This is a genomic window from Rhizorhapis sp. (assembly GCF_035276005.1).
Taxonomy (GTDB): Bacteria; Pseudomonadota; Alphaproteobacteria; order Sphingomonadales; family Sphingomonadaceae; genus Rhizorhapis.
In genome coordinates this window covers 55,865-99,326 of the sequence record NZ_DATEMB010000018.1, presented here as the reverse complement: position 1 = coordinate 99,326, position 43,462 = coordinate 55,865, and the positions used below count along the sequence as shown (strand labels likewise).

The window sequence follows — 43,462 nt, the reverse complement described above, 5'->3', positions numbered from 1 at the left end:
TCGCTTCTGAACCGTCTCAGGGTGCATGAAAAAGGCCGCCGGAATTCCGGCGGCCTTTTTCATGCACCCTGAGACGGTTCAGAAGCGATAGCTCGCCGTGATCTTGGCCGTGTGATAATTGAAGTCATCATTGCTCCGGCTGATCAGCGTCTGCCCGCTGGTCGTGGCGGGGTTGGTGAAGGGACCTGTGGCAGGAGCAGTCCCCTGGCTTACCGCCACGCTATAATCATCAGGGTCGAGAGAAGTATATTTGTAGAGCAAGCCGACCGAGAAATTATCGGCCACCTTCTGCTCCACACCTGCACCGGCCGTCCAGCCCCATGCGTCGCTGTCGCCGCTATCCGCAAAGGCATTGGCGACATTGCTGCTGCTGAAGCGGTTGTTGATCTTGCCATAGGCACCACCGCCGGTCAGGTAAAAGAGCGTGTTGCCCATGGAATAACCAAGCCGCGCGCGAAGGGCGGCATTTTCCTTCAGCCGCCGCGTGAGCGTGTAGTCGCCCGGCTCGCTGGTAAATCCCGTTGCGCTGTCTGTGATATCGGCAATGCCGCCTTCTGCGACCACACCAGCCACGATATTGCCGAACTGCATGTCATAGCCGACATGACCGGCCCAGTCCGTTCCCGTGCGGTCCTTGATACAACCGTCCGCTGCGTCGCCGGTACGGGAGCGGCCAGAGCAATAGCCGGTGAAAATATCGCTGCCGCCGGAGGTGACCGCATCGTCAAAGTCGCCGTCGCCGTCCGTATCGAAAATCAGGCGCTCGCTCTTCTTGTCATCTGCCCTGCCAAGGCCGATCGAGCCACCGGCATAAAGTCCTGTCCAGTTCCCCTCTTCTGAGCTTCCTGAGCTCTCCTGCGCCATGGCAGGCGTGACAAGCACGAGTGCGACCGCAGCGCCAAGCGGCGCTTTCAGGATATATTTCATGAGTTTGGATCCCTTTTTGTTTAACAGGCGGTTTTTCAACGACCCTGTCCCACGCTGGTTGCATGAACCCCCGATGAACCCCACGGCCCACGGGCTTTGCGGCACGATCCAGCTTGCAAGCCAGAGGGACCAAGCCCTATAGCTTGGCCATGTCAGATGATCTCTTCGGGGCAGTTTCAGCCACATCGACCGATTATGACGCCTCCCATATCGAGGTATTGGAGGGGCTGGAGCCCGTACGCCGCCGCCCTGGCATGTACATTGGCGGCACCGACGAACGGGCTTTGCACCATCTGGCCTCCGAGGTTCTCGACAACAGCATGGATGAGGCTGTTGCAGGCCATGCCAACCGGATCGAGGTCAATCTTGAGCAGGGCAACAGGCTGACCATCACCGACAATGGGCGCGGCATTCCGGTCGACCCGCATCCCAAATTTCCCGGCAAGTCCGCGCTCGAAGTAATCCTGACCACCCTCCATTCGGGAGGAAAATTTTCGGACAAGGCCTATGCCACATCTGGCGGTCTGCACGGCGTCGGCGTCAGCGTGGTGAACGCACTTTCCAGCGACACGCTGATCGAGGTTGCGCGCAACAAGGAATTGCATCGGCAGCGCTTCGCCAAGGGGCACCCCTTGGGCCCACTCGAGAAGGCAGGCGCTGCGCCCAACCGGCGCGGCACATCGGTCAGCTTCACACCCGACACGGAGATTTTCGGTGAGCTGAAGTTCAAGCCAGCCCGCCTGTACCGCCTTGCCCGGTCAAAGGCCTATCTCTTTGCGGGTGTGGAAATCCGCTGGAAATGCGCAGCCGGACTCATCACGGACGAGACGCCCGCTGAAGCAGTCTTCCAGTTTCCAGGCGGCCTGTCGGATCATCTGCGCGAACAGATCGGATCGCGGGAATGCGCCACGGCACAGTTCTTCGACGGGCGGCAGGACTTCCCCGACGGTGCGGGCCGGGTGGAATGGGCCGTCGCCTGGCCGCTCTGGTCCGACGGCAGCTATAGCTGGTACTGCAACACCATTCCCACACCTGACGGCGGCACCCATGAGGCCGGGCTCCGCGCCGCGCTGACAAAGGGCATCCGCGCCTTTGGCGAACTGGCAGGGCAGAAGCGCGCCGCACAGATCCAGGCTGAAGACATCATGTCCGCCTGCGAGATCATGCTGTCGGTCTTCATTCGCGATCCGCAATTCCAAAGCCAGACCAAGGACCGCCTGACCTCACCCGAAGCCTCTCGCCTGGTCGAGAACGCTGTGCGCGACCATTTCGACCATTTTCTTTCCGACAACATGGAACGCGGAAAAGCGCTGCTGGCATTTGTTCTGGACCGGATGGACGAAAGGTTGCGGCGCAAGGCCGAGCGGGAGGTAAAGCGCAAAAATGCCACAAGTGCGCGCAAGCTGCGCCTGCCCGGCAAGCTGACCGACTGTTCGTCCGACGATCCCGAGGGCACCGAAATCTTCATCGTCGAGGGCGACAGCGCCGGCGGCTCGGCCAAGCAGGCGCGGGACCGCAAGACACAGGCAATTCTTCCCATTCGCGGTAAGATCCTGAACGTCGCCTCTGCCAACAGCGCCAAGATCCTCGCCAATCAGGAGATCGCAGACTTGATCCAGGCGCTGGGGTGCGGCACTCGTAAGGACTGCAATCCCGACAATCTGCGCTATGACCGAATCGTGATCATGACGGACGCCGATGTCGATGGGGCGCATATCGCCACGCTGCTGATGACCTTTTTCTTTCAGGAAATGCCGGAGATCGTCCGGCAAGGACATCTCTACCTCGCCCAGCCTCCGCTCTACCGCCTCGTTTCTGGAGCAAAGAGCGTCTATGCCCGAGATGACGCACACCGGACGGAACTTGAGGCGACCGAGTTCAAAGGCAAGAAGGTGGAGGTCAACCGCTTCAAGGGTCTGGGCGAAATGAACCCGCAACAGCTTCGCGAAACCACCATGGACCCCAAAAGCCGCAGCATGATCCGCATCACCTTGCCACAGGAATATGAAGAGCGCGCCGGGGTTCGAGACCTTGTCGATCGCCTGATGGGCAAAAATCCCGAGCACCGTTTTGCTTTCATTCAGGAGAATGCGGCCAATGTCGATGACGAGGTGATCGACGCCTGATTGCAAAGGCGATGGTTCCGATGGATCGGCCAATATTGGCGATCAGAACTGTTAGTGAGTAGTGAGAGGTAGAATGAGGCGATATTCCATAATGGCTATGCCGCTCGTCATGCTGGCAGCAGGCGTGACCGCTTCCGCAAGCGCAGCGCCAGCCAAGCCCGCCGCCTTTGTGCAGTGCGCCATGTGTCACAAGGTGGACAAGAGCGGGACGCATGGCATCGGCCCCAATCTGCTTGGAGTTTATGGCGAAAAAGCCGGTGCAAAGGCAGGTTTCAATTTCTCTACCGCCATGAAGGGCTGGGGCAAGAAACTTGACGATGCAACGCTGAACGCCTTCCTCGAAAATCCGCGCAAGGCGGTGCCCGGCACAGAGATGGCTTATGCAGGTCTTAAGGACCCGGCAAAGCGCAAGGAAATCATCGACTGGCTGAAAACGCAGAAATAGCTTTCTCCAGCGGAAGCGGGTGCTCCTCTCCCGCCGGGTAGGGGCAACTGCCCGGTAGCGCCAGCAAGCTCAACCTGCCGTCAACGCCTCCACCAACGCCTTCACTTTTTTCTGGCGCCATTGCGGCAAGGGCGCGATGAGCCAATAAGCCTGAGAAGAGCTTCGCGGTTCCCCAATCTGGCGCACGCGGCCTTCGGTCAGGTCCTTCTGCGCCAGCAATAGGGGCACGCTGGCATGGCCAAAGCCATTGGCGGCAGCTTCGAGCGCGAGGCCCGCATCGGCGACCCGCATGATTGCCATGCCGTCTTCCGCCGGACATCCGGGCCAGTCGATCTTGTGATCGGGGCCCCCTTCTGGCGCCTCGACGGTTACAAATAGCCCTTCGCCGAGTTGGACGCCCTCATGCTCGCCCGGCCCTTCGGCGAGGCGCACGGCAAGGTCCAGATTGGCTTCAGTGAAATCCAGCGGCTCGTCCGCCGCCACCATGGAAAAGCGCAGATCGCCATCTTCCGCCGCATATTTGGCAAGGCGAGCATTCAACCATTTCGCTGTAAAATCGCGCGGTGCAGCAATGGTGAGCGATTTCGAAGTCTGCCCCGCCTGCATCGCCCGGACAGCTTCTTCGAATTGAAGAAAACCCTGCCGCAGCGCCTCCAGACCGGCCTCTGTTTCGGGCGTCAGTTCCAGTCCCTTGGGCGTCCGGCGGAAAAGGACGACGCCCAGCATATCCTCCAGAGCGCGGATCTGCTGCCCTACCGCTGCAGGCGTGACGGCCAGTTCATCCGCCGCCCGGGTAAAGCTCAAATGGCGTGCGGCCGCGTCCAGCACCCGCAGGCCGTTCAATGGCAAATGCGTGCGCTTCATTCGGCCACCGCCGGTGCGATGAGCGAGAAACGCGGTATGGCAGCGTCAAAGGTCTTCCCGCTTGCAAGAAGCATATGATAGCTGCCCTGCATGGCCCCGGTCGGGGTGGAAAGCGGGCAGCCGGAGACATAGTCATAGGCCGCACCCGGCTGGATAACCGGTTGTTCGCCGACCACGCCTTCCCCTTCCACCAGATGCTGCACCCCGCGGCCATCGGTAATGACCCAACGGCGCGTCAGCAATTGCACCGGCTCCTCGCCCTTGTTCTCGATGCGGATATGATAGGCCCAGAACCAGCGCCCCCTTTCCGGCTCCGATTGTTCGGGCAAGAAGCTGACAGACACCCTGACTATGACATCTCGAGTGGTCTCGCTGAAGGGAAAGAGGCTCAACACCAGTTCAGATTCCCCTATCTTCCGATGGCCGTCAATGCCTGATCCAAATCCTCGATAAGGTCCTGTGGATCCTCAAGCCCGACATTGATGCGGAGCATATCCTCAGTGATGCCGACTTCAAACCGCGCGGCTTCAGCCATGCCGTAATGGGTGGTCGAAGCGGGATGGGTCATAAGCGACCGGCTGTCACCGATATTGTTGCTAATGTCGATCAAATTCAGCGCATTGAGCAGGCCATGCGCCTCTTTCCGCCCACCACCGACATAAAGCGAGAAAATGGGCCCGCAGGCGCTCATCTGCCGCATCGCCAGATCATGTTGCGGATGGCTAGGGAGCCCCGGATGCAGGATTTTCTCCACCCGGCCTTCCAGGAATTTCCCGACCAGCAAAGCATTTTCGCTCTGCCTTTTGATCCGCAGATCGAGCGTTTCCAAACCCTTCAGCACCACCCAGGCATTAAAAGCGCTGAGTGTCGGCCCGGTGTTCCGGGTGAAGGGCAGCAGCGTGTTGAGGATGAAGTCCTGAGTGCCGCAGACCGCGCCTGCAAGCACCCTGCCCTGCCCGTCCATCATTTTCGTGGCGCTGTAAGCCACCACATCCGCGCCGAAGTCGATCGGCCGCTGAAGCACCGGAGTAGCGAAGGCATTGTCGACCACCGACACAATGCCATGCTCCTTGGCAAGGCCACAAACCGCTTGCAGATCAACCACATCCATGGTGGGATTGGCAGGCGTTTCGAAGAAGAAGACCTTGGTGTTCGGCCTTATCGCTTTCCGCCAGGCGTCAATGTCGCGGCCGTCGATGACCGTGGTTTCGATGCCGAATTTGGGCAGCAGCGTATCGGTAAGCCAGCGGCAGGAGCCAAAGAGCGCACGTCCGCCGACGACATGATCCCCCGCCTGCAACTGGCAGAGCAAGGCCGCCGTCATCGCGGCCATGCCGCTCGCGGTGCAACGCGCCGCTTCGGCACCCTCCATGAGGGCAATGCGCTGCTCCAGCATTTCGACAGTCGGGTTCTGCAGGCGGCTGTAGGTCATGCCCTGCTGCTCGCCGGCAAAGCGGGCGGCGGCATCCTCCGCGCAGTCATAGGCATAGCCGGATGTCAGGAAGATCGCTTCGGACGTCTCGCCAAATTCCGACCGCGCGGTGCCGCCCCGGATCGCCTGAGTTGCTGGGCGCCATTTGGAGGTGATGCTGCGGTCCTGACCAGTTTTTCTTTTCATTTCTATCCTACCCGGAAATTCCTACCACGAACATTCCTATCCGTTCGCGTTGAGCTCCTCGACTGCCTGCAAGGCAGGCGCTCGGGGCGAACGGAGAAGGCGCTGATCCTAAAGGACCGCCAGAACCGCGTCGCCCATTTCCCGCGTAGTCATGGCTCCGCCAAGGTCGGCGCTTCGTGCTCCGTTGGCAAGCGCCTCGGCCACGGCTGCTTCGATCCGGTCAGCCGCCTGAGCCAGGCCAAGCGAATAGCGAAGCATCATCGCGGCCGACAATATCGTCGCGAGCGGATTTGCCTTGCCCTGCCCGGCAATGTCGGGCGCGCTGCCATGGATCGGCTCATACAGCCCCTTGCCATTGGCATCCAGCGAAGCCGAGGCAAGCAGCCCAATGGAACCGACGCACATGCTTGCCTGGTCCGACAATATGTCGCCGAACAGGTTGCCGGTGACGATCACGTCGAACTGCCCCGGATTGCGCACGAGCTGCATTGCGGCATTGTCGACATACATGTGACTGAGTTCGACATCGGAATATTCGGCCGCCACCTCGATCACCACATCGCGCCAGAGTTGCGATGTTTCCAGGACATTGGCCTTGTCGACCGAGCAAAGCTTTCCACGCCGCGCCTGGGCGGTGCGGAAAGCGCTGTGCGCGATGCGGCGCACCTCGGCTTCATTATAGGACATGATGTCATAGCCCTCGCGGAGGCCACCTGCCGTCTTCCGCATGCCCTTCTCGCCGAAATAGACGTCGCCATTGAGTTCACGGACAATCATCAGGTCGATGGCGCTCGCCACCTCCGGTTTCAGCGCGGATTCACCAGCCAGTTCGGCAAACATCTTCGCAGGCCGCAAATTGGCAAAAAGCTCCAGCTCTTTGCGGAGGCCCAATATGGCCTGTTCAGGGCGAAGCGCACGTTCCAGCCTGTCGCAGTCAGGATCGCCCACCGCGCCAAACAGTATAGCATCGGCCCGCTTGGCAAGAGCCAGCGTTTCGGGCGGCAGCGGATGGCCCTTCGCCTTATAGGCCGCGCCGCCGACGGGAGCCTCCTCGAAGCTCAAGCCAAGCGGCCCCAGCGCATCCAGTACGCGCCGCGCCTCGGCAATGACTTCCGGACCAATCCCGTCCCCTGGCAACAGCGCTATCAGCATTGAAATCACCTCCGATTGCGATGCCCTTGCAACATAGGCGGGTGTTACGCAACCGCTCTTTTCAGCCTTTCCATCAGCCTTTCGCGGGAGGCCAGCACTTCATGCCGGCGTTCTGTGAGCACGGACCGCTCAAGGAATGTGCCGGTCAGATGAAGCCCGTCAAAGATATCGCGCCAGTCAGCCATTCCGCCCTGGATGAGAAAGGGCGGCAGGCGAAGGAGCAGATGCTCATAGCCCTTCGCTGCCTCGGCACTGACGGCGATTCCGCTTCTCGGGCTGACATAGGGAAATTCGCCCTTCTCACCCGTCAAGGCGCACCGGCCGAGATCCAGTCCGAAACCCAGTTCCGCAAGGATCAGCAGCTCATAACGTACCAGCGCCACTGCCCATCCGCGCGCCGCAGGGGCTGCCTCAATGGCGTCCAGAACCCCGCCGAGGGCTTCATAAAGAACCGGGAACGGCTGCTCCTCCGGCAGCGCGGCCGCCGTCAGCGCGCAACACCATTCGATGGCGGCAGCAGGAAGCGGCTCGCTCAGGAGGGGAGCCCGGCTAAGCGCCAGCTCGACTGTCAGGCTGGCAAGCTGCTCCCCCGTGCGGGCACGAAACTCGGCCTGGACCAGATTGGCGGGCATCAAAATCGGGCGAAGGCGCGTGGACCGCCCCCCCCTGACATAGCCCGCCATCAAGCCATGTTCCGGCGTCATCAGCCGGGCGATCGCCCCGTGCTCGCCATGATGGCGAACGGCGCACACGATGGCGGGGGTGGTTATGTGGGACAAGCTGCCATCCGATCCATTCCGTCACCCCGGCATTCGCCGGAATGCAGGATATTGAGGCGCTGGTCACCCATGAAAATAGTCATAGACAGTCTGCGCCACCGCTCTGGACACACCGGGAGCACGCTGCAAATCCTCCAGCGCTGCATCCCGGACCGCCCGTGCCGTGCCGAAATGCATCAGCAGGGCTTTTTTCCGGGCTGGACCAATGCCCGGCACGTCGTCGAGCGAGCTGGTTCCGATCGCCTTGCTCCGCTTTGCCCGGTGGGCACCGATGGCGAAGCGATGCGCTTCATCCCTTAGCCGCTGAAGATAGAAAAGAACCGGGCTGTTGATGGGAAGGGTGAGCTCGCGGCCGTCGGGAAGGTGGAAGACCTCCCGCCCTGCATTACGATCAGGCCCTTTGGCGACGCCGACTAGCGCCACATCCTCAACACCCATTTCCTCCAATACGTCCCGGACCGCATTGATCTGCCCGCGTCCGCCGTCGATCAGCACCAGATCGGGCCAGTCCCCCTTGTCCCGCTCTGGGTCCTCCCGCTGCGCGCGGGCAAAGCGGCGTCCCAACACCTCCCGCATCATGGCGAAATCGTCGCCCGGCACGGTCTCGGCGCGCTTGATATTGAACTTCCGGTAAGCGTTCTTCCGGAAGCCCTCGGGTCCCGCGACCACCATGGCGCCCAGGGCATTGGTTCCCTGAATATGGCTATTGTCATATATTTCGATGCGGTCCGGCGGCCCGTCGAGAGCGAAAAGATCGGCCATTTCCTGCAAGATCTTGCCCTGGGTCGTGGCTTCGGCCAGGCGGCGGTCCAGCGCCTCCACAGCATTACGTTGGGCCTGCCGGATCAGCTTCATGCGATCGCCGCGCTGGGGTATTTCAATGCGGACCTTTGACCCGATGCGTGCACATAGTGCCTCGGCCAGCAGCTCGCATTCGGCAGGTGCGCGGTCGGCAAGGATCAGCTTGGGTGGCGGCACTTCCTCGTAAAATTGCGCCATGAAGCTTTCCAGCACCTCGTCCTCCGATACTTCGGCGGTGTGCGCCGGGAAGAAGCTGCGATGACCCCAATTCTGGCCGCCCCGGATGAAGAAGGCCTGGATGCAGATGGAGCCCGCCTTGCTTGCCATGGCGAAAATGTCTGCGTCGCCCAGTCCTTCCGCATTGATGGCCTGACTGCCCTGGATGAAGGTCAGGGCCTTCAGGCGATCACGATAGACCGCGGCCATTTCATAATCCATGGCATCGGAAGCCGCCTGCATCGCGCCGCCGAGTTTCCGCTGCACCTTGGTCGATTTGCCAGCGAGGAAATCCTGCGCATCGGCCACCAGCTCGGCATAATCCTCTTCGCTGATGCGGCCTACACAGGGCGCCGAACATCGCTTGATCTGGTAAAGCAGACAGGGACGGGAACGGTTGTTGAAAAAGCTGTCGGTGCAACTTCTGAGGAGGAACAGCTTTTGGAGCGCGTTGAGCGTTCGTCCGACCGACCCTGCACTGGCGAAGGGGCCGTAATAGCGTCCTTTTATCGAGCGCGCGCCGCGATGCTTCTGGATCCGGGGGAAGGCATGATCCTCGCCCAGCAGAATGAAAGGGAAGCTTTTGTCGTCGCGAAGGAGGACATTATAGGGCGGGCGGAAACGCTTGATGAGCTGGGCTTCCAACAACAGCGCCTCGGCCTCGCTGTTGGTGGTGACAATGGTCATGGAGCGGGTTTGCGCCACCATGCGCTGCAGCCGCTTCGAAAGCCGCTCCACCTGTACATAATTGCTGACACGGTTCCTGAGAGCCCGCGCCTTGCCGACGTAGAGCACGTCGCCTCGCCCATCCTGCATACGATAGACGCCGGGACGCGTGGGAAGCGTCTTCAGCGTCTCGCGTATTGCGGCGACCCCGGCCTCAAGATCCGGCTGCCCCGCGCCGCGCACGGCATAGGTCGCCTTTTCCTCGTTGAAACGGTCGGGAGATTGGGGGCTGTTCATGCGCCCTATTTAAGCGCGCAAGGCGATGGTCGCTAGCTGCGTTGTAAAGGGGATGGGAAGTTTGGGCAGCGGATGATCTGCTTCCCTCTCCCATTGGGAGAGGATATGGACGCTTGGCTGCCTCCAGCCTAGCTGGCGTTGGTGAGGGTTTGTGCCCTACCAGTAGCGTGGCCCCTTCACCCAACTGCGACCAGGACCGGCTGCGTCGGCCCAAATCTGCGTATCCAGTGTGAAAAATGGACATGCCCCAGCATATTCATTTTTCACACTCCCACTGGAGAGGGGATATCCGAAAACCCTTCGCTCTCAGTTCAGCGAACCAAGACCCTTGATGGTGCTGTCGACCAGCGACTTGTCCGCCGCCGCGTCATGGTGTTCGGCGATCAGGTTAGCAGCGGCTGCGGTCGCCGCCTGTGCAGCCCTGGCGCGCACCTGAGCAACGGCGGCGCGTTCGGCTGCGGCGATCTTGTCCTCCGCCATTTTTTGCCGGCGGGCGATCAGGTCAGTCGCGTCCTGCTTTGCCTTAGCAAGCACATGCTCCGCCTCTTCCTCGGCGCGGGTCCGCATATCCTCTGCTTCCTTGGCTGCGGCAGTCAGCTTCGCTTCATATTCCGCTTTCAATGCCTCGGCTTCGGAGCGCAGCTTGGCGGCTTCGTCGAGTTGCTGACGGATGGCTGAAATCCGCTTGTCGAGCGCACCGCCAATGGCACCGGGCACCTTCTTCCAGAGCAGGATCGCGATAAAAATAACCATCGCGAGACTGACCCAGGCCGTGGCGTCAAGGCCAAGCGCCTTCGGATCGGCATGATGCTCCACACCACCGGGCGCTTCCGTTGCTGCATGAGGCATGCCCTCGGAAGAAGCGGCGTGGTCCAGATGCTGTTCGACCTGCTGCGAACCGGCGTCGAGTTTTTCTGCTGATTCAGCCATTGGCCAATGCTGCCTTTACTGCCTGGGTAGCCGCGGCGGGACTCGCCTTGGTACCGGAAACCTTGGAGACAAGTTCAAGCGCCGCTTCAGCCGCAATAGCTTCAATCTCGGTCATTGCAGCGGCCGTTGCCTCCGCAATGCGCGCTTCTGCCGCAGCGATCTTCTCCCCGATCTCACCGTCAGCCTTTGCCAGGCGCTTTTCTGCGTCCTTGGCACCCTTGTCCTTAGCGGCCTGGGTTATCTTCTGCGCTGCGGCCCGGTCTTCGTTGGTTCTGGCCCGATATTCCTCCTCGATCTCGTCCGCGCGGGCATGCGCCGCCTTGGCCGTTTCGAGATCATCGGAAATCCGCTTGTCACGCGCCTCTACGGTCGATTCGATCTTTGGCATCATGCCAAGGCCGATGACTATGAAAACAAAGCCAAAGGTCGCGAGCAGCCAAAAGATCTGCGATGCGTAGGTTGCGGCGATCTGCGATATTTGAGGCATCGGACTTGTCCAGAATATTGTCTGCCGGGCGGCGGACCGCCCGGCGATATGTCAATCCGCTTGCGCTGCCTTAGGCAACGAAGATCAGGATCATGGCAACGACGAACGCCAGCAGACCCAGAAGCTCGGCCGCGGCGAAGCCGATGAAGAGGCGGCCCTGCTGACCATCGGCAGCAGCCGGGTTGCGCAGCGCGGATTCCAGGAATGAACCGAAAACATTACCCACGCCGAGCGCGGCCATGCCGGCACCGATAGCGGCCAGACCTGCACCGATCAGCTTTGCTGCTTCTGCGTCCATGATAATAAACTCCTTTTCTAAACTTATTGAATTGGTGGAGAAAAACTTAGTGAAGGTTGACCGCGTCGTTGATGTAGAGCGAGGTCAGGAGAGCAAATACATAGGCCTGGATCACCGCCACCAGCACTTCCAGCGCGCTGATACCGATCATCAAGGCGAAGCTCGACACGCCAACGGTGAGGCCATAGCCGATCCCGGCATTGGTGCTGTTGATGACGAAGCCGCCAAGCACCTTCAGCAGCACGTGACCCGCCGTCATCGCAACGAAAAGCCGAAGGCCAAGGCTGAACGGCCGCACCATGAAGGACACCAGCTCGATGACAAAGATGAACGGGATCATCGGAAGCGGAGTACCATGGGGCACGAACAGCGAGAAGAAATGGAATTTGTGCCGCCAGAAACCGACAATCAGAACGATCGAGAAGCTCATGATGGCGAGCACGCCGGTGACGGTGAAGTGGCTCGTGAAGGTGAAGGGGTGAAGCCCCAACACGCCCAAGGGCAGCATACCGAGCAGATTGGCGAACAGGATGAACATGAACAGCGAGAAGACATAGGGCGTATAGCGCTTGCCCTCTTCACCGACATTCGCCCGCATCATGGAACTGATAAAGCCGGTCATACTCTCAACCGCGGCCTGCCAGCGGCCGGGCACCAGCTCCCGCTTCATGCCGCCCAGCATGAACAGCCAAAGCATAAAGGCCGTTATGACCATCCACAGGGCGCTATTCGTAAAGGCGATCTGATGGCCACCCAGATTGAAACCGTCAAAAATCGTCTGCACCTCAAACTGGTGCATCGGATCGATCTTGCCTGATTCAGCTGCCACGCGTGAAAACCCCTGACGACATTTGTCCGTACAACAAAAGCGCCCTCATTCCTTCGGGCGTTTTGTGGAAATCCTAATGATGTTCCTGAAAGCCGAGATGATCCCCAGGAAGAGGAAGGCCAACAGGAGCCAGGGCTTTGTTCCGAATAGCAGGTCAAGGACCCAGCCTATCAGAAGGCCACCAGCGATACCCCCGATCAGTTCGGCAAGAACCCGATTTCCGAGGCGGTATCCTTCGTCCACCCCTTTCTGGTCCCTGCCCGTCCTGACCGCCTCGTCCTGGCCAGCCTGCTGAAGCCGCTCCTTGAGCGTATCCAGCCGCTTATCCTCTTCGATCGGGTCTCGCCCGGATTCTCCGTTTTCCATCGCCGCACTCCGTTTTCGCTGCGTTTAGACCAGCGGTTCCGGGATGCAAGGACGGTGTTGGATCACCCGCCAAGGCGCGGCCCGTTTAGAAAGGGGAAAGAAGTAAGTCAACCGCTAGGTGGAACGGTTTGGCGATGGGGGCGTGAAGGCAGGAAAAGGCATGTTTTTCCTCTCCCATGGGGAGAGGATATGAAGGCTTGGCTGCTTGCAGCTTAGCCGGAGTTGGCGAGGGGTTGTGCCTATCGGTAGCGTGGAACCCCTCACCCAACTGCGACTAAGTCCGACTGCGTCGGCCTAAGTCTGCGTATCCTTCTCCCACTGGAGAGGGGAAAAATTGCAGGCAGAATCACCCGGTCGTCGCGCAATAATCCGGCAAGGCGATTGGGCCTGGTCCCTTCACATGCCAACTTCCATCATTCAGGCGATAGGACTGGCCCGCCTGAACCCGGCTGGACAGCGTCTTGCAACCGGTCGCGGCGGCGACGTCTGCCACGGTCACGCCCCGCTTTGCTGCCAGGTCGGTATAGGCGGCCCGCCGCTTGATGTTGATCGAATCAACCTCTGCCTTCACATTCGCGGGGACAGAGCCTTTGACGCCAAGATAGCCGTCAGCCTGCTCACCCACTGTGCCATTGGCGATTGCCTGGGTCACAATCGAGGACTGAGCCCTTGCCGAGCCGGTCCAGGCCATCGCAACGCCGCCAACCAGCACAACCGCGCCAGCCAGCATGAGCAAATATTTCTTGTCGGTCTTCATTGCGGAAACAACTCCGGATTGTTTTCAATCAGCTCTTCAGCGTCCTTTTGCAGCTTTACCACCACTTCCTGCTGCACCCGGACATTGAGGTTAATCTCGATCGGCTTGTCAGGGGCCTTCACCTGGATGCATCCGGCGACAAGCGCCAGTGCTGAAATGGCAAATATTCCCTGCCCCGCTTTCCTTATCTTGCAGCCCATTTCTCTCATTCATTTGTTCCCTGTTCGCATAGTGTCGCTGTCGGCAGGCTGAACGGCAAGGCCGTTTGCAACATGGCTTCGTATGAGCACGGTGGGATCGACAAAGGACTTTGCCGTGTTAAGCAGCCCCCTGAAGGGCGCCTCGATCCTTATGTTGAAGATGAAGGGCAGTCCGGTGAACTGCCGCCCCAATCCCATCTGCTCCGATTCCACTGGCGCCTGGTTGACGCCGTTGAAGGCGACCTGCGTTATCACCTCCCCGTCGATATAGCCGTCCATCAGGATGGTGAGGCATTTGTAGCGCAACGATTTCAGCGCATCGAAGGCAAGCTTGCCGAACATGCCGAGATCGGCATTCGACACTTCACCCACATAAGCGAGCGTTCCGCCCTGACGCCGATTGTCGCAAGCAACTTTGAGCTGCTTCACATCGTCCACATAAAGCGGCGGCAATCCCTCCTGCCGCGCAACCAGCACGCCGCCCACAATGCGCCCGCCGCTGGCATCAAAGACCATGGGCAGCAGCCCGTCGAAAGTGCCGGTGGCGGAGATATTCTCCAGCTCCAGCTTGTTGATGAACTCAGCCGCCTGCAAACCGATGATGCGGAAGGTGAGGTTCCGGGGCTTTTCCGCGCTGAAGTCCAGGACGGTCGGCTCCAGCGTCAACTGGCCGCCGGAAAAGGGCCATGTTCCGCCTTCTATGCGCACCTGTTGCCCCGGCAGAAGCTGATAGCGGATGATCCCGTCGGTGGCCTCTATGCCGGGATTGACACTGGCAATGCGGAAGATTTGTCCCGGCGGCGTCTGCAAGCCCAGCAGGTCGGAGAAATGGATTTCGCCGGACAGTCCCGTGACTGGACCAAAGGCAGCCGCCAGGCTGACGTCATTGGTGCGGAAGCGGCCTTCGCTGGTGACGCCGCGCCCGTCCCAACGGATCTGCCCCTCGCCCGAGATTGCCCCCTTCACATTGGCAACAACGCCCAGGGCAATGCGGGTAATATCCTCCGGCTGAAGGGAATCGTTGAATTGCAGCGAGTCCACCGCCAGATCAGCCTGACCAGCGCCAGTGCCAAGATTGTGCGCGATGCCAACCTTCGTTACCGGCGCGCCCGTCCTCGGCTCCAGCAGGATGCCATTGGCAGAGATGCGGTTGTTCGCCAGCGTCATGACGAAATCTTTTGAAAGCAGCGGATTGAAGCGGTCGGGCGCGGCCCGGTCGGCGAGACGCAAATCTCCATCGAGCTTCAGCGCCCCTTTCGCAAAGCTCCAACGGCCCGATGCGTCAGACATCTCCAGCGGCACATTGCCGATATGTCCGGCGCCGCCCTCAAACCCTCCCTTAAGACCGGCGGGCGCAAAACGCCCCGTCAGGTGGGCCAGATCCAGAATAGTGGGTGCTTCCGAACCAAGAGCGACTTTCAGGCTGTTGGCGGAAAATCCCTTATCCGGAACGCCAATCCGCGCCTCTTTCGCGGCAAGACTCAACGGGCTCTGGCCCAGCCTTCCCCCCAGCCGAACGTCGCGAGCGAGAGCGGCGAAGGCAAAACCGTCCGGTCCCGCCCGCACCATCGCTCCGCCCGTCGCCGGACAAAGGCGAAGCTGCGTCCGTTGCAGGGCCAAATTCTCATATTTGAAGGAAGTGAAAGAGACCGGCATGCATTGATGATTGATCCTCACCATTCCGTTCGGAGCCACCCGTCCGTCAACCGGCAGAGACAGGCCCTTGAGCCCACCGCCGGGAAGCGGCCCGTCAAGCCTTACTATGGTCGTGAAGCGGCTGCCGCCGCGGCCAGCAACAAAGCGGACCGGTTCAAGCGCGAGCCGTGCATTCGCGGCGGTATAATCCCCCATGAAGAGCTGGCCGTTAAGAGCCCCTGCCCGGTCGCGCTTCAGCCGGATGGCGGCTTGGGGAAGGCCGCCGCCCTCCATTCGCAAGCTGCCGTCTAGGGCGAATTGCCCCTTGGGCCAGAACCAGGCCAGGCCGCTGCCGCCTGTCAGGTCCAGACGTGCACCACTTTGACTTTTGAACGCCAAATCAGTCACTTGCATTCGCCCGCTTCCATTGCGCTGCAAGATTGCAATGGTTGCCGTCGTTTCATTGCTCTTCCCTGCCGCTTCCACCGCTGAAGCAAATTTGGCGGCCAACGGAGCAAGGGGCGTGCCGGCGGCTGATTGCCGCAATTCAGCGACTGGGTTGCTTCCTTCCAGCTTCAACCCGTCGGCCTTGGCAAGGCCCTGCATCCGGGCAAAGCTGCCCCTTCTGTCGCTGCCAAGCGAATAGGCGCCCTTGAAGCCGACCGGCCCCGCACGCAGTGAAGGATGAGCGAAGGCCGCGGCGGCGATATCAACCCGCCCCTTCATCGCCCTGGCATCGCCGTCGAAGGAAATGTCGCCCCCGGCACCCGTCAGCCGCATGGCCGCGCCGGAGACAGTTTCAGAAGAAAGCCCCAGCTTCCCCCTCCAATGGTCCAGCGACTCGTTCAGGCGAATGTCTATGTCAGCGGCGGGTTTGACGGCCGCCAGGCCAGTTGCCGGGCAGTCGATCGCAGCGGCGCGTACCGGTCCCTTCAGCCGAGGCTCCCGCGCCGTTACCGAAAGGTCGGCATAGAGGGTAAGCCGGTCGGCCCAGCACCCCTGGGCTTTCGCATGGCGCATCACGGCAGCCAGCTTCCCTTCAAATCCGCCGCGCAAATGGCCGGTGCCGTCCAGCTTCATACCGATGGGTCCCACCGGTGTGTCCAACCGCACCCGCGCGTCATACAGGCCAAGTTTCAGGTCGGGCAGGCCCAGCGGGGCCGTGGATGTGGGATCACGAAACTTGTCGAGTTCGCCAAGCCGAAGTTCGCCATTCACTATGCGCGCGCGCAGGCGCACTCCGCCCGCCCGGACAGCGGCCACCCGGGGAGTGAACGCGCCGACGGTCAGGTCGACCTCGACCCAATCAGCGGTCAGGTCGGGCCGGTTCTTTGTCCCCAGGACCAGATTTTCAAGCCGCTGGGTCCTAAGGCCGATCTGCACGATGTCGTAGCGGGCCGAAACATTCCGCCGCATAAGCTCACGGCTGATCAGATTATCCGCAATGGGGGATCGCTGTGTCCAGACGACCAGCAGGACCAGCAGGAATATGGCAACGACCAGCACGACCCAGAAGATCCAGCGCTTTTCCAGACTCCCTTCCTCAGGGAGCATTTGGGCTTCTTCCTGGTTCATCCTGTCATAACGCCCGGTTGCTGCCCTTCGTTTCCGAACCGTAAGATTTCACGGGAACAACATTGCCATAAGATGAACCGGCCGGCTCCATTCATTCCAAAGGCTATGGCGATATCCGATTGAGCTTCAATCCCATTGCGCTTAGGCGTTGATGTCATGGGGGATATCGCACCGGGCAGCAAGCAGGAACATCATGGCGCGGGCCATCGCGAGCGGCTGCGCCGCCGCTTGCTGGACGGCGGGCCGGAGGCATTGCTGGATCATGAGCTGATCGAATATCTGCTTGCCCTCGCCATACCCCGGCGAGACACGAAACCGCTCGCCAAGCAGCTTCTGGCCGAATTCGGCGGCATCGGAGGCCTGCTGACCGCAGACGCTGAAGCCTTGAAGAGAGTGAGCGGCATGGGCGAAACCAGCGTCGCCGCCATCAAGATCGCCCAAGCATCCGCGCTCCGGCTCGTGAAATCGCAAGTCGCCAATCAGCCGGTGCTCGCGAGTTGGCAGGCGTTGCTCGACTATCTTCGTGCAGACATGGCTCACATGATGGTCGAACGTGTACGGGTCCTTCACCTCAACAGCCGCAATATGCTGATTCGCGATGAGAATATGGGCGACGGCTCAGTTGACCAGGCTGCGATCTACGTGCGCGAAGTCATTCGCCGCGCAATCGATCTTGGTTCCGCTTCGTTGATCCTGGTGCATAATCATCCCAGCGGCGATCCCGCCCCCAGCCAGCAGGACATCCTCATCACCCGCAACATCATCGACGCCGGCAAGAAGCTGGGAATCGCGGTTCACGACCACATCATCATCGGCCGCCAAGGCCATAGCAGCATGCGGGCCATGGGGTTGATTTGAGAAGGATCGAAGATCGAAGCGGACGGTTGGCTTCCCTCTCCAGTGGGAGAGGATATGGAGGCTTGGCTGCTTTCCCAAAACCGATCCTCACATTCATTCGGTCGCCGTCGCCAGCGGCAGCGTGAATTGAAACTCCGCGCCTCCGGCAATGGACGGCCGGACACGGATTCGGCCGCCATGAGCTTCTATGATAGTCTGGCAGATCGACAAGCCGAGCCCCATGCCGCTGCTCTTGGTGCTCATGAAGGCCTGAAAGAGTTGTTCCATGATTTCCGGAGCAATGCCGGGCCCTGTGTCGGCCACGGACACAGTCACCATGTCATGATTGAGGGCCTCCGACGAAATCAGGAGGTTGCGCACCTCGCATCCCTCCATGGCCTCAACCGCATTGCGGATGAGGTTGATTAGGACCTGCTGGATCTGCACCCGGTCAACAAGCACGGTCGTAGCGGAAGAATCCAGGTTGAACCGCGCCGACACCCCCTTCTCCCTTGCGCCCACCAGGGCCAGAGAGGCAGCCTCCTGGATAAGGACCGGCAAGTCCTCCAATCGCTTTTCGACTTCTCCCCGAGCAATGAATTCCCGCAACCGGCGGACAATGCCGCCTGCGCGCAGCGACTGGCCTGCAATATCCTGAAACAGTTCCTTGAGAATGGCCTTGTCTTCTTCATCACCGCTGTCGATGATCGGTCCGGCGGCCTCCGCATAATTGGCTATCGCAGTCAGGGGCTGGTTGATCTCATGCGCCAGGGTGGACGCCATGGTGCCCATGGCGCTGAGGCGCGACACCTGGATGAGTTCTGCCTGAAGCTCCTGCACCCGCGCCTCCGTCCGGTGCTTTTCGGTCAGGTCGCGCACAAAGCCGGTAAAAAGCCGCTGATCATCATTCGCAGCTTCGCCGACGGACAGTTCCATTGGAAAGGTGCTGCCATCCTTGCGCAATCCAGTGACAACCCGGCCGATGCCGATGATCCGCCGCTCGCCCGTATTCAGATAGCGATGGATATAGCTGTCATGCTGTTCAGCATCGGGCGATGGCATCAGGAAGCTGACATTTCGTCCAACAAGTTCCTCTTCGCTATAGCCAAAGGTCTTCTCCGCGGCCGCGCTGAAGGAGAGGATGTGGCCATGCTCGTCGATCACGATCATGGCATCGGGAACGGTGTCGAGGATCGATCGAAGATGCCTCTCCCGCCGCTCAACCGCCCGTTCCGACGCATATCGGTCGGTTATATCCCGCAAGAGCTTGGCATAGCCTCTTAGCTCCCCACTCTCGCCCTTGAGCGGGGTCAGGGTAAAATCGGCCAGGAATTCCGTTCCATCCTTCCTGACATGCCAGCGCTTCCCGGAAAGCCCGCCATTGGCGAGGCTCACCTGAAGGTCGCCTTCCAGACCCGCCGATGCCGCATCGTCTTCCGGTGAAAGAACCGCAGCGGATTTTCCCGCGATCTCCTCCGCGGTCCAACCCAGAACCCGTTCGGCACCCTTGTTCCAGATGGTCACCCGGCCTTCAGGATCGATCATAAAAATGGCGTAGTCGGTGGCGCCTTCCACCAGCAGCCCTAGCTCCTCCGCATATTGCCCGGCACGGTCGGCCTCCGTGGTCGCTGCGCACAGGTGCTTGACGGCCTCATGGCTTGCCCTTCGCATCCGACCGGCCAGCAGCACGATGCCAGAGCAAACAAATGCGAAAGTGCCGAGGTGAACGGAGTCTCCAGTGCTCATCGCTCCGTCGGCAGCGAAATGGAAATAGCCATATGTCATGGCCAGCAGAGCCGCGAGAATTGCTGGCCCCATGCCCACATAGAGCGCGCAGAGGAGCACCGGCAGGGTGAAGATGACGAAAGGCGCTCTTTCCCCCAGCCAAGGTTCCAGCAATGACCTGGCCAAAAGCGAAAGCGCAACCGTCAGGAGGGCCACGCCATAGCCGTAGACGAGCGGCACCCGGCCGATTTCCGGTACACGATCCCGCAGCCGGAATTTCAGCATGTCCACCTCATGGCTACGAAGGCTAGCCCAGGAATATCATGCTGTACAGGAAGGTTGATAGGCCGAAACTAACGGCCCCCGTCAGAGGGCCCCGTGGCAATGCTTGTATTTCCGGCCCGATCCGCAGGGACAGGGGGAATTACGGCTGATGTCCAGTCCGGCATAGGGATTTTCCTCCTCAACCCCCTGCCCTTGCCGGACAATTGGAGGAGGCAGGGTGGTGGTGACATAACCGCCCCCCCGATCGAAATCGGCCGTGTCGTCGTCGCCTGTCAGCGGGTCGATATGACTGGTAATGAAGTCGGGAAGCACGGGCAGTTCGGGCAATTCCGGCTCTGCCACGCGGAACTGGGCGCGCGCGATGGTGCGAGTCACATCCTCGCGGATATTGCCGAGCATCCGCTCGAACAGCGCAAAGGCTTCCTGCTTGTACTCGTTGATTGGGGTTTTTTGTGCATAGGCCCGCAGATGCACAACCTGCCGCAGCGCATCCAGCGTAGCCAGATGCTCCTTCCAATGATGGTCCAGCGCCTGAAGAAGGATATTCTTCTCCACCATGCGCCAGTTCGCCTCATCGATGGATGCAGCCTTCTCAGCCACGGCCTGATGAGCCAGATTGGCGATGCGCTCTTCGAGGAGTTCGGGTTCGAGCGCGTCTTCCTCCATCCAGGCGTCAATATCGGGTTCGAGATCGAGTATCTCTAGAACCGCGGTTTTCAGCCCCTCCACATTCCACTGTTCGGGATAAGTGCCTGCCGGACAATTGTCGGCCACGATGGCATTTACGGTCTCTGTCCGCATATCGGTGACGACGTCGTCCACCGTTTCTGCGTCCATGATATCGCTGCGCTGTTCATAAACGACTTTGCGCTGGTCATTCATGACATCGTCATATTCCACAACTTGTTTGCGGATGTCGTAGTTGCGCGCTTCGACCTTCTTCTGCGCCGTTTCAATCGCCTTTGACAGCCAGCGCGAGCCAATCGCTTCGCCGTCAGCCATATTCTTGTTCATCATGCGAGCGAACAACGTGTCGGGCCCGAAGATGCGCAGCAGGTCATCTTCAAGGCAAAGGTAGAAGCGCGACAAGCCCGGATCGCCCTGGCGGCCCGCGCGCCCCCGAAGCTGATTGTCGATACGGCGGCTCTCATGCCGCTCGGTGCCCAGCACGAACAGGCCGCCCGCCGCGAGCACTTCCTGCCGTTCCGCCTCAATTTCCTCCTTGATGCGAGTGATGGCCGCATCACGCTCGGGTCCCTCGGGCATGTCGCCCAGTTCATCCTCTACCCGGAAATCCAGATTGCCGCCGAGCTGAATGTCGGTGCCACGGCCCGCCATATTGGTTGCGATGGTGACCGCGCCCTTGCGCCCGGCCTGCGCAACAATATGCGCTTCTTTTTCATGAAGCCGCGCATTCAGGACTGCGTGCGGCACTTTCTCAGCCTTCAGATATTCCGAAAGCATTTCCGACTTTTCAATCGAAACCGTGCCCACCAGAACCGGTTGGCCCGCTTCCGATTTTTCCTTGATGGCGCGGGCAATCGCCTGGAACTTGTCCTTGGTGTTCTTGTAGAACTCGTCTTCCTCGTCCATCCGCTGCACGGGCAGGTTCGTGGGAATGGTGACGACGTTCATCTTGTAGATGTCGAAGAATTCCGCCGCTTCCGTCGCCGCCGTCCCGGTCATCCCAGAGAGCTTCGGATACATGCGGAAATAATTCTGGAAGGTGATGGATGCGAGCGTCTGGTTTTCGGGCTCGATCTGAACGCCTTCCTTGGCTTCAACCGCCTGGTGCAGACCATCAGACCAGCGGCGGCCTTCCATCATCCGGCCTGTGAACTCGTCAATGATGATCACCTTGTCATCCTTGACGATATAATCCGTGTCGCGCTTGAACATGACATTGGCGCGCAGGGCCTGGTTCACATGATGGACAACCTGCGTATTTTCAAAATCATAGAGGTTGGAGCCGATGAGGAGCCCGGCATCCTCCAGCATCCGTTCCACCTTTTCGGTGCCGTCCTCCGTCAGCGTCACGCTGCGCTGCTTCTCATCCTTTTCATAATCGTCCGCGGCGAGCCGCTTCACGACTTCATCGACCGAAATGTACAGCTCCGACTTGTCGTCGGTTGGCCCGGAGATGATGAGAGGTGTCCGCGCCTCATCGATCAGAATGGAGTCCACCTCGTCCACGATCGCGAAGTTGAAGGGGCGCTGCACCATCTGGGCACGCTCGAACTTCATATTATCGCGCAGATAGTCAAAGCCCAGTTCGTTGTTCGTCGCGTAGGTGATATCCGCATTGTACGCGACCCGGCGCTCATCCTCGCGCATGTTGGGGACAATCACGCCAGTGGTGAGACCCAGGAAGCGGTACACCTGCCCCATCCAGTCGCAGTCGCGGCGGGCCAAATAATCGTTCACCGTAACGACATGAACGCCCTTGCCCCCCAACGCATTGAGATACGTCGCCAGCGTCGCCACCAGCGTCTTTCCTTCGCCGGTGCGCATTTCGGCGATCTCACCCCGGTGCAGGACGATCCCGCCCACCATTTGCACATCATAATGACGCTGGCCCAAGGTCCGCTTCGCAGCCTCGCGTACCGTGGAAAAAGCTTCGGGAAGGATGTCGTCGAGCGTTGTGCCATTGGCAAGGCGTTCCCGGAAGATCTGCGTCTGTTGCCGCAATTCGTCATCGGTGAGCGCCGATACGGTGGGCTCGAACGCGCTGATCCGCTCGACAATCTTCATGACGGATTTGACGTAGCGGTCGTTGGACGAACCGAAAATCGATTTGGCGATCGCGCCGAGCATGCCTGATTCCTAAGCCTAGACGAAGGCGCGGCTTCCCGGCCGCCTTATATGGCCGAACCCCCGCGCAAACATGCGGTGCGATGTAAGTGGGGGCTGATGAATAGTCAATTGACGAGGCGGCAATGCTGCCCGGCCCCAGAGCCCTTTGGAGGATTGTTCCACAATTATGAGCTCACATCCCTTTTTCCGTCATTCCCGCGAAGGCGGGAATCCATCTCGTGACGTAAAATTAGAGGGGAAGGTCCAGGAAATCCTCGCATGAGTCCCTGAGGCTAAAGCTGGGTCGAGCGGGCGCTCGCTCAGGCCCCCTCACCCATCGTGCTGACGATAAGCTCCGCCCGCGACTTGACGCCGAGCTTCTGAAAAATGCTGTGCAGATGCACCTTGACCGTGCCTTCGGTGAGGCCGCATTTTTCAGCGATCATCTTGTTGCGCAGACCTGCGCGGATAAGTGCCGCGATCTGCTTTTCCCGCTCCGTCAGGACCTCGTGGGAGGACACCTTGTTCTTGGCGACGACGGAATGCAAAAGCGCTTGCTCCATGATCCCCGGATCGATCCGGTTCTCACTCGCGAGCACCGCCTGGATACAGGTCAGCAGGTCCTGCGGATCGCTTTCCTTGAGAACGATGCCGTTGATCCCCAGGCGAAGGGCCTCGATCGTCTGCTCCGGCTTGATGCTGACGGTGAGGAAGATCACAGGAACGTCATTGCCCTGTTCACGAATGGCCGAGAGGATGGCAAGACCCCCGCCGTCCTTCATGCTGAGATCCAGGATCAGCACATCGGGCGCCTCGGTCTGCAGCTTGTACAGCGCATCCTTCACTGACCGGGCGCAGGAGATGATCTGGTGGCCGCTGGTCCCAAGGAACTGCTGTAGCCCATCCAGAAACAGGGGATGATCGTCGACGATAAGGAGATTTGCCATTTTCAGACCCGCTTTTCCGCATGTTTTAACGGTATTCTTATGGATAATAGCGCTTTATCGTTAATATTGTCGAAATAGGCCGTTCCGCCAAGCATTTTCAGCCGCCGCGAAAGGGACTGCGACTGAATTCCGTCCATGCGTCCATGACCGTTTACCGGCTGATCCGCTTTGCTGTCATTGCGGAAGGCCATGAGCAGCGCATCATCCTGTAGGGCCGCCGCGATCGTGACCTGCCGCGCGGAGGCATGCTGAACGGCATTGGCCACAGCCTCCCGCACCAGAAACTCCACCTCGATTGCCGTTGAACGGTCAATATCCACATCCGGATGATCGACGCAGGCGTGGCAGTCGATATTCCACTGGGTCGAGAGCATCTCGGCACAGCTCGACAGGCTTTCGGCCAGGTTCTGCGACACGCCGTTCGTCCGCTTGCTTTCATTCAGAAGCTGACGGAGGCGGCCCTGTTCGGAAATGATCATGTCCTGCAATCGCTTCAGGTCATGCAGTTCAACCGAAGGAAGAAGCGTTTGAACCTTGGGCAAAAGAGTCGAAAAGCGGAGCCGCATCGCGGCCAAGGTCTGTAGCACGCTGTCATGCAAATCGCCGCTCAACGCGAGCCGCGCTTCGGAAAAGGCCCGGTTGCGCCAGGCATCCAGGAAGAAGGAGCGTTCAAAAAAGCTGTCGACGCTATCTGAAGCAAATTCGCAATGCGTCAGGAAATTGGGTGACCAGCCATGGCTGCACGCAATGAAGAACCGGCCCCGCAGTGCGCCCGCATTCACCGCAAAGCTCGCGCCCCGCTTATAACCTACTGTCTGATTGAGATTATCGACATAATCTGGGGCATTGGCGAATTTGAGGCCGCCAAAGCTGTTACGGAAGAACAGCCGGTCGGAATAGGACGTGAAGAGAAAGGGCGCTTCAAGGACGCTGGCCTGAAGCAGTGGGCGCATGGCTTCATCGGGAACGGGAAAAACCGGAGCGGCGCCAATTGTGAGATTGGCGCAATGCAGCGCCCGACTGTCCATGTCTTCCCAGATGAAGCAGACTTCACGCCCCCGGAAGAAAGCAAGGACCTGCTCCATCAGGAATTCCATGGGCGGATCGCTTAGATTTCCACCTGCGGCCTGAAGCTGGTCGCCCCAGCTCTTCACATGAGCCTGATAAAGATGCGATCCGATGACCGACAAGGCGATAAGGCTGCCAATGAATATCGCCGCGCTGTCGGTATAATCACTCGCCAGTTGGCGGGCATAATCTTGAGCCAGCGGCTCATAATGGTTCCGGAACAGGAAAGCCAGGATGAAGGTCAATGCCCCAATCGAGGAGGCGGTCTTACCCAGCCGCTCGTGACAGGCCCACAGCAGCAATAGACAGCCAAGGATCGCGGGCAGTTCCAACAGCCGGAACAAGACCACAAAGGTCACGCAGATCAGAAAGTCGATAAAAAGGACCAGCGGGCGGGCCAGCAATTCATAGCGCGTGAAGACCAGCAAGCCACCGAGACACAACAGGTTCCAGCCAGCATAACCCGCAACAGCCGCCTGGGCGATGCCCCGCATGGCGGGATCGAATTCCGCGAGCCGCGCCATTTCATTGGCGAGCGCTATGAGGAGAGCAAGTCTGGCAAGGGTAACGCTGATGATCGGCGAACGGCCAAGGTGGATCGTGCACTTTTCAGCGAACAGAAAGGGTATTCCCCCAATCTCCCTCAACGTCCCCTCCTGCCCGACTCGGAAACCCCCCGTTCCCAGAAACTTGCCTTTTACCAAACAGGGGCAAGGAAATCCATAACCTTTTATTGAAACCGCCTAATCAACCCCGATAAAATATTAACCATATCTAGCAATCTCAAGTAAACATTCGGCATCATTGCCCATTGAAACAGTATTTGGTTAATAAATATTTTTCCATGAATTGAACCTCATTAATTATTTCTGGTCCGAAATTATTAACTATATCTTGAGGATCAGACCCCTATAACAACGGTGTATCGTGCAAATTTGTCGACGAAGCGATTAAAGCCAATTTTCATTTCACCTTTTCTTAGCTGTTGAGGCACATCCTTGCCCCATGCAGCGAATTGGCTCCCCCCGGCTATTCAACAGGAAGCGGTCGATCCGGACCGGTGGCATCGCCATCCTCTTGACGGTGACTGTCATGGGTCCGGCGCCTGTCGCCCTCGCGGCTCCCTGCAGCACAACTATTGCCGGGGTGCAGCCTGCCGCAGGAACCAGCACCACTTTCACAAAGAGCGAAACCATATTGCAGGGGGCGACCAGCCGTCTGGAACAAACCCGCCTTCGCCAGGCCAAACAAGGTCAGCCCGCTCCAACCGCCGCACTGGCCATCCTTCGTCAGGCAGATTGCCCGGAGGCATCATCTAAGCCGGCAATTTTGGCGGAAGCGGGCAGCATCTTTGCTAAGGATCCCATCCGCCCCGGACAGCCGGATGTGTTCGGAAGCGTGGCTTTGCCGGTATCCCGCACCGCTCTTGATCAGAAATGGAGAAATGCCGCTGCGGGAACGCTGCCCGCTACAGGCCCCTGGGCCACTTTGATTGCGCAAAGCCGCTCACTCGCCCGGCTGGAGCAGATCCGGGCCGTGAACCGCTGGGTCAATGCACACATTTCCTATGTAGAAGATGCGCGCCTCTATGGCACAGCGGACCATTGGGCTCCGGCGGTTCAATCACTGTCGCGCGCTCGGGGAGACTGCGAGGACTATGCGATCGCCAAGATGCAGATCCTGCGCACCATGGGTGTACCGGCGAACGCCATGTTCCTGGTCATTGCCCGCGATCTGGTCAGAAGAGCCGACCACGCGATATTGGCGGTCGCGGTGGATGGCGATTTGCTGGTGCTTGATAATGAGACCGACCGCGTGCTCCCTACCTCGCAGGTCAGGGATTACCGCCCGGTCCTGACGTTCAACGCCAATGGACGCTGGACACATGGCTATAGGACCGCGCCATCCGCCGATAACCTGCGCTATGCAGCCTTGGACCGCTGACGAGCGGCGGCCCGCCTATCTTTCCTCCAGCGCCTCCGCACGGGCCTTCATGACCGGCTTCAGCAAGTAAGACAGAATCGACTTGCGCCCGGTTATGATCTCGACATCGCAGATCATGCCCGGAGTGATGGGCAGGCGCCGGTCGCCGGACAGCAGATAGGCGCGGTCGGTTTCTACCACGACGGAGAAATAAGCCTCCTTCGCAACCTCGTCATAGATGCTGTCTGCGGAAATCTGCACCACGCGGCCCGTCAATCCGCCATAGACGGAGAAATCATAGGCGGTGACTTTCACATTGGCGCGGTCGTTCACCTTGATGAATGCAATGTCGCTTGGTTTCACGCGCGCTTCGACCAGCAACTTGTCGCCAAGGGGCACGACCTGCATGATCTTCTGGCCCGCCTGCACGAAGCCGCCGACGGTGGTCACCTGCACGTCGTTCACGACGCCATCGACCGGAGAGCGCAATTCGGCCCGCTGCACCCGGACGGCTGCTCCCCGGAGAGACTCGCTATTGACGGCGATCTTCGTCTGAAGCTGACTGCGCTCGTTAAGCGCATCCTGGCGGAACTGATAATTGGCTTCGGCTGCCTGAGCCATGGCCTCACGAACGCCCGCGCTGGTGCGCGACACGCCCTCCCGCGCGGCCGCAAGGCGGCCCTGCAGATCGACAAGTTCGCGGCGGGCGGAGAGCAATTCGGTCTGCGGCACGATATTCTTGCGTGCCAGCGGCTCGATCATGTCCACCTGCCGCTGGGCCAAGGCAACGCTGCCCTGCAAGCTCGTGACGGTTGCCTGTGCTTCTCCTAACTCCCGGCGGCGCTGTTCCACAGCAGCCTGAAGCGCCGACTGCCGGCTCTGCAAGGCGGACCGGCGGACCGCCTGTAACCGGGCCTCCTCGGCACAAGCTTCCGACTGAACGCTGTCGCTCGAGGAACAGCTACCCGCCTGCCCCGACGCCTCGCGGGAAAGCCGGTCGGCGCGTGCGGAAAGCAGCTTGTTTTCTGCCGCGATCTGCCCAAGCTCAGACGCGGATTGGGTATCGTCGAGGCGGACCAGAAGCTGGCCCTTGCGAACATGCTGGCCGGACCGGACCAATATCTCCTTGATGGTCGCCGGCTCCGCACTCTGAACCATCTGCATCTTGCTGGACGGAATCACCCGCCCCTGCCCCCGCGTCACCTCGTCAACGCGGGCCAATGACGCCCACAATATGAGGAGCGCCACGGCAGCGACGCAGGCGAAGATCACGCTTTGCGCGCCATCGAGCGACCGCAGGCGGTTCATTGTCATGGCAGGGTTCAACATCATGGCGTAACCACCTCTGCGGATGTAACGGACTGCGCGGCATAAACCTTTGCCAGCGCACCGGAATTAGCGGAGGGCGCAGGAATGTTTGGTCTCCAGCCCTTGCTGACATCGACACGGCCGCCGACATCATTTTCAGTCCGGCGTTCAGGCAGGGCGGCGACCGCCGGATAGTCGATCTGCGGCTCTGCGATCGGGGCCGCATCGAACAGAGGTACGGCCTCGACGCCCGAATAGGCTTGAGCAAAGGCGTGGGGCATGCCCCAGCCACCCGGCCAGCGATAGAAGATATGGGCGCCAATCTGGGTGATCTTGGCCAGTTCCGGCGCCCAGCGCGGCAACACATAATTGGCGTGATAATGCGTCGCCAGCCCCACGGACCTCTCGACATAGCCATTGAGCGCGGCACGGGCGACCTGACGAGCCTCTGCCCAAGCCCCAGGCTCGGGCTTCCTGGCGAGCGCGCCATCGCAAGTGAAGCTGAACTGGCACACCGGCTGGCGCGCACCTTCATAAACGACACCGCAAACGCTGTGCGGAAATGCCGGGTGGCGCAGGCGATTGAGAACCGTCTGCGCAACCGCGCGCTTGCCCGCGAGCGGTTCGAACCCGGCCTCATAATAGATCGCCTGCGTCATGCAGAGCTCGGCATTCTGGCGCTCCGCTTCCGGCGCGCGGGCGACGGAGAAGGGCGCTGCGGCGATGATCTTCGCCTGGGAGAAGGGAAGCCTTTCATTGCTTTCGATGGCCGCGTCGCCTTCGCTTACCACCTGGCTGCGCGCCTCGTGGGTCAGCGCAACCAGCTTGCGATGAATGTCGGGATCGGGCGCCGTTTCCGCCGTCAGGGGCTGCAGCGTTGCACGAGCGGCCATATCACCAATATAGCCCAGCCCCATATAAAGGCCCGCCACGGTTGAAAGACCCAAAAGCCCAAGGGGCATGATGTTCACTTTATGCCAGGCGAAGTTCATGATGCGTTTCCAATGGCCTTGCCGGCCAGGGAAGAGAGGACCTTGTCCTTGGGCCCATCGGCGACGATCCGGCCGCCGTCGATCACGATCAACCGGTCCACGAGCGACAGCATGGCGTTGCGATGGGTCGACACCACAAGGGTTTGCTTCGGCATCAGCGCCTTTTTCAGATGCTCGATGAACATAGTCTCGGTGCCGCTGTCCATGGCGCCGGTGGGCTCATCCAGGAACAGCATGCGCGACGGCTCGACCAGCGCGCGGGCAAGAACCAGGAAGCTGCGCTGCCCCCCCGACAGGCGAGAGCCCCGCTCGCCGACCTGCATGTCAAAGCCGCCCGCGTCCCCCGCAAAGAAATGACCGGCGCCCGACTTGGCCAGCGCGTCGATCAGCCGCCGCTCATCCGCTTCCTGCGCTCCAAGCATCAGATTCTCGCGGATAGATCCGCTGAAAAGAACAGCGTCCTGGCCGACGAAGCGGAAGGCGGAACGGATCTCATGGGCATGATATTGGCGGCTGTCGAGCCCGTCTATGCGGATGGCACCATCGGTCGGCTGGTAAAGGCCGCAAAGAAGCCGGCCCAGGGTCGACTTGCCCGAGGCCACCCTGCCGATGATGCCGATCCGTTCCCCATGTGCGATCCGAAGGGAAATGTCGTTGAGCGCCGGAAGCGAGCTTTCGGGATAGCTGAAGCTCGCATGTTCGAGGGCGATATCCCCATTGCGGATTTGCGGCAGGATGCTCCGCGCTCCCCCTTGCCGCTCATCATCGAGCTCCATCATCCCCTGGAGACCTTCCAGCGTGGTGAACGCCTGCCGGGCGCGGGTGAAAAGGAAGGCGAACTGACCAACCGGGGCCAATGAGCGTCCCGCCAGCATCACGACCGCAATGATGGCGCCCATGGAAATGATGCCAGCATTGAAAAGATAAAAGCCGCCGATGATGAGGCTGATGCTGGTCGTTTGCTGGCAAAGCGACGCCAGATTGACGCTGATCGTGGTGAGGCGGCGAAGCTTTTCCTGCGTCTCCGCGCTCATTTCCGAATAACGCTGCCAGCGGCCAAGCATCCGCCCCTCCGCCCGGCAAGCCTTCAGCGTTTCAAGGCCGCCGACCGCCTCCACCAGCGCTGTATGCTGCAGCCCTGCGTCTGCCTGAGCCTCCAGCGACGCCTTGCCCATGGCCTTTTGCAGCGCGAAGCCGGCCGTCCCCATGATTGCCATCGCAACCAGCGGCACCAGCGCCAGCCAGCCAGCGATCAGGGTGATGAGCGCCAGGAACAGGAACAGGAAGGCGAGATCAACGACCAGCACCACCGTCGTCGAGGCAAAAAAATCCCTCACCTGCTCAAATTCGGAAACACGGCGAACGAACGCGCCGGTGCTGCCCTTGCGCGAAGCCAGCGGGATGTTCAGCAGCTTTTCGAACAGCTTCTGGGACAGGCGCGCATCCAGCTTGCGGCCGGTTTCGTCGATCAGCCGCGCACGGGCAATGCGCAAGCTGAAATCCATGGCGAAGGCCATCGCGACACCCAGAGCCAGTACCCACAGGCTTGATGTCGCCTTGTTGGGGATGATCCGGTCATAGACATTCATCGTGAAAAGCGGCAGGGCAAAGGCCAGCAGATTGATGATCGTCGCCGCCGCGATCACAAAGCCGAAGGATTTCCGGACGCGCCATACCTCCTGCCAGAACCAGTGCTTCTTTGCCTGCTGGTCCCAGGAGAGTTCGGTCGCCCTTTCCTTGCGGTGGTCGGGCCAGACCGCGATTGCGTCGCCGCCGAAAACATCTTGAAGCGCATCCCTTGGGGTCCATAGCGTCTCCGCCCGGCCGGGAATGAAGAGCTTGACGTCGTCGCCTTCAATATCCAGCAGCACAACGGCACGGCCATTGGCGAGCTTCAAAAGCGCCGGAAGATGCTTTTTGCGCCATTTGGCAAGCGGCCGGACCACCGGTTCGCAGCCAAGGCCAAGCTGGTCGAGCGCCGCCTCCGCCTGATGGAAAGGCAGGCGCCCGTCTTCGGTCAACGAAAGCCCCGCCCGAATGACCGTCGGGGAAGAGGGCCGGTCATAAACCGCCGCGATATGCGCCAGGCAATCAAGAACATCGTCATTGCTGCGATGTCCCAGTTCCTGACCGGCCCACTCCCCCAGTTTCATCCTATTTCTCCACCCCCCGGGCCAATTCAGCGCGGATAGCGCCGGCGGTGCAGTTCAGCCGGTTCCGTATCGGGAACATCGAACCGCTCACGAGCATAGGTCTTGGCGCCCGACGGCGGAGTGACGCCCAGCGTCGCCATCAGATTGTCGGTCGCCGCCAGGATCTGATATTCCGCGAAGAGCTGGGCGAGCCGTGACGTTTCCGTCCGCACCTGCACATTGAAGCGGGTGTTCTGGGAATCGAGCACGTCGAGCAACGAGCGGCGGCCGACATTGAACTGTTCCCGGTAGGAAAGCAGCAGATCGTCCGACACCTTGCTCTGCTGTTCAAGATCGGCAAGACGCGCGCCTTCGCTCTGCCAGCGGTTCCAGGCCTGCCGCACTTCCTCCTCCGCTTCGCGCGTCAGTTGGTGCAGGCGGAAGCGGGCTTCGCTTGCGCGGCGAGTCATTTCCTGAACCTTGGCGCGGTTGATGCCGCCATTGTAAAGGTCCCAGGTCACAACGACCCGCGCCTGCAGGTCATTGGTGTTGCCACGAAAACCGTCGAGATCCTCGCCGACCCGGCCCCGCCCCTCCAGCGAAACGCGCGGCCCAAGCTCAGCTTCGGCCTTGTTCACCACCTGATAGGCAGCGTCCACGTCAGCCTGGGCTTCACGCACCTTGGGGCTGCGGTCACGAGCAGCGCCGATCGCGTCGGCAAGCGTCGCGGGCAGGGAAGCGCGCGGCGATTGCGGCATGGCCACTTCGCTGATCGGGATACCCGTCAAAGTCAGGAAGGAAATCGCGGCGTTGTTCAGGTCTTCCTGGGCCTCCGTCTTGCGGATCTTGGCGGCCTGAAACCGTTCCTCGGCCTGCTGCTGATCGGCGATGCTGATAGAGCCCGAAGACACCCCTTCCCTCAGGTCGTTCACCAGAAGCTGATGGAAGGTGACATTGTCCTCCGCCGCGGCAACCACGCGCTGCTGCAGCATATAGTCAAGATATTGGCGGGCGACGTTGAGGGCGATGAACTCCGACCGTTCCTCGACCCGAAGCGCCGCGCCATCAGTGCGCGCGGCCTGGCGCTTCAGCTCTGCACTGCGCGAACCGGAGTCGAACAGGACCTGTTCGCCGAAAACGCTGGCTTCAAGCGGATAAAGCGTCTGGTCTTCGAGGTTCAGCGCGCGGCGCGTGCGGTTCTCCAGCCTGCGGACGCCCGCCGAGCCTTCAACCGAAATGCGAGGCAGGAACAGGCCTTGCGCCTGATCCCGCTCGAACTCGATCGCTTCCTTGTTCTGGATCGCCTGGTTGATTTCCGGATGGGAATCCACCGCGGCCTGCACCGCGGTCTTCAAGTCCACCATTTCAGCATGGGCGGCAGTCACGCTCAGAATGAGAGCACCGGGGACCGCCAGGAGCCATTTATGCTTTTTGCCGACAGTCATCTTATTCGCCTCCCATAACCTGGCCGCCTGTGACGGCGACAATTTCCACCCGGCGGTTCTGGGCCTCGCGTACCCCGTCAGCAGTCTCGATCATTACCTGGCTCTCGCCCCGCGCCTCGGTGGCGACGTCGCCGGAAGCGATGCCGGCCTGAGCCATCATGGCCGCGACATTGGTGGCGCGGCGCGTGGAAAGACCTTCATTGTAGAGGTCGGTGCCCGACTTGTCGGTGTGCCCCACGACATTGAACTTGGTCCAGCCGCAAGCCGCGCGTTGATCGGCGATCTGGCTTATCGTGCCGCCCGCTTCGGGAAGGGGCGCGTCAGCGTTCCAATCGAAGAAGACCAGCGCCTTCATTTCCGGCGGGCAGTTCGCTGATGCGCTTGGAGCTCCCGGCATGGCCGGAGCAGGCGGAGGCGCGGCGAGACGAGCGGAGAATGCATCGCAGCGGTTGACGCTGTCCTCATCCACCTTGCCGGATTTCAGGAAACCGAGCGCGATGCCGCACTGTACCTTTGCCTCCGACGCCCAGGTAAAGCGCGCATCTTCGCCCCGGCGCACATCGTCGGCGCGAGTGGCGGCGAGCGCCGCATCATAGCGGGTCCGCACTTCGCCCTTAAGTTCGCTCTTGCCCAGATCCAGAAGCGGCGAGCGCGTGACTGCGTGGGCGGCCGGTGCGGCCATGAGCAGTGGTGCCACTGTCACGGCTGCCATGCCTAGCAGCAAAATCCTCATTTCTTGTCCCCCTGTCATATGCAGATCAATGCGTCTTCATCATGCATGCGTGGTTGCGGCGACGGCGTCATGGCTCATCATCGCTAGATCGAAGTGGAAAGCGGGCGCCGCCAAGGCGAAGTCGTGCACCGTTTCGGTGACCGGTGCAGCGACGGGCTGCCCCGCCGGTTGCTCAACCTGCGGCAGGGCATCGAGCAAGGCGTCGATATTCGGGCCATCGCTCACGCCACCTGAAAGCGCATCCGCCAGGATCGCAGGCAGAGCCTCCGGCGCTTCGGGTGCCGCTTGTTGCTCTCCTTCGGCCACTTGCGCCGCCGCGATCATCATGGGCGTCAGGTCGACCGGCATCGGCGGAGGCGGAGCATCGGCCGTTACCGGTTGGTCGTCCTGCAATGGCGTGGAGCTCTCGGTTGCATGCCCATCACCGGCCGGCGCGCTGAGCGAGCTTCGGTCGTCTTCGGCCTCCGGCTGCACCTGGTGGCTCTCGTTCGAGGGCAAGGTGCTTGACGACTGATCGCCGGAAGATCCAGCGAGCAATGAGCTTTCTTCAGCCGGTTGATCCGTGACCGTTGGCGCCTCGCTGCTTTCCGCGGGCGCGACAGCGGCCACATCCTGACCTTGCTCGGCGGTCGAGGTGTCGCTGCCGGAAGTTTCAGCCGCAGCCTGCTCGACCGTCGCAATCAGGCTAGCCGCAACCAGCGCCTGATTAAGGCCCGTATTGAGCAGCGCCCTTTCATCCTGCTGCGCACTCGTGGTGCCACTGGTCGCAAAGCTGACATCCGCAATAGTGCGGGTTTCGCCATTGACGGTATAGGTCGCCTCACCATGCACCAGCACGTCGCCATTGGCGGCCATATGGCCCTGACCGTCGGAGACGAGATCGATGCTGCTGATGCCAAGAGCCGTCAGCGACTGATATTCGCCAGCCTCGACAACGCCGTTGCTGTTGCCGTCCTGCCAGACGCCAAACTCCGTAAAGGCAGCATCGGCGGCCGTGAAAAATTCGTCGCCATTGCTGTCATAGGCAAGGCGGACGCCCTCCAGATCGGTCGTCGCTCCCGCTGCATCGTCGGCAAAGACGATGTCATAGCTGCCGCCAATGGCATGGGCCAGCAGACCGTCATCCGGCGCAACCCAGGCCGTCTGCACCTCGCCCGAGCCATAGTCGTAAGTGACTCCGGCGGTAAGGGAGAGATATTCGACGCCGTCATTGTCGAGGTCGAGGGCGACAGGGAGCCCCGCCGGATCGAGCGTAACCGTCAATTCCGTCGCGGCGGTTTTGTCTCCGTCGGAGTCTGTGACCGTTACCGAGAAGTTCAGTTCAAGCGGCTCTTCCGAAACGATCGTTTGGGAAATGCCGATATTGACGATCTTGGTGACGTCCTGATCGGACGTCAAATTGCTGAACGCAACCAGCGTTTGACTCGCAAGACCACCATTGTCCCCGACCGTTCCGTTCAAATTATATCCAGAACCGGTAAGCCCTTCCGTGGAAGAAACCACCTGCATGCCGACGATGACATAATCTACGGTATCGGTGGAAAGCCGATAGTCATTGGGTTCGATGACAAGGACAGCGTCATCATTGTCAAAGGTAAAGCTATAACCCTGCGGCGCCCCCGTGTCTTTCGTATAAAAATCGCCATGATCAGCAATCATTGTCCGGTAGATAACGGTGCCGGGATTTGCTGGATCAACGAGTTTCAAAACAACAACAAAATCTTCAGAATTACCAAATTGGTCAATTTGAAGGAATACAGAATCTGCAGTTGCCTTGGGTTCGTCTACCGCGACAAGATCTCCCCCAGGATTGCTCTGGTAGAAGTTGATGTCCAGAATGTCTTTTTGGGCTATCGTATCGCTGGCAACGCCATTTGATGTCTGGCTGATGGAAACATAGCTGACAGGGGCACTGAACGAGCCATTAGCGCCTCCCGAATAGGCCATCGGACTCGCATTTGTTCCATGATAGCCGCTAAATTGCACGAAGAAGCTATCGGATAGCTTTGAGACCGATACCTCCTGCTGTGATTGCGTGTTGAGGTTATCTTCAGCATCATAGCCGGTAATGGAAATCGCCTGCTTGGTCTGAACAAAGGACGTGAACTCGATCGGCTCGGAGATCGTGACCGAGTAGGAGTCATTGGCCGGGTCAAAGGCGATAGTACCGTCGATTTCCTTCGACTGTACGCCAGCGGTCAGCGGATCGCTGTCATAGGTGAAGGTGAAGCCATAGGTGACCACCCCGCCCACATTGCTGACAAAGGCCGGCTGCTGAGTGATCGTGATCGGATCATCGCCAATCGCCCCTGACGAAAGCGCCACATCGAGATATGTGTCCGGATTGGTTCCGCCCACATATCCGTCCGCTCCGATGTCGAATGCAAACGTGCCGTTCGCGACCAGCGTTGCGTCGAACGCGGCGTCGGTCGAAGCCGTTACAACCGGAACATCGTCCACAACATCAATCGTAATCGTGCCGGTGACGGTGTTCCCATTGGCGTCATGCGCGGTATAGCTAAAGCTTTCCACACCGCTTGCGGTCTCCACACCGTCATTGGCGTGCGGGAGATTGTCCACCGGCGAGGTCAGAGTATAGCTGTAGGTCCCGTCTGCATTGAGCTGGAAAAAACCATGCGTGCCAGCTTGGCTATAAGCGGTATAGCCAGTTGCCCCGGCCACGGCCAGCGTACCGGTCGCCGTCTCGGTCGTCAGCGAGGGGCCGCTGCCCGTCACCGTTCCATGGCCTAGATCGCTGCCGCTGGTGGTCGTATCGAGCGCGGCTTCATAGACGGTCTTGGTCTGGTCATTGGCAAGCAGAGTCACATCCGCCAGGTTGATGGTCAGAGTGGTCGTCGACTTGTCGCCGTCACCGTCCGCCATCGTGTAGACGAAGGTGTCCGTCGCATTTGACGAAATCGCATTTGCATTCGCCTGATAGGTGTAATGGCCATCAGCGTAGAGCGTCAGCGTGCCATATGCGCCAGTGACGGCGACGCCGACATTCCCAGCAACGGGGTTGGCCGTGTTGCTGCCGGCGGTCACGCCGACGACTGCAGCGCCCCCGGATGCGAGGCCATCGGCTCCGGCAACGTCATTGAACAGGACACCTGCCTCCGCGTTCACGGTCAGCAAGGCACCCTCTGTCACTTTGCCGCTGTCAGCAACGGCTTCGGGAACATCGTCCACGATCTTGATGGAAAGGAGGTCCGTGGCGCTGTCACCGTCCAAATCCTTGAGCGACACCGCGAAATTCTCGAACAGGGCGTTTTCGCCATTCCCTGAGCCATGTGACTCTGCGGCAGCCAGCGTATAGGTGTAGGTCACCACGCCCGTGGAGGGATCATAGTCCGTAATCGACAGTATATTGCCAAGACCGGTAGTAAAACTGGTCGCCGTGAACGTGCCGTTGACGATGATCGGATGCCCGCCAACAGAAAGGTTCGCGATCCCGTCCGGAGCGCTGATCGTAAAATCACCCTGCTGGGTGAGCGATTCCTTGCTGGTGTCCGTCCCGGTGGGAAGATCGTCTTCATCAACCGATGCATCGCCGCCATTTACGGCAGACGTCAGGTTGGTGATGCGCACCGGATCATTCGTACCTGTCAGCGTTACGGTCAACGTCGCCGTATCCGTGTCGCCGTCCTTGTCCGTCAACGTATAGCTGAAGCTGTCGGTCAGCTTTGCGTCCGGTGCCAGTGCATCGATCGCTGCCTGTCCGGCGGCCGTAAGCGTATAGGTTTGCGTCCCATCCGGGTTGAGTGTCAGATTGCCATAGGTGCCAGCAAGGCTGGTAAAGTCCCTGCTGCCGGCGCCATCAGCCCCAGGCGCGTCATTGCTGTCCACGTCGAAGGTGACGGAGGAAGCACCGCCTTCCGTCAGGCCAGTGCTATCATTGTTCGCAACCGGACCATCATCCTTAAAGCTCAGCTTGTCGGCGATGTTAACCGTGGCCGTAGCCGTGTCGCCATCGCCATCGGTCACGGTAGCGGTCAACGTGATGAGGTTGGCGGCTGCCAGCGACTTCGCATCGTCATGATCGGCGGATGTCGAGCCATCCACATCATGAGCAACGGCTCGCCTCTGATCGAGCGAGACCTCGCCTGCGCCATTCTCGGAAACCACAAACACGAGTTCGTGAGTGGTTTCAGTACGGCCGATGACCTGCCCTCCTTCCAGGCTGAGCACGACGGCTTCACCGGTAAGGCTGTCAATAAGACCCGTCGCGCCCTGGTTGATACCCAGAGTGTAAACGACGCTCCCCGCGCCATCTGCACCGTAACCCGACGTGAAGACATTGACGAAGCTGGCGCTTGCATCAACCGAAAGATCGCTCTCATCCACCGTCAGTGATGGCACCGCGCCGGTTGCTTCGATCGACGGCACATCGTCGATAATATTGATCGTGATCGTGCTTTTCGCCGTGTTGCCGTTGGCGTCCGTCACTTCAAATTCGAAGGTCTCGGCGCCATTCACCGGCAGAGCCCCATCGTCGGCGGTCACCCCGTCGACCGGGCTGTTGAGCGTGTAGCTGTAGCTGCCGTTGGAATTGAGCGTCAGTGTTCCATATTGGCCTGCACCGTCGCCGGTAAGGGCAAAGGTGAAGGGACCGGTTCCCCCGCTCAGATTGTCCGCCAATGTTCCGGTTGCGGTCTCGGCGGCGCTGCCGGGATTGCTGCCGATGCCATTGAGGGCGGCCTCATCCACGGTGGCGTTTTCGGTCCTCGCGGCAAGCCCGGTGTCTGCGACGTCAATTGTCAGCGTTGCAGTTGAATGGTCGCCATCGCCATCCTCGATGGTATAGACGAACACGTCCGACGCGCCTTGGGCAGGCACGGCATTCGGTTTGGAAGCATAGCTGTAGCTTCCGTCGGCGTGCAGCGTCAGCGTGCCATAAAGCCCCACAATGGCGGTATCGACGCCACCAATGACCTCACTGGTGGTGTCGTTTCCTGCTGCGCGCACGCCGACGACGCCGCCCCCCGCGGCGAACCCATCTGCTCCCGGTACGTCATTGAGAAGAACGCCGGAGGCCTTCTCCACAAAGAGCGTTGCGCCTTCATCTACATTGGCCGTGTCCGCTACGGCCTCGGGAACGTCATCGACAATGGAAATTACGAGCGGTTTGGACTGCGCCTGGCCGTCCGCGTCGGTCACGGTGACCGTGAAACTGTCCGTTACATTGTCGCCAGTGCCGTTGTCGGTGACCTCATAGCTGTAGTTGATCTGACCGTCGGTAACGGTGACCTTCAATATGCCATGCTCGCCGGCAATCGGCTGATCAGCCTGCGTGATGATTGTGCCGTTGATGCTGATGACGGCAGGACCGTCCGGCGCTGAGTAAGTGATCGTGCCTTCTGTCAATTCGACTTCGGCGGGCTCATTGGAGCCTTCGGGCTCTTCACCACGTTCGCCGAGGCCCGATTCATCCACCACCGTGCCGGGCTCACCAACTTGCGGTATGGAGATGATGCTGACCGGGCTGTTGCCGATCTCGATCGTCAGCGTGGCCGACGACAAATCGCCATCGCCGTCCCTGATGGTGTAGGTGAAGACATCCGATACGCCGCCCGGCGTGCCTTCATTGCGGACATAGGTGTAGCTGCCGTCGGGATTCAGCGTCAGGACGCCGAATTGGCCCTGTATGGGAGCGCTGACTGTCCCGGCGTTATTCAGGTTGGTTCCGGTGGCACCGGCCGCGACGCCGGCGACCTGCGCGCCATCCGCACCCTGCGTGTCAACGCCCGCGACGCCCGATGCCGTGCCGCTGCCTGTGAGGACATTGCCGCTCTCCGGGCCATAAGTGCCAGCCGCGACGCCGTCCGTATCGGCGCGGGCCGTGGGAGCATCATCTACGATCGATATGGTCAAGGTAGCGGTGGCCGTATCGCCGTCGCTGTCAGTCACGATGACGGTGAAGATGTCCGGCTGGGCCTCGCCCGTCACATTATCGGACAGCATGTAGGAATAGCCGATCTGGCCGTCATCGATGGACGTAATGGTCAGCAGTCCGCGCCCGGTGGTGATTGTCTGCCCTACAGCAGTGATGGCCGTGCCGTTGATCGTCACCACGGCGGGGACATCGGCCGCGCTGAAGACGATCGTACCGCTTGTGGTTTCCGAATTGGCCGCCTGATTGGACCCGGCGGGCTCATCCCCGCGAGCGGGCAAGCCGGCTTCATCCACGCTGTCGGTGACATCGGTCGCCCCTGCCGGAAAATCGCTGGTCACGATCTGGATGGCCGGCGCGGCATCATCATCCTCGTCCGCCACGACAGGAATGATTTCCTGTTGCTCGGGCAGGGAAAAGGCCAGTTCCGTAGGCGGAAGCAGATCGCCAAGATCAAAGGGATCGCCAATGTCGCCCTCAGCAGCGGAAAAATTGCCGCCGGAGCTTTGGGGAGAGCCAGCCGCAGGTTGCGGTTCATTCCCAATCAAAAGAGCTGCAATGTTGGCGGGCGGCACCTGTACGCCGTCGATAACGAGTTGGGGCACGAAGACCGCCCCGTCCAGGATGACCATCTGCGTGCCGTCAGGCAGCGTGACGATCAGATCCCTTCCAGCAATCTTGATGTCGTCAAGATTGACGCCTTCGGGCAGGACCACGGGACCGGCGGCAGCGGATACAACCTTCGCATCTGCAGGCATCGGCATCCGCCCTGCCTGTGCGGCGGCCAAGGCCTGCACTTCGGAAGTCGCGGCATATTGCGGCGACAGGCCGTCATCGGCCACCCGGCCGTCATTGCGCTCGATGTCCATTTTCCCACCCCTTAGTTCCGCGAAGCGGCAACTCGGAATGGCGTAAGAACGGGCGACTAATCGTGACGAGGGCGTGCGATCACCCCGTCAACACTGGTCGGCGCGAAGGCGGTCTTTGACCTTCCTTCGTTCCCTCCACTCAATCCGACTTGCATGGAAGTGCCAGGCCCCCCCGACGCTTCGCACAAAAGCGATATTAGCCAGCGCCCCGAGCGGCCAATAACAAATCCCTAATATTGTATTAACCGGAGGGAGTCATCTCCAATTAGGGTTAACGGTCGGAATCGGCAGAAAATTTTTCCCAAGAATCCTATGATATATGACGTTAGATATAGTTTATTTTCGATTTACTATATCATGCGTTCTAGTTGCTATAGAACAGCCCCGCCCGACGAACGCATAACCTCTGCTGCGAAAACCAGCATAATCCATGAGTCGCATGCGCAATGGCCGACCTAATCATTTAGATTATGACCAAGAGTGCTATACTGCTATTTCGTTAATTCGTATCGGTGCCGCAAACGACTTCGCAGACTTCAGGCGGCTTTGCCCCTCAACATAATTGGAAAAGCGGCAAAATCAGGCGCCGTTCGCACCCGAGAGATGGCCGATCATGCGGTCGCGCAATGTGTCCAGCGGGATGCGGGTCACTGCCCCTCCCATGTCAGCGGACCTCAAGACCTCCGCGAGGCAGGTCTGGCGCTGACCCAATTCATCAAGGCCCTGCAATGCGGGTAAATGCCGCTGCACCAGATGGGGATCCAGGCATAATGTCATGCCGAGCTGCTCCAGGCATTGCCGGGAAGCCTCCAGCTCGGCAGCGATCGCACGAAGCACCGCAAGATCATCCGTGGCCGCATCGGCCGCGGCGGTAAGGTTCCCATCCTGCTTCATGGTCAGGCAGCCTTCGCAAGGGTTCCTGCGGCGCCAAGAGCGGCGGCTGCGAGCCCGTCCAGCGGCAGTTGCTGTTCAACCGCGCCCTGCGCAACGGCGGCCCCGGCGGCCTCATAGACCATGCAGCTATCCTTGTCCTGGGCGAAAGTCTTGCCCCCCGCTCCACGCAATGCCTTCAGACCATTGGCGCCGTCACGGCCCATGCCGGTCAGGATCATCCCAATCCCATTTGCTCCAGCGGTCTTGGCGATCGTCGCGAACAGAAGGTCCGCTGATGGGCGGAAGCCCTGGACCGGATCATTGCCGAGCAACCGGATGGAGGCCTCGGGCCAGCGGTCGATCACCGCATGCTTTTCGGGATCGGCAACAACATAGACGGTACCCTGCTCCAGCTTCACGCCATCGGTGGCAACCACCACATTGGGCTTGATCTTGTCATTGAGCTTGGCGGTGAACGGCTCGGCGAAGCCTGCTTCCATCTGCTGCAAGACAATGGTCGGCGGGCAGTTCGCAGGGAAGGAGGCCAGCAATTCCGAAATGGCTTCCACGCCGCCGGTGGAGGCGCTCATCGCGACCAGCTTTCCATTCCATTGATAGGCGCGTTCCGAAATGGCGGCAGCGGCGGGAGCGGCCTCCTTGGCGGTCTTTGCCTTCACCTTGCCGCTTGCCGCCGCGATGACCAGCTTTCCGAGCTTATCGACGATCTTGTCGAATTCGGCCGGGGTTGCCTGCTGGGGTTTGGGAAAGCAGTCGACGGCTCCCAGTTCCAGCGCCTTGAATGAGGTCTGGGCCCCCTTCTGCGTCAGCGTGGACAGCATCACCACCGGCATGGGCTTGCTTGCCATCAGCTCTTCCAGGAACTCAAGGCCGCTCTTGCCGGGCATCTCGACATCCAGCGTCAGGACATCCGGCTTCAGCTCAGCGATCATGTCGCGGGCTTCATCGGCATTGGCGGCGGCGCCGACCACGGCGATCCCCTCGGTCCGTTCCAGCACATCGGTAAAAAGCGCGCGCATGGTGATGGAATCGTCGACGACCAGGACCCGTGTACTCATTTCTGCTTTCCCCTGTGCACTCTGCGGACGCTAAACTTCAATCGGTCAGGCGGCTTCGGCGGTGATCATATGCCGGGCTTCCGCCGCCAGATTGTCGAGCGACAGCACCATCACCATCCGGTCCTCCACGGCCACCAGCCCTTTAAGGAAAGCCGACGCGCTGTCGGTCGAAAGGCTGGGAGGCGCCTGCATTGCTTCTTCATCAACAGTAACGATGTCGTTAACGGCATCGACGATCAGGCCATGAAGCTGCTCGGCGATACGGACCACAATGATCACGTGGCGGCCGGTAGGCTCGGTAAGGCCCCAGCCGAGGCGAGCGGCGAGGTCGATCACGGGCAGCACATTACCGCGAAGGTTAATGACGCCCCGCACATAATCGGGAACGTGGGGAAGCAGCGTGGTTGGCGACCATGCGCGGATCTCGCGGATGGCCATGATGTCGACGCCCAGAAACTGTTCGCCGATCTGGAAGGTGATAAGCTGGCTGGACATGATTTGGCCCCCTCTACTTTTGATTTTAATGACAGACGCGGCGGACAGCGGCGGCTAGCTTTGCCGGATCGAAGGGCTTCACGATCCAGCCGGTGGCGCCTGCCGCACGAGCGCGTGCCTTCTTCTCCTCCGAACTTTCCGTGGAGAGCACCAGGATCGGCCGGTCGCGGTGGCGGCCATCGGCGCGTACAGCGTCGATCAGGCTGAAACCATCCATGCGGGGCATGTTGATGTCGGTGATGATCATGTCCGGCGTGTTCGCTTTCAGCCAGTCAAGCGCAGCCACGCCATCCTCAGCCTCGGCCACCTCATAGCCATGTTCAGTGAGGGCGATGCGCAACAGCATCCGCATGCTGGGGCTGTCATCGACCGTCAGTATCTTTGTTACGGCAGTCATGGGTTTCTCCGTTGTCAGAACAGCTCGACGTCGCCGACGGACGCAGCTTGAGTGATGATCGGCCTGATTTCGGCCGGTACTTCCTCGGCAAGGACGCGGCATCTGGCCTGCCCCTTGACCGCGCGGAAATCGACACGCCGGGCCGCATTCCCGCCCAGGTTGCTGAAGGTCAGCGGAATGCCGTCCCGCGCCAGGAAATCGATGGCGAACCGCGCATTGGCGGACCCGATCTTCTGCATTCCAGTGTGCATGTTCGCACCGCCATAAAGATGCGCCTTCATCCGCCCGCGAGCCGCACCCGCCTTCAGCATCTCGTTGATCAGCAGTTCCATGGCATAGGCGCCATAGCGTTCGGACTGCTCGCCAAAGGCCAGTTCGCCGCCGCGCGGTTCGGACAGAAGAAAATGGTTCATTCCCCCCACGCCCGCGAGCCCGTCGAACAGACAGGCAGCGACGCAGCTTCCCAGGACCGTCGTCAGGACCACAGCCGGATCGGTGGTGACCTGGGTCGTCCCCTGGATGACATTGATACGCCTTTCAGATGGCCGGGCGTCGGCGGCGCGGGGGCGGGTCAACAATGACATTTTGCAATGACCTGTCCGGCAATAGCCGAGAGCGGCAGCACATGGCTGGCCGCCCCCATCTCCACCGCAGCACGGGGCATGCCGTAAACTACGCAACTATCCTTGTCCTGGGCAAAAGTGTC

At 60.3% G+C, this 43,462-nt stretch carries 35 protein-coding genes (1 of these 35 only partly in view); 4 read left to right on the top strand and 31 right to left on the bottom strand.

Features of this window, described 5'->3' with window-relative positions:
* Positions 1 to 78: 78 nt before the first annotated feature.
* Positions 79 to 927 (bottom strand): outer membrane protein, encoded by an 849-nt coding sequence (locus tag VJS46_RS05650; RefSeq protein ID WP_324058400.1) that lies wholly within the window; start codon positions 925 to 927, stop codon positions 79 to 81.
* Between the two features lie 149 nt (positions 928 to 1,076).
* Here VJS46_RS05650 and parE point away from each other — a divergent pair, with 149 nt between their 5' ends.
* Together parE and VJS46_RS05640 are read left to right on the top strand one after the other, a co-directional pair.
* Entirely contained in the window at positions 1,077 to 3,053 is a 1,977-nt protein-coding gene (gene parE, locus VJS46_RS05645; protein WP_324058398.1) for a DNA topoisomerase IV subunit B, read from the top strand.
* Positions 3,054 to 3,144: 91 nt separating this feature from the next.
* Positions 3,145 to 3,498 carry a c-type cytochrome gene (locus VJS46_RS05640; protein WP_324058396.1) on the top strand — a complete coding sequence of 118 codons (354 nt, stop codon included), beginning with the start codon at positions 3,145 to 3,147 and terminating at the stop codon, positions 3,496 to 3,498.
* A 69-nt stretch (positions 3,499 to 3,567) separates the two neighbouring features.
* Here the strand turns inward: VJS46_RS05640 and VJS46_RS05635 are convergent, their stop codons facing one another.
* The 14 genes from VJS46_RS05635 to VJS46_RS05570 all read right to left on the bottom strand — a co-directional run bounded on the left by VJS46_RS05635 (position 3,568) and on the right by VJS46_RS05570 (position 16,947).
* On the bottom strand, positions 3,568 to 4,362 hold the full coding sequence (locus VJS46_RS05635) for a LysR family transcriptional regulator (protein ID WP_324058394.1): 795 nt from the start codon (positions 4,360 to 4,362) through the stop codon (positions 3,568 to 3,570).
* A complete protein-coding gene (gene apaG, locus VJS46_RS05630; protein ID WP_324058392.1) occupies positions 4,359 to 4,757 on the bottom strand; it encodes a Co2+/Mg2+ efflux protein ApaG in 399 nt (132 codons plus the stop codon). The genes VJS46_RS05635 and apaG overlap by 4 nt, the downstream gene beginning before the upstream one ends.
* A gap of 14 nt (positions 4,758 to 4,771) precedes the next feature.
* Positions 4,772 to 5,980, bottom strand: coding sequence for a trans-sulfuration enzyme family protein (locus tag VJS46_RS05625; RefSeq protein ID WP_324058390.1), 1,209 nt, complete (start codon positions 5,978 to 5,980; stop codon positions 4,772 to 4,774).
* Between the two features lie 108 nt (positions 5,981 to 6,088).
* A complete protein-coding gene (gene leuB, locus VJS46_RS05620; RefSeq protein WP_324058388.1) occupies positions 6,089 to 7,132 on the bottom strand; it encodes a 3-isopropylmalate dehydrogenase in 1,044 nt (347 codons plus the stop codon).
* 44 nt (positions 7,133 to 7,176) lie between these two features.
* Positions 7,177 to 7,911, bottom strand: coding sequence for a DNA repair protein RecO (gene recO / locus VJS46_RS05615; RefSeq protein ID WP_324058386.1), 735 nt, complete (start codon positions 7,909 to 7,911; stop codon positions 7,177 to 7,179).
* A gap of 63 nt (positions 7,912 to 7,974) precedes the next feature.
* Positions 7,975 to 9,891: an excinuclease ABC subunit UvrC gene (gene uvrC / locus VJS46_RS05610; protein WP_324058384.1), complete on the bottom strand. Its 1,917-nt coding sequence runs from the start codon at positions 9,889 to 9,891 to the stop codon at positions 7,975 to 7,977.
* Between the two features lie 306 nt (positions 9,892 to 10,197).
* Positions 10,198 to 10,821 carry a F0F1 ATP synthase subunit B gene (locus VJS46_RS05605; protein WP_414707970.1) on the bottom strand — a complete coding sequence of 208 codons (624 nt, stop codon included), beginning with the start codon at positions 10,819 to 10,821 and terminating at the stop codon, positions 10,198 to 10,200.
* Positions 10,814 to 11,308: an ATPase gene (locus tag VJS46_RS05600; RefSeq protein WP_324058382.1), complete on the bottom strand. Its 495-nt coding sequence runs from the start codon at positions 11,306 to 11,308 to the stop codon at positions 10,814 to 10,816. The genes VJS46_RS05605 and VJS46_RS05600 overlap by 8 nt, the downstream gene beginning before the upstream one ends.
* A gap of 70 nt (positions 11,309 to 11,378) precedes the next feature.
* Positions 11,379 to 11,606, bottom strand: a complete 228-nt coding sequence (locus tag VJS46_RS05595; protein ID WP_184475932.1) for a F0F1 ATP synthase subunit C — start codon at positions 11,604 to 11,606, stop codon at positions 11,379 to 11,381.
* A gap of 46 nt (positions 11,607 to 11,652) precedes the next feature.
* Positions 11,653 to 12,435, bottom strand: coding sequence for a F0F1 ATP synthase subunit A (locus VJS46_RS05590; RefSeq protein WP_324058379.1), 783 nt, complete (start codon positions 12,433 to 12,435; stop codon positions 11,653 to 11,655).
* Positions 12,436 to 12,480: 45 nt separating this feature from the next.
* Positions 12,481 to 12,801 (bottom strand): AtpZ/AtpI family protein, encoded by a 321-nt coding sequence (locus VJS46_RS05585; RefSeq protein WP_324058377.1) that lies wholly within the window; start codon positions 12,799 to 12,801, stop codon positions 12,481 to 12,483.
* A gap of 346 nt (positions 12,802 to 13,147) precedes the next feature.
* On the bottom strand, positions 13,148 to 13,558 hold the full coding sequence (locus VJS46_RS05580) for a YdbL family protein (protein WP_324058375.1): 411 nt from the start codon (positions 13,556 to 13,558) through the stop codon (positions 13,148 to 13,150).
* Entirely contained in the window at positions 13,555 to 13,758 is a 204-nt protein-coding gene (locus VJS46_RS05575) for a YnbE family lipoprotein (RefSeq protein WP_324058406.1), read from the bottom strand. Before VJS46_RS05575 ends, VJS46_RS05580 begins: the two co-directional genes overlap by 4 nt.
* Before the next feature lie 9 nt (positions 13,759 to 13,767).
* Positions 13,768 to 16,947 carry an intermembrane phospholipid transport protein YdbH family protein gene (locus VJS46_RS05570; RefSeq protein WP_324058373.1) on the bottom strand — a complete coding sequence of 1,060 codons (3,180 nt, stop codon included), beginning with the start codon at positions 16,945 to 16,947 and terminating at the stop codon, positions 13,768 to 13,770.
* A gap of 177 nt (positions 16,948 to 17,124) precedes the next feature.
* On the opposite strand from VJS46_RS05570, the gene radC reads away from it, so the two are divergent.
* Entirely contained in the window at positions 17,125 to 17,826 is a 702-nt protein-coding gene (gene radC / locus VJS46_RS05565; RefSeq protein ID WP_324058371.1) for a RadC family protein, read from the top strand.
* A 93-nt stretch (positions 17,827 to 17,919) separates the two neighbouring features.
* On the opposite strand, the gene VJS46_RS05560 is transcribed toward radC, so the two are convergent.
* The 4 genes from VJS46_RS05560 to VJS46_RS05545 form a co-directional block, all read right to left on the bottom strand.
* Positions 17,920 to 19,815, bottom strand: coding sequence for a PAS domain S-box protein (locus VJS46_RS05560; RefSeq protein WP_324058369.1), 1,896 nt, complete (start codon positions 19,813 to 19,815; stop codon positions 17,920 to 17,922).
* Positions 19,816 to 19,896: 81 nt separating this feature from the next.
* Complete coding sequence (gene secA / locus VJS46_RS05555; RefSeq protein WP_324058368.1) at positions 19,897 to 22,629, bottom strand: preprotein translocase subunit SecA; 2,733 nt, start codon at positions 22,627 to 22,629, stop codon at positions 19,897 to 19,899.
* Positions 22,630 to 22,928: 299 nt separating this feature from the next.
* Complete coding sequence (locus VJS46_RS05550; protein ID WP_324058366.1) at positions 22,929 to 23,555, bottom strand: response regulator transcription factor; 627 nt, start codon at positions 23,553 to 23,555, stop codon at positions 22,929 to 22,931.
* Between the two features lie 2 nt (positions 23,556 to 23,557).
* Positions 23,558 to 25,270, bottom strand: a complete 1,713-nt coding sequence (locus tag VJS46_RS05545; RefSeq protein WP_324058364.1) for a hypothetical protein — start codon at positions 25,268 to 25,270, stop codon at positions 23,558 to 23,560.
* A gap of 358 nt (positions 25,271 to 25,628) precedes the next feature.
* Between VJS46_RS05545 and VJS46_RS05540 the strand changes: the two genes are divergently transcribed.
* Positions 25,629 to 26,567 carry a transglutaminase-like cysteine peptidase gene (locus tag VJS46_RS05540; RefSeq protein WP_324058362.1) on the top strand — a complete coding sequence of 313 codons (939 nt, stop codon included), beginning with the start codon at positions 25,629 to 25,631 and terminating at the stop codon, positions 26,565 to 26,567.
* A gap of 15 nt (positions 26,568 to 26,582) precedes the next feature.
* On the opposite strand, the gene VJS46_RS05535 is transcribed toward VJS46_RS05540, so the two are convergent.
* From VJS46_RS05535 to VJS46_RS05480, 12 genes are all read right to left on the bottom strand, one after another.
* Positions 26,583 to 27,860: an HlyD family type I secretion periplasmic adaptor subunit gene (locus tag VJS46_RS05535; protein ID WP_324058360.1), complete on the bottom strand. Its 1,278-nt coding sequence runs from the start codon at positions 27,858 to 27,860 to the stop codon at positions 26,583 to 26,585.
* Positions 27,861 to 27,874: 14 nt separating this feature from the next.
* A complete protein-coding gene (locus VJS46_RS05530; RefSeq protein ID WP_324058358.1) occupies positions 27,875 to 28,846 on the bottom strand; it encodes a cell wall hydrolase in 972 nt (323 codons plus the stop codon).
* Positions 28,843 to 30,999: a type I secretion system permease/ATPase gene (locus tag VJS46_RS05525; RefSeq protein ID WP_324058356.1), complete on the bottom strand. Its 2,157-nt coding sequence runs from the start codon at positions 30,997 to 30,999 to the stop codon at positions 28,843 to 28,845. Before VJS46_RS05525 ends, VJS46_RS05530 begins: the two co-directional genes overlap by 4 nt.
* A 26-nt stretch (positions 31,000 to 31,025) precedes the next feature.
* Positions 31,026 to 32,423, bottom strand: coding sequence for a TolC family protein (locus VJS46_RS05520; RefSeq protein ID WP_324058354.1), 1,398 nt, complete (start codon positions 32,421 to 32,423; stop codon positions 31,026 to 31,028).
* A 1-nt stretch (position 32,424) separates the two neighbouring features.
* On the bottom strand, positions 32,425 to 33,156 hold the full coding sequence (locus VJS46_RS05515) for an OmpA family protein (protein ID WP_324058352.1): 732 nt from the start codon (positions 33,154 to 33,156) through the stop codon (positions 32,425 to 32,427).
* Between the two features lie 39 nt (positions 33,157 to 33,195).
* Positions 33,196 to 39,915: a DUF5801 repeats-in-toxin domain-containing protein gene (locus tag VJS46_RS05510; protein WP_324058350.1), complete on the bottom strand. Its 6,720-nt coding sequence runs from the start codon at positions 39,913 to 39,915 to the stop codon at positions 33,196 to 33,198.
* A gap of 579 nt (positions 39,916 to 40,494) precedes the next feature.
* Entirely contained in the window at positions 40,495 to 40,809 is a 315-nt protein-coding gene (locus VJS46_RS05505; RefSeq protein ID WP_324058348.1) for a hypothetical protein, read from the bottom strand.
* A gap of 2 nt (positions 40,810 to 40,811) precedes the next feature.
* Positions 40,812 to 41,864 carry a chemotaxis-specific protein-glutamate methyltransferase CheB gene (cheB, locus tag VJS46_RS05500; protein WP_324058346.1) on the bottom strand — a complete coding sequence of 351 codons (1,053 nt, stop codon included), beginning with the start codon at positions 41,862 to 41,864 and terminating at the stop codon, positions 40,812 to 40,814.
* A gap of 45 nt (positions 41,865 to 41,909) precedes the next feature.
* A complete protein-coding gene (locus VJS46_RS05495; RefSeq protein ID WP_324058344.1) occupies positions 41,910 to 42,359 on the bottom strand; it encodes a chemotaxis protein CheW in 450 nt (149 codons plus the stop codon).
* 25 nt (positions 42,360 to 42,384) lie between these two features.
* The gene (locus tag VJS46_RS05490) at positions 42,385 to 42,756 is read right to left on the bottom strand and encodes a response regulator (protein ID WP_324058342.1); all 372 of its coding nucleotides are present in this window, start codon (positions 42,754 to 42,756) and stop codon (positions 42,385 to 42,387) included.
* Positions 42,757 to 42,770: 14 nt separating this feature from the next.
* Entirely contained in the window at positions 42,771 to 43,340 is a 570-nt protein-coding gene (locus VJS46_RS05485) for a chemotaxis protein CheD (RefSeq protein ID WP_324058340.1), read from the bottom strand.
* Positions 43,328 to 43,462, bottom strand: the 3' portion of a protein-coding gene (locus tag VJS46_RS05480; protein ID WP_324058338.1) for a chemotaxis response regulator protein-glutamate methylesterase. It continues 870 nt past the right edge of the window; the window shows 135 of its 1,005 coding nt (coding positions 871-1,005); the start codon falls outside the window, past its right edge; the stop codon is at positions 43,328 to 43,330. Before VJS46_RS05480 ends, VJS46_RS05485 begins: the two co-directional genes overlap by 13 nt.

What these genes read in the sequence shown, in the direction of transcription:
- VJS46_RS05650 (WP_324058400.1), bottom strand. Translation starts at nt 927, where the DNA reads ATGAAATATATCCTGAAAGCGCCGCTTGGCGCTGCGGTCGCACTCGTG.
- parE (WP_324058398.1), top strand. Translation starts at nt 1,077, where the DNA reads ATGTCAGATGATCTCTTCGGGGCAGTTTCAGCCACATCGACCGATTAT.
- VJS46_RS05640 (WP_324058396.1), top strand. Translation starts at nt 3,145, where the DNA reads ATGGCTATGCCGCTCGTCATGCTGGCAGCAGGCGTGACCGCTTCCGCA.
- VJS46_RS05635 (WP_324058394.1), bottom strand. Translation starts at nt 4,362, where the DNA reads ATGAAGCGCACGCATTTGCCATTGAACGGCCTGCGGGTGCTGGACGCG.
- VJS46_RS05625 (WP_324058390.1), bottom strand. Translation starts at nt 5,980, where the DNA reads ATGAAAAGAAAAACTGGTCAGGACCGCAGCATCACCTCCAAATGGCGC.
- leuB (WP_324058388.1), bottom strand. Translation starts at nt 7,132, where the DNA reads ATGCTGATAGCGCTGTTGCCAGGGGACGGGATTGGTCCGGAAGTCATT.
- uvrC (WP_324058384.1), bottom strand. Translation starts at nt 9,891, where the DNA reads ATGAACAGCCCCCAATCTCCCGACCGTTTCAACGAGGAAAAGGCGACC.
- VJS46_RS05605 (WP_414707970.1), bottom strand. Translation starts at nt 10,821, where the DNA reads ATGGCTGAATCAGCAGAAAAACTCGACGCCGGTTCGCAGCAGGTCGAA.
- VJS46_RS05600 (WP_324058382.1), bottom strand. Translation starts at nt 11,308, where the DNA reads ATGCCTCAAATATCGCAGATCGCCGCAACCTACGCATCGCAGATCTTT.
- VJS46_RS05595 (WP_184475932.1), bottom strand. Translation starts at nt 11,606, where the DNA reads ATGGACGCAGAAGCAGCAAAGCTGATCGGTGCAGGTCTGGCCGCTATC.
- VJS46_RS05585 (WP_324058377.1), bottom strand. Translation starts at nt 12,801, where the DNA reads ATGGAAAACGGAGAATCCGGGCGAGACCCGATCGAAGAGGATAAGCGG.
- VJS46_RS05580 (WP_324058375.1), bottom strand. Translation starts at nt 13,558, where the DNA reads ATGAAGACCGACAAGAAATATTTGCTCATGCTGGCTGGCGCGGTTGTG.
- VJS46_RS05575 (WP_324058406.1), bottom strand. Translation starts at nt 13,758, where the DNA reads ATGGGCTGCAAGATAAGGAAAGCGGGGCAGGGAATATTTGCCATTTCA.
- VJS46_RS05570 (WP_324058373.1), bottom strand. Translation starts at nt 16,947, where the DNA reads ATGCTCCCTGAGGAAGGGAGTCTGGAAAAGCGCTGGATCTTCTGGGTC.
- radC (WP_324058371.1), top strand. Translation starts at nt 17,125, where the DNA reads ATGGGGGATATCGCACCGGGCAGCAAGCAGGAACATCATGGCGCGGGC.
- VJS46_RS05560 (WP_324058369.1), bottom strand. Translation starts at nt 19,815, where the DNA reads ATGCTGAAATTCCGGCTGCGGGATCGTGTACCGGAAATCGGCCGGGTG.
- secA (WP_324058368.1), bottom strand. Translation starts at nt 22,629, where the DNA reads ATGCTCGGCGCGATCGCCAAATCGATTTTCGGTTCGTCCAACGACCGC.
- VJS46_RS05550 (WP_324058366.1), bottom strand. Translation starts at nt 23,555, where the DNA reads ATGGCAAATCTCCTTATCGTCGACGATCATCCCCTGTTTCTGGATGGG.
- VJS46_RS05540 (WP_324058362.1), top strand. Translation starts at nt 25,629, where the DNA reads ATGCAGCGAATTGGCTCCCCCCGGCTATTCAACAGGAAGCGGTCGATC.
- VJS46_RS05535 (WP_324058360.1), bottom strand. Translation starts at nt 27,860, where the DNA reads ATGACAATGAACCGCCTGCGGTCGCTCGATGGCGCGCAAAGCGTGATC.
- VJS46_RS05530 (WP_324058358.1), bottom strand. Translation starts at nt 28,846, where the DNA reads ATGAACTTCGCCTGGCATAAAGTGAACATCATGCCCCTTGGGCTTTTG.
- VJS46_RS05525 (WP_324058356.1), bottom strand. Translation starts at nt 30,999, where the DNA reads ATGAAACTGGGGGAGTGGGCCGGTCAGGAACTGGGACATCGCAGCAAT.
- VJS46_RS05520 (WP_324058354.1), bottom strand. Translation starts at nt 32,423, where the DNA reads ATGACTGTCGGCAAAAAGCATAAATGGCTCCTGGCGGTCCCCGGTGCT.
- VJS46_RS05515 (WP_324058352.1), bottom strand. Translation starts at nt 33,156, where the DNA reads ATGAGGATTTTGCTGCTAGGCATGGCAGCCGTGACAGTGGCACCACTG.
- VJS46_RS05510 (WP_324058350.1), bottom strand. Translation starts at nt 39,915, where the DNA reads ATGGACATCGAGCGCAATGACGGCCGGGTGGCCGATGACGGCCTGTCG.
- VJS46_RS05505 (WP_324058348.1), bottom strand. Translation starts at nt 40,809, where the DNA reads ATGAAGCAGGATGGGAACCTTACCGCCGCGGCCGATGCGGCCACGGAT.
- cheB (WP_324058346.1), bottom strand. Translation starts at nt 41,864, where the DNA reads ATGAGTACACGGGTCCTGGTCGTCGACGATTCCATCACCATGCGCGCG.
- VJS46_RS05495 (WP_324058344.1), bottom strand. Translation starts at nt 42,359, where the DNA reads ATGTCCAGCCAGCTTATCACCTTCCAGATCGGCGAACAGTTTCTGGGC.
- VJS46_RS05490 (WP_324058342.1), bottom strand. Translation starts at nt 42,756, where the DNA reads ATGACTGCCGTAACAAAGATACTGACGGTCGATGACAGCCCCAGCATG.
- VJS46_RS05485 (WP_324058340.1), bottom strand. Translation starts at nt 43,340, where the DNA reads ATGTCATTGTTGACCCGCCCCCGCGCCGCCGACGCCCGGCCATCTGAA.